This window comes from Edwardsiella sp. A.80236 (assembly GCF_044540725.1).
Classification (GTDB): domain Bacteria; phylum Pseudomonadota; class Gammaproteobacteria; order Enterobacterales; family Enterobacteriaceae; genus Edwardsiella; species Edwardsiella tarda.
In genome coordinates, this window is the sequence record NZ_JBIUCY010000005.1 from 115,343 (window position 1) to 173,013 (window position 57,671).

Consider the following 57,671-nt stretch of genomic DNA (forward strand, 5'->3'; position numbering starts at 1 on the left):
GGCAGGCCCAAGATCTGGTGCGCCTGCTGTGGCATGACTTCAGCCAGTGGACCTGGCAGGATATCTCGCTGACCAGCCTAGAGAACTACAGCCATAACCTGACGCTATATACCCTGGTGTTACTGGCTCTGCTGATCCGCTATTGGGAGCGCTTCGACCGGGCCAGTCTGGCGGCCGGTTCTCTGTTCGCCTTAGTCAGCTTTGTCTCGTTGCTGATCTACGCCCTCTTCGGCTCGCTCTATCTGGGCGATGAGTTCAAGCCGCCGATCCTCGACGTGGTCACCGCCTTCTACTTCTCGGTGGTTAGCATGTCGACCGTCGGTTACGGCGATATCGTGCCCTATACCGCGACGGCACGGCTGTTCACCCTCTCGGTGATCGTGATGGGGATTACGGTATTCGCCACCTCAGTCAGCGCCATCATCGGCCCGGTGATCGGCGGCAATCTTAAACGCATGGTTAAAGGCAGGATCTCTCACGTGATGCGGAAAAACCACTTTATCATCGCCGGCGCCTCGCCGCTGGCCCTCAGTATCTACAACGGATTGAAAGCGCGCGGCGACGCCATCACCGCCATCGTGCCGATGGGGATCCCGCACGAGTATCCCCAGGACGCCGACGTGGTGGTTGGCGACCCCTCCAGCGCCGAGGTGCTGACGGAGGCAGGCGCACCACGGGCGCTCTACATCCTGGCGCTGCGCGAAGATGACGCGGAGAACGCCTTTATCGTCCTGGCGGCCAAAGAGGTGGCGGGGAGCGGCACCAAGACCATCTCGCTGGTCAACGCCAGTAAGCATCTCCAGAAGATTAAGCGGGTACAGCCGGATATGGTGTTCTCGCTACAGCAGTTGGGCAGCGAGCTGTTGGTACGAACCCTGAGCGGAGAGCCGATCGACAATAAGCTGATCACCGAGCTGTTCTTCGGCAAAGAGGAACCGGTAGAGGGCGAGAGTTAATCCCGGTGAGCACCGGTAAGAGACGGTCAGCCCGAATGGGCTGACCGACGTCATCAGCGACGCAGCGCGATGGCTTCGATTTCGATCTTCACATCTTTCGGCAGACGAGCCACTTCGACGCAAGAACGGGCCGGGAACGGGGCGTTATGCTCCTTGAAGAACGCTTCATAGGTGGCATTCACCGTCGCAAAGTCATTCAGATCCTTGACGAATACCGTCGTCTTCACGATGTTGGCCACGCTCAGGCCAGCGGCTTCGACGATCGCCTTGACGTTCTCCAGCGACTGGCGCGCTTGGGCAGCGACATCGTCCGCGACCAGGCCAGTTTTCGGATCGACCGGGATCTGACCGGAGGTGATGACCATGTTGCCCAGATCAACGCCCTGAACATAGGGTCCAATGGCGGCCGGCGCGTGCTCAGTGCTGATAATACCAGACATATCTGCTCCTTAGGGATGATGGATGGGCCGTTACCGAGGGACTCCGGTAACCGCCCCCATTATAGGGAGTCCGCCCCCATCCTCTCAATGACGCAGGTCGTCATTTTTCCCCTGCATCTCCCACGATGGGCATCGCGCCCACCCGCGACGCACATCGTATGGCGGAAGAGGCGCTTTACTGCTCCATCACCGCGTGGTGCTCGAACTCTTTCTCGCAATACTTGCACTTGAGCAACACCTCGCCGTCGCGGGCGCGCACGCTGAAGCTGGAGTGTACCGGCTCGCTGCGGCTGATGCAGTTGCTGTTCGGGCAGCTCAACACCTCATCGATACGCTCCGGCAGGCTCGGTACCATCTTGCGCACCACCTCATAGTTTTCGATGCAGTTGACGGTGGCACGTGGCGCGTAGATCGCCAGCTGGTTGACCTGGGCCTCGGTGAGGAACACGTTCTCGATCTTGATCAGATCCTTGCTCCCCTGGGCATTGGAGGGCAGGTTCAGGCCGATGGTGACACGCTGGTCGGTCTCGGTCAGTTTAAACAGGGTCAACAGCTTAAAGCCGATGCGGGCCGGGATATGGTCAATGACGGTGCCGCAGTTAATCGCTTCAACTTGTAGTTTATTGTCGTGAGTCATCTCATCTCTCCCTTAGAAATTCAGTTCGGCATTCAGGATCAGGGCCAGCAACGCCTGGCGGGCAAAGATACCGTTGCCTGCCTGCTGGAAGTAGTAAGCGTAGGGGGTGGTGTCGACATCGGTAGTGATCTCGTCGATACGCGGCAGCGGATGCAACACCTTCAGGTTGTCGCGTGCCGACTCCAGCATAGCGGCGCGCAGGATGAACTGCGACTTGACGTTAGCGTACTCCGAAGGGTCCAGACGCTCTTTCTGCACGCGGGTCATGTACAGGATATCCAGCTGCGGCATCACCTCTTCGATGGTTTCATGCAGACTGTAAGTGATGCCCTTCTCCTCCAGCATCGCCAGAATATAGTCCGGCATCGCCAGCGCCTGCGGGGCGATGAAGAAGAAGCGATTACCCTCGAACTTAGCCAGCGCCTGGGTCAGTGAATGCACGGTACGGCCATACTTCAGGTCGCCGACCATGGCGATGCTGATGTTGTTCAACCGTCCCTGCGTCTCCTGAATGGTAAACAGATCCAGCAGCGTCTGGGTCGGATGCTGGTTGGCACCATCACCGGCGTTAACCACCGGAATGCGGCCACAGAACTCCGTCGCCAGGCGCGCGGCCCCCTCCTGCGGGTGACGCATCACGATGGCATCCACATAGTTCCCGATCACCGAGATGGTATCCGCCAGCGTCTCCCCCTTCTTGCCCAGCGAGGTGTTGCTGCTATCGGCGAAGCCCACCACCGAGGCGCCGAGGCGATGCATCGCGGTCTCGAAAGAGAGACGAGTACGCGTCGAGGCTTCGAAGAACAGGCTGGCGATCACCTTGTGGCGCAGTAGTTCCGGCTGCGGCTCGGCCTTCAGGCGGGCGGCGGTCGCCAGCACCAGCTCCAGTTCACTGCGGCTCAGATCGTTGATGGAGATAATATCTTTTAGATACAAGGGATTGGCCATTCTTTACTCTCCTATTCAGGCGCCGGCGTCACGCGGCGCTGGCAGACTGTTCACTCGGGTTAATTTTTCGCCTTGCCGTCTTACGGGCAAAAAAAAACCCCTCAAATGAGGGGTTTTCCACGATCGAGAATGCGACGGGAGAAAAACGGCTGGTGGCTGCCCGGGTTGGGCAGGTGCTGCGGCCGCATCACGACCGACAAACCACGGTGACCGATACTGTTTTTCATGCTCTCTCCCGGCAAATTGTCCGGCATTATACTCAGCGACCGCCGCACCGCAAGCACAAAATGTAGGGAGATTTGATGCGGCGCAAACGGTTTTCTGCTTAAACAAGCGCCATCTTGCCTAATTCAGCAACACCGCGCGATAGCGATGCAACACGCGCTGTAGCTGCCGCAGTGGCTGGATCTGGGCGGCCTCACGCCCGGCGGCATCCCACGCCTCGGCATAGGCCGCTAAGTGCCGAACCACCTGGCGCAGGGCCAGCGCGCGGCGTATCGCTGACGAGGCGCTCAGCCCAACGGCGGCCTGGCGTAGTGCCTGCAAGCGCGCGCTATCACAGGGTAGCGCCGCCTGGTGCAGGCTTTGGCGCAACACGATCAGCGTCAAGGCGAGGCGATAACGGGCGATATCCTCGGGAAACAGCGTTAAGACCATCGCCAACTGACGATATAACGCAGGCAACAGATTGCCGCGAGTGCCCTTCGCACCCAGCGTCGCCAGCGCGGCACATAGCAGGCGACGTTGCACCATCCGCCCGGTATGTACACGCGAGTGATCGCGTACCAGCAGCAAGACCAGCCACGCCAGCGCACAGCCGATCACCTGACCGAGGGCGTTGTCGAGAAAGCTCTGTAGCGGAAAATGCATCGGGTTGCTTAACACCAGGATGTTGAGCGTCGACGCCAGGGTTCCCAGCGAACCGAGACGGCGCTTCTGCACCTCCATCCCACAGAGAAAGGTCAGCGTCCCGAGGCTCAGGCATAGCAGCATCAGGCTCTGCTCGGTGGCGGGCAAGATCAGCAGGTAATACAGGGCGCCGATAGGCAACGCCAGCAACGCCCCCAGCAAGAAGTCGATCGCCGCCATACGCGGGTTCGGCGTACGCACGGCCAACGACGTGACGACCGCGATCATGATCATACAGCCACTGCCGGCCTGCCAGCCGCTCCATAGCCAGAACAGCGTCCCCAGCGTGGTAGCCAGCCAGGTACGCACCCCGTTGATCAACGCATGGCGCCCCACGCTGGTGCGCAGCGGGCGCCCTGGCGCGCCCTGACGCAGCAGCGCCGCCTCCTGTTGGCCGATGGGCACCGCGCTCACGACGCCCTTACTCAGCCACTGTAACTGGCTGGCGGCGGCGATCCAGGCGATCAACGCCGGGGAGACGCGGCTACCGCCATACGCCGCCAAGAGACGACGCAGCCGCTTCAAACGCTGATACGCCTCGGCCGGGGTGGTCAGTGGAACACTGATCAACGCCTGAAAGCAGCTGGGCAGCGGCTGCCGCTCGCGCTGTAGGCAGATCTCACACGCCCGCGTGATCAGACTCAGGGTCAGGGTATGCAGATGCGTCAGGCGGCGGCAGGTTGCCTGCCAACGTAGCGACTCCAAGGCCAGGCTCGCTCGCATCCCCTCCAACGCCTGGCCCTCACGCATCAGGGTATGCCAGTGGCGATCGAGCGCCGCGCGATCGTCGTTCACCACACAACGCTGCAGGAGTTGCCAGTGGTTCAGCAATAGCCCGCCGACCACCCGATCCACCTCGCCCTTGACCGAGCGTGGTGCCAGCAGGGTATCCGCCAATATGGCACAGACGATACCCAACACGATCTCGCCGCAACGCTCCAACGCCAATTGCAGAATAAACTGCGGCTCGGTGAGGCAGGAGATCACGATGATCAGCGTCGTGTAGCCGGAGAGTCCCCAGGCGTAGGCGTTCTCGATGCGCACCAGCGACGACAGCCAGGTACACACCCCGGCCCATAGGCAGCACAGCAGCAGCATCAGCAACGGCGCGCGGATGAAGATCATCATCAACAGCAGCGCACACAGGCAGCCAATCAGGGTGCCGATGATGCGCAGCCAACCACGATAGCGGATGGCGCCGGCGAAGGGCTCCCCGCCAGCGGCGAAGGCGGGACCGGCGGCGACCAAGGCGGCGGTCAAGGCCGACCAGCGGGGCGTAGAGAGCCCGAAGGCGAAGCCGAGCAATAAGGCCATCAGGATCGCCAGCGTCAGTTTGCAGGCGAAACGCAGGCGGATCGAAAGTGGATGCATCCGGTCGTTCCCCTCGCTTAACCCAGCTCTCGCAGGCGCTGTAGCAGATGGCGCAACGGCGCTGGCGTCACCTCACTGCGACCGATCACCACCGTCGCGGTGGTGCCGGCCGGATAAGGATGAGCCTGGGCCGCCGCATCCAGCCGAATGCGTACCGGTACCCGCTGCGCCAGGCGCACCCACTCAAGGTTGGAGTCTACCGCCGCCAATCCCTTGCGCCCCGGCGTCGCGCTGCTGTCATTGACCCCGGCCGAGATGCTGTCCACCGTTCCATGCAGGACGCGATCGCTGCCCAACGGCGTGATCGCCGCCGCCTCACCACGCTGTACTCCGGCCAGCTTAGTCTCCTCCATATAGGCCAAGACATAGAAACTGTGCTGCTTGATCAGCGCCACGGCGTTCGCGCCGCGCTGGATAAACTCGCCACCGTGGACTTGGAGGTTCGTCACCCAACCGTCGGCGGGGGCCCGTACCACGCTACGCTCGACATCGAGTTGAGCCAATGTGCGTGTCGCCTGCGCTCGCGCCAGTTGTTGACGCGCCGCCGCCAGGGCGCTGTCGGCCTGATCGATCGCCTCTTGGGCCACCAGACGATTACCCAGCGCGCGCCGCCGTTGCGCCTCGCGTTGCAGCTCCGAGAGTCGATCCTGGTAATAGCGTTCGTCGGCCTCGGCCTGTGCCAACGCCGCGCGATAGCGCCGATCATCGATGCGAAACAGCACCGTCCCCTGCGCCACGTGCTGGTTATCCTGCACCGAGACCGCCTCCACCAATCCACTGACATCGGGGGCGATGGCGACCACATCGGCGCTGAAACGTGCGTCGCGCGTCCAGGGCGAGGTGGTATAAAATCCCCAGGCACGCATCACCGCCCAGGCCGCCAGTAACACCAGCAGCAGGGTGATGGCGACCGACATCAGACGGTTCATCCACGGTTTCACACAGCCCCCTTCAAATAAATAACCCACTCACGCAATAAAATAGGCCGGCATACAGCGCGCAATTAAACAACGCCGGATGCCAGATCCACTGATACACCCCACAGGCTAATAACAGCCGGCGTAACAGCCAAAACAGCGGCAACGCCGCCAACAGCACGCAAAAGGCGGGGGGAAACGAGAGCCCCCAGAGCACCATCACGGGAAGCGTTCCCATGCATCATCCTTACTCAACGATAACGGCCCACGCGACACGGGTGAGCGGAGAGAAACGGCAGAGGTCGCGCGCTGAACGCGCGCATCGAATCGGCGGCGCCGCCATTGACGGCACCGAGAGATGTTAGCCTAATGTGTCAGTGGGATATATAATCTGTGACGCAAATCACTTTTCACTTGAGATAAACAATCTCGTGATCTACTTCGCACTATGACCCTATAAGCGGTTATAAAACCAACTGTTCTGGCGGACGACGGCGAACACCATTAAGACAGGATGAAGAATGGAACGATTGAAAGGCATGGCGATCTTCGCCAAGGTCGTCGAGTGCGGCTCCTTCACCGGCGCGGCGACCCAACTGGCGATGAGCGTCTCTTCCATCAGTCAAAGCGTCAGTAAGCTGGAGCAGGCGCTGCAAATCCGCCTGCTGAATCGCAGCACCCGACGTATCAGCCTGACCGAGGCCGGACGCATCTACTACCAAGGCTGTCGTAAGATGCTGCAAGAGGCGCAGGAGGTGCATGAGCAGTTGTACGCCTACAACAACACCCCCAGCGGCACCTTGCGCATCGGCAGTTCGGCCACCATGGCACAGAAGGTGTTGGCACCGATCAGCGCCCGCATGCTGGCTGCCTATCCGGGGTTAGCCGTCAACCTGGTCACCGGTGTTCCGGCTCCCGATCTGGTCGCCGACGGTTTGGATCTGGTGATCCGCGCCGGTGAGTTGCAAGACTCCAGCCTCTTCTGCCGCTCCCTCGGTGCCATGCCGATGGTGATCTGTGCGGCCAAGAGCTATCTGCAGCAGCATGGAACGCCGCACCATCCGGCCGAGCTGGTCAACTACAGCTGGCTCGATTTTAGCGGCCAACCCGCTAACGATCTGACCCTGATCACGCCGGAAGGGCACACCCTGCGCCCGATGCCCGTTGGTCGCTTTCACACCAACGATGCCCAGACGCTGCTGAGCTGGCTACACGCCGGCGCCGGAATCGCCTACCTGCCGCTGATGTGGGTCATCGATGCGGTACGGCGCAAACAGGTGGAGATCTTGTTTCCCCACTACCAATCCACGCCGCGTCCGGTCTATGCCCTGTATGCCCATAAGTCGCCGTTACCGCTCAAGGTGCGCCTCTGCCTGGAGTACTTAAGCGATTACTTCACCCAGATGGCAGAGACCTTCCGCGACTCGCGTCAGGCCAAATAAGCGGGGCCGGCAATGCCGGCCCCGCTTGAGATCAATGCACAACGTCAAGCCCTTAAGCGGTGCCACCGACGGTCATCGCATCCAGCTTCAGGGTCGGTTGGCCGACGCCGACTGGCACGCTCTGCCCCTCTTTGCCGCACACGCCGACCCCCTTATCCAGCGCCAGATCGTTGCCGACCATCGAGATCTGCTGCATCGCCTCGATACCGGAGCCGATCAGGGTCGCCCCCTTCACCGGATGGGTGATGCGCCCCTTCTCGATCAGATAGGCCTCTGAGGTGGAGAAGACAAACTTGCCAGAGGTGATATCGACCTGACCACCGGCAAAGTTGGGGGCGTACAAGCCATACTCGACGCTCTCGATGATCGCCTGCGGCGTGCTCTCGCCCGCCAGCATATAGGTGTTGGTCATACGCGGCATCGGCAGATGGGCATAGGACTCGCGACGGCCGTTGCCGGTCGGCGCCATGCCCATCAGACGGGCGTTGAGCTTATCCTGCATGTAGCCGCGTAAGATACCCTTTTCGATCAGTACGTTATACTGACCCGGTACCCCCTCGTCGTCCACCGCCAGGGAGCCGCGGCGCCCCTCCAGGGTGCCGTCATCCACCACGGTGCACAGCGGCGAAGCCACCTGTTGCCCCAGCTGGCCGCTGAAGACGGAGGTGCCACGCCGATTGAAGTCCCCCTCCAACCCGTGACCGACCGCCTCATGCAGCAAGACACCCGGCCAGCCGGCGCCCAGCACCACCGGCATGGTGCCCGCCGGCGCCGCCACGGCGTGCAGGTTAACCAGCGCCATGCGCACCGCCTCGCGGGCATAGGCCTCGGCGCGGACCTCACCGTCGCTCGAGGCGAGGAAGTAGTCATAACCGCAACGGGCGCCACCGCCGCAACTGCCCCGCTCACGGCGCCCCTCCTGCTCCACCAGCACACTGACGGAGAGGCGCACCAGCGGACGGACATCGGCCGCCAGAGTGCCGTCGTTGGCGGCGACCAGCACCAGCTCATACACTCCGGTCAGGCTGGCGTTGACCTCCTGCACGCGGGCATCTTCCGCCCGCGCCACGCGGTCCACCAATGCCAGCAGGGCGATCTTCTCCTCACGCGGCAGGCTATCCAGCGGGTCGTGCATGGCATAACGCGCCACCGCCTCCAGCCCCCCCAGGGTGTGCGCCCGACCATCCCCCTGCTCACGCACGATGCTGCGCGCGGCATGGGCACTCTGGGTCAACGCCTGCAGCGTGATCTGATCGGCATAGGCAAACCCGGTCTTCTCACCGTGGATCGCCCGTACCCCGACCCCCTGATCGATGTGATAGGAGCCATCCTTGATGATGCGATCTTCCAGCACCCAGGATTCGTGCACGCTGGATTGAAAGTAGAGATCGGCATAGTCCAGGCGACGTTCGCCCAGTTGCCCTAATACGTTATAGAGATCCTGATGATTCAGGTTGTTGGCAGCCAGTAACTGCTCACTGACAAACGTCAGACTCATGGTGTTTTACCCTTGATGAAGGTGGATCAGCTCAGGCTGGAATCGGTTATGTTGCGCCAGCGGCATCTGCTGCCGCAGCGCCGCGAGCGAGTCGGTATTCACTTTAATCTTCAGCGGACGCACCGCATCGGCGTTTTGCTGGAGCACGCTGCCCCAGCCATCCACCGCCATGCTGTGGCCCCAGGTGCGTCGCGTGGCGCCGTGGCTGCCGACCTGGGCCGGCGCCAGAATATAGCACTGGTTCTCGATCGCCCTCGCGCGCAACAACACCTCCCAGTGCGCCTCACCGGTCACGCGGGTGAAGGCGGCGGGCAGCGAGATCAGCTCGGCCCCCTGCGCGCGTAGCGCCTGGAACAGGCCAGGAAAGCGCAGATCGTAGCAGATGGCCATCCCCAAGCGGCCGACCGGTGTATCGACCACCGTCAACTGCTCGCCATGGCGATAGATATCGGATTCGCGATAATGGTGATGGCTATCGCGCACATCGACATCGAACATATGCAGCTTATCATAGCGGGCGCGGAGCGCCCCCGTGTCGTCAAACAGCAGACTGCTGGAGGTGATACCGCCATGACGATCGGCGGCAAGCAACGGCATCGACCCGACCAACAGCCAGACCCCATAGCGGCGCGCTAAATCGCGCACCGCCTGTTGAAGCGGCCCGTCCCCCTCGCGTTCGGCATGCTGGCGGTAACCGGCGGCATCGCTAAACAACAGCGCATTCTCCGGGGTCAACACCAGCTTAATCGCGCCATTCAGCTGCTTGAGCTGCTGCTCGATCTGTGCCAGGTTGTCGCGACTGTTTTCACCGCTACACAGTTGCAATAAGGCGACGTTGGCATTCCTCATGGAGCCTTCTCCTTCTTCGGCTGACGTAACACTTCATGGATCGTCGGGCTGTCTAGCCCGCCGCTTATGTTGTAGCGTATCAGCGATATCTTATTCCACAATGGCGCCAGCACTTTTGAGGCGGCAAAGACCGCGGCCCCCACCACCGGGTTGACGGCGAAGGCGGTGGCCACGCCAACCGTCGCCGAGAGCTCTGGCGCGATCACCGCCTGCATATCGATACGACGCCGGACCAGATCGACCGAGCCACTCATCGCCACATCGGCGGACAGGCCATCGACCACCAGGTCGTCGGTAGACATCACGCCGTCGCGCAGGGTGGCGCTGCCCTTGATACCATCGAAGTAGAAGCCGGCGCCGAAGGTATCGCGGAAATCCAGCCGCAGCTTGCGCAGCAAGGCGTCGAAACTCACCAGACGCAGCAACTGCCCGGCGTGTCCGGTGTCCACGCTCTCGATCACCCCCTTACCCAGGCTGGTGCGGAGCGTACCGTTCAAGGTCGCGATACGCGGCTGCCACGGTGTCCCCTGCCAATTAAGATCGAATTGCCCCTTAAACGGCGCCTGTTGCAACGGCAGCGTCAGGCCGAAGAAGTCGGCGCTATCCGTCAGATTGGCCCCCTTGAAGGCGCCCGTCAGCCCGCTCTGGCTTTGTCCCGCCTGCTGCTGCCAACGCCCGTTCAGCGTGAGGCGTAGATTGCCGTTGTCGAGTAAACCATCGCTAAGGAGCAGGGTGTCGCCGGCGACACGCAGATCGGCCTCGACCCGTCCCAGGCTCTGGCCCATAAACCAACAGGCGTGGCAGCGTAGCTGCATCGCCGGCCAGTCGGCGAAGAGCGGGGCCGCCCGATTGTCGCTGGCGAAGGAGGCCTCGCTACGGGCGGTCGTCAGGCCCAAGGCATCCGGCTGCGGGTTGTAGTAGAGAAAGTCGAACGCCGCCGTCAGCCGTTTATTCGCCAGCGTCGCGCTGGCGCGGATCTCCTGACCGTCGACGCGAAACTGCGTCGTCTCGCCTTGACGATCGAGACGCAACTGCAACTGGTTCCACGCCTGCCCGGCCAGTTGCAACTGTGGGGTGGTCAGGGTTAATCGGGCCGGTAAACGTAGCACGCTGTGGCTATCCAGCTGACCGGCGAGCGGCGCGGCCAAGAGGGCCAACCATTCGGCGCCATTCAGTGCCGGCAAGTGCAGTCGAGCCTCACCGGGCACCAGCGTCGGCGCTACACCACGTTGCCGCTCCCAACTCAGGCTCTCCAGCGCCGCCCCCACCGCCGCGAGCTGCACCCGCGCGGCGAAGCGATCGTCGCGCCCCAGACTGCCGTCGAGGAGGAAGTCATCCATGCCACCGTCGACGTTTACCTTCAGGATCTGCGGCGCACCAGCCGCTTTATTCAGCGGCGCCGGCAGTGTGCTGCCTACCGCCCCCAGATTGGCGTCGATCGCCACCTGATAACGGCTGGCGCCGCGATCCGGCAGGGTGATCGCCACGTTGCCTTGCCAGGGCGCGCTCCCCTGCAGGCGACTCGCCAGCCCCGTCGGTAACCAAGGCAGCCGAGCCGGCAACCAATCCCCTTGCAGATCCACCGCCACCTGATACTGCTTGGGCTGCGGCGTGGTCGCGAATTGCACACTGAGCGGTTGGCCCAGCCACTGCGCGCTCAAGGTGTCGCTCTGCAAGCGATCGTCATCGAAACGGAAGCGCCCACTAACCGCCTGCATCGTGCTGCCCAGCGGCTTGATAAACAAGCTGTTGTTACGCAGCCGCACCTCACCACTGGCGTGGGTGACGCCACCATCGAGCGGGATCGCCAACCGCAGATTACCGCTGACATCGCCGCCAACCTGCAACTCGCCCAGCGTCGCGCCAACCGAGCCCTTCAGCGGCGATTGCATAAAGTAGTCATGCACGGCCTTGCCGCTACCGGCGACATCGGCGTTGATCAGCAGCCGCTCCTCGCCATAGCGTGGAATGTCGGCGTGAATGTTGCTGCCACGCGCCGCGCCAAGATGGGCCGAGGGCGCGAACATCCATAGCCCGTCGTTGAGGAAGTCGAGATCGATGGTCAGATCGGTCAACGGGGCCCAGTCCGGCTGGAAACGGAAGGTCGCCTGGCGCAGCGGTACATATACCTGGAACTGCCCCTCGTGGTGCGCATAGGGGAACTGCTGTGGATCGCCGTCATACAGCAAGGTGGCGTTGTCGACCTGCCCCCCCTCCAGTGCCGCGCTCAGGTAATCGGTCAACTCCGTCCCCATCAACGGCTCGGGGAAGTAGCGCCACGCCTGGCGCGCGTCCGTCAGGCGAATGCCCGCCAGGATGCTGAGCAGTGGCCGCCCCGTCGTCGGTTGCTGGTAGCGGAAGCCACCGTGCGTCCAGAGCGCCCGCGCCTGCACGTCGAGATCTTGGCCGCTCAGCGTCCAACCCGCGTCGTCACGCTGGAAACGCACCTCCCCCGTCGCCTGCGCCACCGCCAGCGGCGCACGAAACAGGGCGGCATAGGGCAGCGTGCTATCGTTCAGCGTGAAGCGCAGACGGGCATCTTGCCCGCTGCCACGCAGCGAACCGCTGAAATGGTCGATGCCAGGCAGCAGCTGCCAAGGTTGCCAACTGAGATCGTGCCAATCGGCCAGCACCCGGCTACGCGCTGGCTGACGCAGCGGAATGTCCAGCCCCAGGCGAGTGATCGTCCCCCGTGGCTGTAGCGCCTGCAGCGGTTGCATCAACGCCGGCGAGAGGAGATTGAGGGTCGATAGCAACGGCGTGATACGGGCCAGCTGTAGATCGGTGGCGCGCAGCCGCAGCTCATCCCCCTCATCCTGGGCACGCGGCGGCAGGTAGAGCAGGCTCAGACTCCCCGCCGGCCAAGATTGGCCATCCGTCGCCAGATTCAGGCGCGGGACATCCAGGCGCCAGCCGTCCTGATAACGCGCGGCACGCAGCGTCAGATCATCGACGGTCAAACGGTGGCGCTGGCCGGACGCTTGCCAGTCAGCCTGACCGTCACGCAGGCGGATCTGCGCCGCCTGCATCTCGCCCTTGTGGATGGTCAGCCAGGCATCTAAGCTGAAGTCGGCGCCGCTCACCCCGGTATTACGGTTGACCCAACGGCTCAGCCAGGGGGTAAGGTCGATCTGCTGCGCCTGTAGGTAGAGTTCGCCATCGCTGAGCAAGCCGTTCTTATCACGCAGATCCATGCGGACCTGGAGGGTGCCATGCTGTCCCTGTGGGGTGGTAAAACTCACCTCCCCCTCGGCACGATGACGATCCGGGCTGTTCAGCCAGGTCAGTTGCGGAATGGTCAGTTGCAGTTGGGTGCCCGAGGGCGAGGGGAAACTCAGGCGACTGTCGCGCAGGGTAAAGTGATCGAACTGGCGCAGGAAGATGTCGCTCAGCTCATCGCCTTGCAATCCCCCACCGCCTTGTTCGCGCGCCAACGGACGATCGGTGGCCGCCTGGAGCTGGTAAAAGGTGAGATCGCGGAACTGAAGCCGGGCATGTAGCAGCGATTGCCAGACGTCCAGCGCCAGGGTCACACGCCGCACCTTGAGTTGCCCCGCGCCGCCACTCATCGCCAGATCGCGCACCTCCAGGGTCGGCCCGAAGGATTGCCAACTGGCCTGTAATGCGCCGATGGTCGCGGATGTGCCGGTCAACTCACTGAGTTGCTCGGCGATCTGTGGACGCACCCGATCGAGATGGGGCAGCAGTAAGCGCAGCCCACTCACCAGCAGAGCGACCAATACAATCAGGGTCGCCAGCGTTACCAACAGGTAACCGGGCAGTCGCCTCACAGCGTTCTCCTATCCTTCCAACCCATCCTATGGGGTCATTCCCCTGAGCCGGTACCGCGTTACATCATCACCACATCAAACTGCTCTTGGCTATAGAGCGGCTCGATCTGTACCTTAACCTGCTTCCCGACGAAGAGCTCCACCTCGGCCAAGGCGTGAGACTCTTCGCTCTTCAGCGCCTCGCCCACCGCCGGCGAGGCGTAGACCAAGAAGCGATCGCTGTCGTAGGCGTGATGCACGCGCACGATCTCGCGCAACACCTCATAGCATACCGTCTCCACCGTCTTCACCGTACCGCGACCGTGGCAGGTCGGACACTCACCACACAGCACATGCTCGATGCTCTCACGGGTGCGTTTACGCGTCATCTCTACCAAGCCTAGCTGCGAAAAACCGTTGATGCTGGTTTTCGCCCGATCTTTGCTTAGGGCTTGCTCCAGAGAGTGCAGCACCCGCCGACGATGATCCTCGCTGTTCATATCGATAAAGTCGATGATGATGATCCCGCCCAGGTTGCGCAAGCGCAACTGGCGGGCGATGGCTTGCGTCGCCTCGACGTTGGTGTTGAAAATCGTTTCATCCAGGTTGCGGTGGCCGACGAAGGCGCCGGTGTTGATGTCGATGGTGGTCATCGCCTCGGTCTGATCGATGATCAGATAACCGCCGGACTTCAGCTCCACCCGCCGCTCCAACGCCCGTTGGATCTCGTTCTCCACGTCATACATGTCGAAGATGGGCTGCTTGCCACTGTACAGATCGAGGCAGGGCGTGATCTCCGGCATGTACTCCTGGGTGAAGTCTTGCAGCAGATCGTAGGTCAGGCGCGAGTCGACCCGAATACGATCCAGCGAGGCCCCGGCGAAGTCGCGCAGCACCCGTTGCGCCAGCGCCAACTCGCCGTACAACATGCACTTGCTCTGGTTACGCCGCTTGCGCTCCATCACCTTGATCCAGAGGCGCTTGAGGAAGGCGGCATCCTGCGCCAACTCCTCGTCATCCGCCCCTTCGGCGGCGGTACGGATGATAAAGCCGCCCAGCTCGTCACAGTGGGGGGCGACGATGGCCTTCAGCCGCTCGCGCTCCGCTTCGCTCTCGATTCGCTGCGAGACGCCGACATGGCTGGCGCCCGGCATAAACACCAGGTAGCGCGATGGCAGGGTGATGTCGGTGGTCAGGCGCGCGCCCTTGGTACCGAGCGGATCCTTCACCACCTGCACCATCAGATCCTGCCCCTGACGCACCAGCTCGGCGATATCGCGCACGTGAAAGTTCTTCTGCTCATCACCGGCGACACACTCGGTGTGCGGCATAATGTCGGAGGCATGCAGAAAGGCCGCCTTCTCCAGACCAATATCTACAAAGGCCGCCTGCATACCGGGCAGCACCCGGCTCACACGCCCTTTGTATATATTGCCGACAATACCGCGCTTCGCCTCGCGTTCGATGTGGATCTCTTGCAAGATGCCGCCATCGATATAGGCCACCCGGGTCTCCGATGGTGTAACGTTAACCAATAATTCAGTCGTCATGCTCTTTCTTCTCCTCCCTTAACGCCATAAAGCGTGCCAGCAGTTCACGGGTCTCCACCAACGGTAGCCCCATCACGGCGTGATAGCTGCCGTTGATCGCCCGCACGAAGCAGCCGCCTTTACCCTGGATGCCATAGGCACCCGCCTTATCCAGCGGCTCACCACTGGCCACGTAGGCGGCGATCTCTGCCTCGCTCAACGGGCAGAAGGTCACCTCGGTGACCACGTAGTCGTCCAGACAATGATGCCGGTCGGCCAAAGCCAGCGCGGTGATCACCTGATGGCTGCGCCCTGCGAGGCGGCGCAACATCTCGGTGGCCTGAGCCGGGCTCGCCGGCTTCTCCAATACCGCCCCATCGAGCAGCACGATGGTATCGGCGCCCAATACCGGGCGATCCTGTGGGGCGACGTCCACCCCGGCCTGCGCCTTGTCGCGTGCCAGACGGCGGACATAGGCCAGCGGCGTCTCATCCGGCTGACGCCGCTCCTCTACCGCACAACTCAGACGCGCGAACGGAATCGCCATCAGCGTCAACAACTCACGCCGCCGGGGCGAGCCCGAGGCCAGATAGATCTCACACATACGCTTTCGAGAGTCCTGTGTCTAGCCGCATCGCCTCACTGCACGGCGAATTGACGGCGCACCTTACGCATCAGTAAAAATAGCCATGGCCACAGTAACCCATTGACTACACTACTCCACCACACCTCGGGCCGGAAGGCGGTATTGGCGACGACAAACTCGCCCCAGAAAATTACCGCCTCCATCGCCGCCGTCAGCACCATCACCATCAAGGCCTGCTGCCACAGCGCCATGTTGCGCAGCAACTGGAACTTGAAGGCCACCAGATAGGCCAGCAGACTGAAGGCCAAGGCCCGGATCCCCAGGGTCGAGCCGAGGATCAGATCCCACACCAGCCCCAACAGGAAGCCGGTACCGACGTTGACGCGATGTGGCAACGCCATCGTCCAGTAGATCAGGAACAGCGCCAGCCAGTTCGGGCGGAACATGGCGATATTGTCCGGCCAGGGCATAATCTGCAACACATAGGCCAGCAGGAAAAACAGCCAGATGATCCAACGACCATGGCTACGGTACCCCCCCATCAGCGCACCTCCTGACTACGACGCGGTGGCGTCTTCGGGGTGACGGCGGGGGCCGGAACAGCCGGTTTCGCCGCGGCATCGGCCGCACTCGGCGCACTCGGTGTCGCCGGTGTGCCGCTGTCAGGAGCCGGAGGCCCCATGACGGCGGGGGCAGGCAAGACCTGCGGCATCATCTGCATCAGCCGTTCATTGGCGACGCGCTGCACCGCATCCGGCGGCAGAGGGACGCTGCCCTCGCGATCACCGCTCCACAGTAGCAGCAGATAGCGCAGGCGCTGTAGCCCCGCGGTCGGACGTGCCTTGATCACCGTATAGGCGCGTTGATTATCCACCTTCACCGACGAGACGACGGCCACCGGATAGCCCTCCGGGAAACGCCCCCCCAGGCCGGAGGTGACCAACACATCCCCGACGCGAATGTCGGTGTTGGCCGGCAGATGCTCGAGCTGGAGATCATCGCTACAGCCGTTACCCGCCGCCAGCACGCGGATATCGTTGCGCAGCACCTGGATCGGTAATGCGTGGGCGGCGTTACAAATCAGCAAGACGCGGCTGGTCGCCTTACCGACGGCCACCACCTGACCCACTACCCCCTTGTCGCTGATCACCGGCTGACCGAAGTAGACGCCACTGTTGCTGCCCTTATCGATCACCACCTGATCGCTATAGGGATCGGGCAGCGTAGAGATCACCTGCGTGACCATCTTGTGTTCATCCTGGCGCAATGGCGAGCCAAGCAGCTCGCGCAGGCGCGCATTCTCTTGTTTTAACTGTCCCTGTAACAACAGATCGCTATTTTTTAATAAGAGTTCTTGGCGTAGCGCCCGGTTCTCCAGCTCCAACTGATCGCGGGTGGCGAAGGTGTTAGAGAGCGTATCCAGGAGCTGACGGGGAGCGTTGGACAGATAATAGAACGGACTCACGGAGGTATCGAGATAGGTACGGATCTGCTGAAACATGCCCAGACGGCTGTCAGCCACCACTAATCCTACCGCCGCCACCACCGCCAGAAAAAGTCGTAGTTGCAGAGAAGGCCCTCTGCTGAATATCGGCTTCATAAATTTGCGTTATCCTCGACGTCGGCGCCGCGTCGTGCGCAGCACCGCGCATGTAGCGATCGCGCGATACGCGAACACCGGACGGAGTGCCTCTCCGCCCGGTGCCCGGCATTCGTCTCATCCACGGCGGCGCAATGCCCGCGCCGTAGAGGAATTACTCTTCGCTGAACAGATCACCGCCATGCATGTCGATCATTTCCAACGCCTTGCCACCACCGCGCGCCACACAGGTCAGCGGATCTTCGGCCACCACCACCGGGATACCGGTCTCTTCCATCAGCAGACGATCCAGGTTACGCAGCAGCGCGCCGCCACCGGTCAGGACCATACCACGCTCGGAGATGTCGGAGGCCAGTTCCGGCGGGCACTGCTCCAGAGCCACCATCACCGCGCTGACGATGCCGGTCAACGGCTCTTGCAACGCTTCCAGGATCTCGTTGGAGTTCAAGGTGAAGCCTCGCGGAACCCCTTCAGCCAGGTTACGACCGCGCACTTCGATCTCACGCACCTCATCGCCAGGATAGGCGGAGCCGATCTCATGTTTGATGCGCTCGGCCGTCGCCTCACCGATCAGGGAGCCGTAGTTACGGCGCACGTAGTTAATGATCGCCTCGTCGAAACGGTCACCACCGATACGAACGGAGGAGGAGTACACCACACCGTTCAGGGAGATCACCGCCACTTCAGTGGTACCGCCACCGATATCCACCACCATCGAGCCGGTCGCCTCGGAAACCGGCAAGCCTGCACCGATCGCCGCCGCCATCGGCTCTTCGATCAGGAAGACTTCACGCGCGCCGGCGCCCTGCGCCGATTCACGAATGGCGCGACGCTCGACCTGGGTGGCACCGACCGGTACACACACCAGCACACGCGGGCTTGGCCGCATAAAGCTGTTGCTATGCACCTGTTTGATGAAGTACTGCAGCATCTTCTCGGTCACGAAGAAGTCGGCGATCACCCCATCCTTCATCGGACGGATGGCGGCGATATTGCCCGGCGTACGGCCGAGCATCTGCTTGGCCTCATGCCCCACGGCGGCAACGCTTTTCGGAGAACCCGCGCGGTCCTGACGAATGGCGACCACCGAAGGTTCATTCAAAACAATGCCTTGTCCTTTTACATAAATCAGGGTATTGGCAGTACCCAGGTCGATGGACAAGTCATTGGAAAACATGCCACGAAATTTTTTAAACATAACTGAAGGATAATCCTGAAAGCTGGAGGCGAAAAATAAAATCCGCTTACTTTACCAACCACGCGGAACAGCGACAAGGCGCAAAAACGTCCTGCTCCGGTGAAAAATTACACCATGTTTACCATTCAACAGATTAGGGTGCTCATGAGCATGGCACCACAGCGGAAGAGGGAGGCAACACTGACGATCTCCCGCCAGCCGTCGCACGGCAAAACACTCCGCATCGCCACGTTATCGCACCACGCATCCGTTCCCGGCTACAACACAGCGCATAACAATTCATCACAGATAATGTCTATCACGACGGTAGCAAAGGGTAGACGCGCGCTGAATTCATTCCACCGCCGAGGGCATTCGTCTCGACGGCACGTAAGCGCCTACCAACCGTATAAGCATAGATTGCACGCTATTCTACGTGAATTTTTCCTGACAAAAAGGCCAATTCATTATCCGTCACAATATTTTTTCCAACTAGAGAACCGGTCGCGATTTTGCAAAAAAATCTCCCTGCCCGCCGGCGATCCCTTTCTCCTGTAATACCCGCCACTCCTCGCGACTACGCACCCCGGTGGCGAAGACCTGTGCCAGCGTTCCCTCACAGGCGCCGGTGATACTTTGCACAAACAGCTGGTTTTCGATGCGTTGGTCAATGTTGCGCACCAACGCCGGATGCAGCTTGATCAACGCCACCTGCAACTGCTTGATATAGGTAGTACTGACGATACGTAACCCCGCCTGAGATACCACCAGCTGACACTCCAGGCCGCGCAGCAGACGTAACATCGGCGCCAGGCGTGCCTGATGTGCACAGACATCGGCCTCATTCAACTCGATGAGGATACGCTGACGCACCGAACGCTCACTCTGCAACAAGGTATCGCGCAGCCAACGCTGGAAACTGCGTTGTAATAATGAGTCAACCGTCAATGGAAAGGCCAGCCTTTGCCCCGGCAAGCGGCGCAATAACGGAATAATCTGACTCACCATTTGACGATCGAAACGCTCCGCCAGGCCGAGCTGTTGCACCAGCGGCATAAATTCGGCGCTGGGGATGGGCTGATTGCCGTCGTAGATAAACGGCAAGATATAGTGGTGATGCACCGCACCCGCCACCGTCACCGCCGGTTTATGGAATAGGCGAGCCCCGCCACGCGTTAGCGTCTGCTCTAACAGGGTGCGCCAGCGCACGCTACCACGCACCATCTCCGGTTGCGGAATGGGGTCGACATACCAGCCGTTGCCGCCTTGCAGGCTGGCGTTACGCGCCGCCTGCTCGGCGCGATCCATCACCGCCTCGACCTGCTCACCGGCGCGATAGAGGGTAATACCGATATGCAACACCTCATCGGCGACCACGCCAGGGGCCGACGGGATGGCGGCCAGAGAGGCTAACAGCTGAGCGGCGAATCCCTCCGCCTCTTTCTGCGAGCGGTGAGGCAGCAGCACGGCAAAATTATTCTGGAAGTAATGTGCCAAGAGGCCGGAAGGATAACGCATCACATAGGTCGACAACATATTGGTCAGCGCGTAGCGGAACTCCTCGCGTTCACGTCGGCCCGGCTGATCGGCTAAGGCCTCCAAGTCGGGCAGACGCAAGATCATCACCACGCCATGCGCCGCCTCATCCTCCAATAACGTCGTGAGCTGGTTGTCGAAAAATAGGCGATTATTCAGTCCGGTACGGGAGTCCTGGGCCGCAAAGGCGCGGATCAGCGAGTCGATACGGCTGCGCTCCTCTCGCGCCTCGGCCAGCTCCCGCAACAGGCGGTCCAAGGCGCTGCTGGCACTGGCTGGCAACTCATTGAGACTGCCGATGGCACTCAGATCGCGTTCGCCCGCGAGGATGCGGCGAGCCCGCCGTTCGAGGCGCTCCACACCCAACGTCTGGGTGCGGAGCCAACGGTAGGCAAACACCAGCATGATCACCATGATGACGATGGAGAGTGAGAGTGGGAACATGCGCTCTAACGAGTGGCTATAGCTGGCCGTCGGTTCGATATAGACCATCTTCAGACGATAGCCTGGGTGTTGCAGCAACGGCGCCTCAAAGGTGCGCAGGTTGTCGCGCGTATGCCAGGCCCGATAGAGCGCCGGGAGATGGTGGGAATAGACCTGACGATCGTCGTGGTAGACCGCCAGGTCGACCGCGCCTGCCGAACGCATCATCACCGGCAGCCAACGCTTCACACTGTCGGAGGACTCGACCAGCAGCTGTTGGTCGATCATCGTCGTCAGGATGTTAAGTTGTGTCTCGGCGCGCTGATGCGTCTGGTTATAAAAGCTATAGGTGCTGCCCAACAGCATGAGGAACATGCCCAGCGCCACCAGCAAGGTAATGAAGGCAAAGAATTTGGTCGTAATACGCATCCCTGTCCCTACCCGATCCGTTACACATCGCGGCGCCGCAACTCATTCCGCTCGACGATGCTCCACCACCCGGCACAGGCCGGACAGGCTCTCAGTAAAAACTCCCTTTCTTGGAGGCATAGTATCACTCCTGTGAATTATTTTAGCCGACTTCATCTTTACTTTTACTACAAATAACGCCCCTCGCCTATCGCCGACGCGCTAACCCCACGGGGGGACTCCCGGCTAGGCAAACGGGCGCGTCACCCCGTGCCTCGCGGACACCCACTCGCCGCCTGTACCCGCGAAGTAAGGGCGGTAAGTACCCACCCCGGCAGGCCATTTCCTCACATCGCTCATGGCTGCGATCACGGCCATAGCGGGCGGGGGGCGATTCCTGGTATAGAATAGGCTACGCGCCATCCTCTGCGCGGGGACGGTAATTAAGCCACTTTATCAACAGGATGCCATCATGAAAGCACTGCTACTCGAACAGCGCGACGGTCAGACCCACGCTCACATTCACACCCTAAGCGGTGATGACCTGCCGGCGGGCGAGGTGCTGGTCGACGTCGACTGGTCGAGCCTGAACTATAAGGATGCGTTAGCCATTACTGGCCAGGGTAAGATCGTCCGCCAGTTTCCGATGGTACCCGGCATCGACTTCGCCGGCGTCGTCAATCAGAGCAGCGACGCGCGTTTCACCCCTGGCCAGGCGGTGTTGCTAACCGGTTGGGGGGTGGGTGAACACCATTGGGGCGGGCTGGCGCAGCAGGCCCGAGTCCCCGCCGATTGGCTGTTGCCGTTGCCTCAGGGGTTAGACGGACGCCAGGCGATGATCATCGGCACCGCGGGTCTCACCGCCATGTTGTGTGTGCTGGCCCTGGAGGAGGGCGGCGTCACTCCCGAACGCGGCGAGGTCGTGGTCACCGGGGCCAGCGGGGGGGTCGGCAGCACCGCCGTCGCCCTGCTCAGCCAACTGGGCTACCGGGTGGTCGCCGTCAGTGGACGCGAGGAGAACCGTGACTATCTGCTGGCGCTCGGCGCCGAACAGGTCTTGCCTCGCGCCGAGTTTCAAACGCCGGCCCGCCCACTGGAGAAGCAGCGCTGGGCGGGCGCCATCGATACGGTCGGCGGCGAGGTTCTGGCCAAGGTCCTGGCCCAGATGGACAGCAACGCGACCGTTGCCGCCTGCGGACTCGCGGGGGGATTTACGCTACCTACGACGGTGATGCCGTTCATTCTGCGTAACGTCCGCCTACAGGGGGTAGACTCGGTGATGGCCTCGCCCGAACGCCGCACCCTCGCCTGGCAGCGTCTGGCTGCGCTCTTGCCGGAGCGCTTCTACCAGCAGTGCGCCCAAGAGATCACGCTGGAGCAGGCGATCCCGGCGGCGGCCGATCTGCTGGCTAACCGCATCACCGGGCGTACCCTGGTACGCTTACGCTAACGTCGCCGATGCGCGGTGGCTTGCCTGCCGCGCATAACTATAACAATTTTGTGATACTCCCCGCGCCAGCCCCATTTCCTGCCATGATGTCATCATCACCCTCATCATCAAGGAGTGCGAGTATGGCCCGATACCCGAAACTGCGCGACAGCGATGTCACCCCGGAAGCGCTATTCTTTCAGCGTCGCCGCGTGCTCAAGGCGCTCGGTATTAGTACGGCGGCGCTAGCCCTCACCCCCTCAGCTCAGGCCAACTTATTGTCCTGGTTTAAAGGCAACGATCGTCCCCCGGCACCGCCGGGTGATCCACTGACGTTTACCCGCCCCGCCACCTGGCAGGCCGACCTTCCTCTGACACCCGAGGATAAGGTCAGCGGTTATAACAACTTCTACGAGTTCGGTCTGGACAAGGCCGATCCGGCGGCGAATGCCGGATCGTTGCGTACCGCCGGCTGGAAAGTCACCATCGATGGCGAGGTGGCCAAACCGATGACCCTGGATATGGACGCTATTCTGCGCCGCTTCCCGCTGGAGGAGCGTATCTATCGCATGCGCTGTGTGGAGGCTTGGTCGATGGTGATCCCCTGGGTCGGCTTCGAGCTGGGACACCTACTGCGCCAGGCCGAGCCCACCAGTCGGGCGCGCTATGTCGCCTTCACCACGTTGTACGATCCCGAGCAGATGCCGGGGCAGAAGGATCGCTTTATCGGTGGCGGCTTGAAGTATCCCTATATCGAAGGGTTACGGATGGATGAAGCCATGCATCCGTTGACGCTGCTCAGCGTCGGTGTCTACGGCAAGGGATTAGCACCGCAGAATGGGGCGCCGATCCGCCTGACGGTACCGTGGAAGTATGGCTTCAAGAGCATTAAGTCCATCGTCCATATTCGCCTGGTAGAGAATGCGCCGCCGACCACCTGGAACCAGCTCGCCCCAAGCGAGTATGGCTTCTACGCCAACGTCAACCCACAGGTGGACCATCCACGCTGGTCTCAGGCCAGCGAACGTTTCATCGGCAGCGGTGGCCTACTGGATGTCAAACGCCAACCGACGCTACCGTTTAATGGCTATGGCGCACAGGTGGCGGCGTTATATCAGGGGATGGATCTGAGGAAGTTCTATTGATGAAACGACTGAGTCCTGCCCAGATTACCCTGCTGAAGATCGCCATCTGGCTGGCCGCCGCCTTGCCACTGATCTGGTTGCCATTAGCGGCGTCGCTGGGAGCGTTGAGTGCCGATCCGGCCAAGGATATCCAGCATATTACCGGGCTGATGGCGCTGAAGCTGCTGCTGGCGACCCTGCTGGTCTCTCCCCTGGCACGCTTCACCCGTCAGGCGGCGTTGATGCGCACCCGGCGCCTATTGGGACTCTGGTGTTTCGCCTGGGCCAGCCTGCATCTGCTGAGCTACCTGATGCTGGAGCTGGGTGGCAACCTGAGATTATTGGGTAGCGAATTGCTACGGCGCCCCTACCTCACCCTCGGGCTGGCCGCGTGGCTCATCCTGCTGGCCTTGGCCCTCACCTCGACGCGACGCGCCATGTCCGCACTGGGTACGCATTGGCAACGCCTGCACAATCTGATCTATCTGGCGGCGATCGCCGTGCCGATCCACTATCTGTGGTCGGTGAAGACCCTCTCACCGCAGCCGTTTTTTTACGCACTCGGCGCGCTGATCTTGTTAGCATTGCGTTATCAAAAAATCCGCCAATGGTGGCGATAACCAGTGGAACTTGCAGCCATTTTTAGTATCTAATCGCTAACATGTCGACTCGTCCGTCACACGGACGGGTTGCATATCTTCGCTGATTCGACCAGTATTCAGCTGCGAATTGAACCGAAATCATTATAATGCCCGACCTTGTATGCCGATCGATGCCACAAATTGGCAGAGAAAGAGTGACAAGGCGGCGACATCGGGTTATTTTGGCAAAATTCGTCTGATTGCCGGAGATGGCGGCACAATGGCCAACAAGTTCAACATTTTGCTTCTCAATGGTCCCAATCTGAATATGCTGGGCGTTCGTGAGCCGGAAAAATATGGTTCCCAGACGCTGGCGCAGATTACGGCACGGTTGGATCAGCGGGCACAGACGCTCGGCGTGCAGTTGCGCCATGTGCAGTCCAATGCAGAACATGAGCTGATCGCACAGATCCACGCCGCCTTCGGCAACACCGATTTTATATTGATTAACCCGGCAGCGTTTACCCATACCAGCGTAGCGCTGCGCGATGCCCTGCTGGCGGTGCAGATCCCGTTTATTGAGATCCACCTGTCCAACGTGCATGCCCGCGAGCCCTTCCGCCACCACTCCTATCTGTCGGATGTCGCCGTGGGGGTCATTTGCGGCCTGGGCGCCGAAGGGTATGAATATGCCCTACAGGCGGCGGTTAACCGCCTGAACGTATCACGCTAAACCGGAGTGTGCGCCTGTCTGCCGCCGTGCGCGGCGTGCATCCACAATCTTCGTAACAACAACGAGTACGGAATCACACATGGATATTCGTAAAATCAAGAAACTGATCGAACTGGTTGAAGAGTCCGGCATCGCTGAGCTGGAAATCTCTGAAGGTGAAGAATCAGTACGCATTAGTCGTGCCCCGGCGATGGCCAGCATGCCGGCCATGCAACCGTTCTACGCCGCCGCTCCCGCCGTAGCACCGGCCCCGGCGGCAGTGGCCCCGGCAGCCGCACCGGCTCCGGCCGATAACGGCAATGCGGCCCTGAGCGGCCATGTCGTCCGTTCTCCGATGGTCGGTACCTTCTACCGTACGCCGAGCCCGGAAGCCAAGGCATTCGTCGAAGTCGGCCAGCAGGTCAATGCCGGCGATCCGCTGTGTATCGTTGAAGCGATGAAAATGATGAACCAGATCGAAGCCGATAAATCCGGCGTGGTGAAGGCGATCCTGGTCGAAAACGGTCAACCAGTTGAATTCGACGAGCCGCTGGTCATCATCGAATAACGGGGCGAACATGCTAGATAAAATTGTTATCGCTAACCGTGGTGAAATCGCCCTGCGGATCCTGCGCGCCTGTAAGGAGCTGGGGATCAAGACCGTAGCGGTGCACTCCACGGCGGATCGCGATCTGAAACACGTGCTGCTGGCGGACGAGACCATTTGTATCGGTCCGGCGCAGTCCGTTAAAAGTTACCTCAATATTCCAGCCATCATCTCCGCTGCGGAGATCACCGGTGCGGTGGCGATCCACCCGGGATATGGGTTCCTGTCTGAAAACGCCGACTTCGCCGAGCAGGTGGAGCGTTCCGGTTTTATCTTCATCGGCCCCAAGGCGGAAACCATTCGCCTGATGGGGGATAAAGTCTCTGCCATCAGCGCAATGAAGAAAGCCGGCGTGCCGTGTGTACCGGGCTCCGATGGCCCGCTGGATGATGACATGGAGAAGAACCGTGCCATCGCCAAGCGCATCGGCTATCCGGTGATCATCAAGGCCTCTGGCGGCGGCGGCGGTCGCGGCATGCGTGTCGTGCGTGGTGACAAGGAGCTGGCTCAGTCCATCCTGATGACCAAGGCGGAGGCGAAAGCGGCCTTCAATAACGACATGGTCTACATGGAGAAGTACCTGGAGAATCCGCGTCACATCGAGATCCAGGTGCTGGCCGACGGCCAGGGCAACGCCATCTATCTGGCCGAACGCGACTGCTCGATGCAACGCCGTCACCAGAAAGTGGTGGAAGAGGCACCGGCTCCGGGCATCACGCCGGAACTGCGTCGCTATATCGGCGAACGCTGCGCCAAGGCGTGTGTCGACATCGGCTACCGCGGGGCGGGGACCTTCGAGTTTCTGTTCGAAAACGGTGAGTTCTACTTTATCGAGATGAACACCCGTATTCAGGTTGAACACCCGGTTACCGAGATGATCACCGGCGTCGATCTGATCAAAGAGCAGCTGCGTATCGCGGCCGGTCAACCGCTGTCGATCAAACAGCACGAGGTACAGGTGCGCGGCCACGCGGTCGAATGCCGTATCAACGCCGAAGATCCTAAGACCTTCCTGCCCAGCCCGGGTAAGATCACCCGCTTCCATGCGCCGGGTGGCTTCGGTGTGCGTTGGGAGTCCCATATCTACGCCGGTTATACCGTACCGCCGTACTATGACTCCATGATCGGGAAACTGATCTGCTACGGCGAAAACCGCGACGTGGCCATCGCCCGCATGAGAAACGCGTTGGCGGAGCTGATCATCGATGGCATCAAGACCAACATCGAGCTGCAGCAGTCGATCATGACCGATCCGAACTTCCAGGCCGGTGGCACCAACATCCACTACCTGGAGAAGAAGCTGGGCCTGCAGGACAAATAATCGCCGTCCCTATGGCACACCCTCTCAAAGGCCGGGCAACCGGCCTTTTGCTTTCCTGATTATCAGCCGACGCTGCATCGACGGGCGCATTGCCGTACAATTCCCTGCTTTTGCTTATTGGCTTACCGACACTGGGAGATCCCATGGATGCACGTTTCGCGCAGGCGCACCGTGAGGCCCGCTGGGCCTTATGGCTGACGCTGGCCTATCTGCTGGCCTGGGTTGCCGCAGGCTATCTACCCGATAGCCTGTTGGGTATCACCGGCCTGCCGCACTGGTTCGAAATGGCCTGCCTACTGCTGCCGCTGTTATTTATTCTGCTGTGCTGGGCGATGGTTCGCCTGATTTTCAAGTCTATACCGCTGGGGAGCGATAATGCAGACTGACGTAATCCTGCCTCTGATTGGTTACCTGGTTCTGGTCTTCGGCCTGTCGATTTACGCCTACCGCCGCCGCCAGAAAGGCAACTTTCTCAACGACTACTTCCTCGGTGACCGCTCGATGGGCGGCTTCGTCCTGGCGATGACCCTGACCGCGACCTATATCAGCGCCAGCTCATTCATCGGTGGCCCAGGCGCGGCCTATAAGTACGGCCTCGGCTGGGTGTTACTGGCGATGATCCAACTACCCGCCGTGTGGCTCTCTCTGGGCGTTCTGGGGAAGAAGTTCGCCATCCTGGCCCGTAAGTATCAGGCCGTCACGCTGAACGACATGCTGTACGCACGCTATGGTAGTCGCCTGCTGGTGTGGGTCGCCAGCCTCAGCCTGTTGATCGCCTTTATCGGCGCGATGACGGTACAGTTTATCGGCGGGGCCCGTCTGCTGGAGAGCGCCGCCGGCATCCCCTACGATGCCGGGTTGCTGATCTTCGGGGTCACCATCGCCCTATACACCGCCTTCGGGGGCTTCCGCGCCAGCGTGCTCAACGACGCCATGCAGGGCGTGGTGATGCTGCTCGGTACCCTGCTGCTGTTGGTGGGGATCATCCACGCCGCCGGTGGCATGCACGCCGCCGTCGAGACGCTACAACGCATCGATCCCAAGCTGGTCTCGCCCCAGGGAGCCGACGACATCCTGAGCCTGCCGTTTATGGCCTCCTTCTGGATCCTGGTCTGCTTCGGCGTCATCGGCTTGCCGCATACCGCCGTGCGCTGCATCTCCTACAAGGACAGCAAGGCGGTGCATCGCGCCATCATCATCGGGACCATCGTCGTCGCCCTGCTGATGCTCGGGATGCACCTGGCAGGCGCGCTCGGACGGGCGGTGCTGCCCGATCTGACGGTGCCGGACATGGTGATACCGACGCTGATGGTGCGGGTGCTGCCGCCCTTCGCCGCCGGCATCTTCCTGGCCGCGCCGATGGCGGCGATCATGTCGACGATCAACGCTCAATTGCTGCAATCCTCGGCGACTATCGTCAAAGATCTGTATCTTGGCCTACGACCCCAGGCGGTGAATAACGAACGCCGCCTGGCTCGCCTGTCGGCCGCCTCGACCCTGATCCTCGGCGCGCTACTGCTGCTGGCGGCCTGGCGGCCACCGGAGATGATCATCTGGCTGAACCTGTTGGCCTTCGGTGGTCTGGAGGCGGTGTTCCTCTGGCCGTTAGTACTGGGGCTATACTGGGAGCGGGCCAACGCGCACGGCGCCCTGAGCTCGATGATCGTCGGCGCCGCCAGCTATGCCTTACTGGCCAGCCTGAAGATCCAACTGTTCCACCTGCACCCGATCGTGCCCTCCCTCGTGCTGGGATTACTGGCCTTCTGGGTAGGAAACTATTTCGGCAGCCGAGCGCAGCCTGTGCTCGCTGCCAGCGAATCAACCGACTAGTAAAAGAGACATGCCATGCCTTGGATCCAAATCAAAATCAACTCCACCGGTAGTCAGGCGGAGACCCTGAGCGACGCGCTGATGGCGTGCGGCGCCGTGTCCGTCACCTTCCAGGATAGCCACGATAATCCGGTGTTCGAGCCGCTACCGGGCGAGACCCTGCTGTGGGGGGATACCGACGTCATCGGCCTGTTCGATGCCGAGACCGAGATGGCCCAGGTGGTCGCTGAGCTGGCGCGCCATCCGGCGCTGGGCGCGGACTTCCGCCATAAGATCGAACAGATCGAAGATAAGGACTGGGAACGTGAGTGGATGGATAACTTCCACCCGATGCAGTTTGGCCGTCGCCTGTGGATCTGCCCGAGCTGGCGTGAGATCCCCGATCCCGAGGCCGTCAACGTGATGCTCGATCCGGGACTGGCCTTCGGTACCGGTACCCATCCGACCACCGCCCTGTGCCTGCAATGGCTCGATGGGCTGGATCTGGCTGGTAAGACGGTCATCGACTTCGGCTGCGGCTCCGGCATCCTGGCGATCGCCGCGCTGAAGCTGGGCGCCGCACGGGCCATCGGCATCGACATCGATCCGCAGGCGATCCAGGCCAGCCGTGATAACGCCGAACGCAACGGCGTCTCCGAGCGACTGGAGCTCTATCTGCCGCAGGATCAACCGGCCAACCTCAGCGCCGATGTGGTGGTCGCCAACATCCTGGCGGGCCCTCTGCGCGAGCTGGCGCCGTTGATCAGCTGTCTACCGCGTCAGGGGGGGCATCTGGGACTCTCTGGCATCCTGGCGAGCCAGGCGGAGAGCGTCTGCGAAGCCTACCGTGACCAGTTCGCGCTGGATGCGGTGGCCGAACGCGAAGAGTGGTGTCGCATCACCGGCGTGCGCCGTTAAGCACCATGGCTGGCGGCCTCATCGGTCGCCAGCCGATCCTCGCCCTTCCTGGACGCCGCTTATCAGAAGAGGGTGCGCCATCCTCATCCCCCCTCACCCCGTCCTCCCTTCGTCGCTTTCCCTCTCCGCGCGTCCCCTTTCGCTGCCGCACGGCTGGCGTGTCGCAGGCCAATTTTGCAGCGCATTCGAGAAGAAAATGAGACTCCGCTCGCATAAAATAGTGTGATTGTGCTGATAAAAACAGCAATCGCATGGAGTTGCACTGTTTCCTTAGCGTGACAGTCACAATAACTTTAGAGAAAATCGCCCAGCGCAGTTTTTGCGCAAAAATAGATAACTAATTGTTTATATTGTATTATTTTTACTAGGTGTCGAGAGCATCCCTCTTTCCTTGATCTACGACAGTCGATTGTTCAAAGTTTGGCCTTTCATATCTGCGCAAAAATGCGTAATATACGCGCCCTTGCGGACACAGTATGGTCACTCTTTGTCTATGCGCATCGGAAATATCCAACTTAAAAATCGTCTTATCGCTGCGCCCATGGCGGGCATCACCGATCGCCCCTTTCGCACCCTGTGCTATGAGATGGGCGCCGGTATGGCGGTTTCCGAGATGCTCTCTTCCAATCCGGAAGTGTGGCGTACGGATAAGTCACGTCTGCGCATGGTACATATGGATGAGCCAGGCATCCGAGCTGTGCAGATCGCCGGTAATGACCCCGACGAGATGGCCGCGGCAGCCAAGATCAATGCAGATTTCGGCGCGCAGATCATCGACATCAACATGGGTTGTCCGGCCAAGAAGGTAAACCGCAAACTGGCGGGTTCTGCCTTGTTGCAGTACCCCGACCAGGTGGAACAGATCCTCCGCGCCGTAGTCGGCGCGGTGGCGGTTCCGGTGACCCTGAAGATACGCACCGGCTGGGATCCGGCACACCGTAACTGTGTCGAGATTGCCCAATTGGCTGAACGCTGTGGCATTCAGGCCTTGACCATTCATGGCCGAACCCGTGCCTGCCTGTTTAACGGCGAGGCCGAGTACGACAGCATTCGGACAGTTAAGCAGCATGTTTCCATTCCGATTATCGCGAATGGAGACATAACTGACCCGCATAAAGCCAAGGCGGTGCTCGACTACACCGGAGCGGATGCTCTGATGATTGGTCGCGCCGCCCAGGGAAGACCCTGGATCTTCCGGGAAATCCAGCATTATCTGGACACAGGGGAGCTGCTGCCGCCCATGCCCTTGGGCGAGATAAAGCGGCTATTGGCCGGGCATGTCAAAGAGCTGCATGATTTTTACGGCTCGGGAAAAGGACTGCGCATCGCCCGTAAACACGTGTCCTGGTATCTCCAGGCACACGCCCCGAATGACCAGTTTCGGCGCACATTCAACGCCATTGAGGACGCCAGCGAGCAGCTGGAGGCGTTGGAGGCATACTTCGAAAAACTTAGCGTAAAAAAAGAGCTGACAGAACTATGTTCGAACAACGCGTAAATTCTGACGTACTGACCGTTTCTACCGTTAACTCTCAGGATCAGGTGACTCAAAAGCCCCTGCGTGACTCGGTTAAACAAGCACTGAAGAACTATTTTGCTCAACTGAACGGTCAGGACGTAAACGACCTGTATGAGCTGGTACTGGCTGAAGTGGAACAGCCTCTGTTAGACATGGTGATGCAGTACACCCGTGGTAACCAGACCCGTGCGGCCCTGATGATGGGCATCAACCGCGGTACGCTGCGCAAGAAACTGAAAAAATATGGCATGAACTGATTAACGTCAGTTAACCTATTGAAAAAAGGCGCTGTTCCTCTCCGGATACAGCGCCTTTTTTATCTTCTTCTCCCTCACAGATGCCAGGCCGCTCGCTCCGGAGCCGCCCTCAACGGTAGCGCAGCAACGCCCCGATCACGGCACAGAGCACAAAACCGAGCGACACCACACCCAGGGTGGCCCAGCGCCGCGCCTGCATCACCCGCGCTAAGAGCAACGCCATCACGATGATCAATAACAGCGTGATGACGGCCGGGAGCCAAGGTAGGCCAGGGAACGGCCATGCCAACAGAAAGGGCAAGCCGAAGCAGAGCAAGTAGGCGAGCGCGGCATACAGGGTCGCATGCAGCGCCTGGCGCAAGATCTTACGTCCCAGGATGCCACTGGCCAGCCGCCCAGACGCCGTCAGATTCAGCTGGCGCTCAGCATGCAACAAGTCGTCACGCAGCCCGGCATAGTGGGAGAGCAGGAAGGCGAAAGCGCTGGAGAGGGCGCTCACGGTACCGATAGTCAGCAGCATCGGTCTGGCAAGGGGTGTGCCATCGGCCCATAGCGCACCAATGGCGAGCAGCGCGGCGCTCATCGTTCCCGAGACCGCGCCACCCAATAAGGCCACGAGATTATAGCTATGGTGCTCTCGTCGTAGCAGGCGCATGTTTAGCGCGCTCGCGGACTACGTTCGACGATCTCACTGCCACAGACGATTTGATCGACGCTGTGCACCGCCGCCCCGGTATTCTCCATCGCCTCGACCAGCTGATCATGGTCGAGATACTCACCGACAATGGTCACATCCATCCCGACAGTTTCGATGTCGATATCACTCACCGTGATATTAAAGGCACTCACCCCGCTGCAAGCGTGGATCGCCTGCGCGATCTCAATGATCGTCGGTTGAGAGATCGCCTTATCGACATCGAAAGTCAGACGCCGAATATTCATTCTGTCACTCATCGCCTAGGACTCCGTTTCGCCTACTCATACCCATGTTCTATTGGCAATGCTACGCCGCCACTCGCGCTACCCTGCCTTTTTTTAGCAAATAAATATTTCCCCGCCTGACCCTGATTGACATTGCGCCATAGCGGCGCGCGGCCAGGGAACCCTGGCGAACGCATGCTGTCATAAATTTTTGCATTGCCCCGCTAGACGCCACAGCGCGTTTCCCTACACTAGGCGGTGCTTCTTACTGCGCCACGGATGACGTTGGCGGCATTTTTTTGGCTGCAAAGAGGCTTGGCCTCGGCTGCATTTTGACGACACTGACGTCCTTGATTACATCAGGCAGACACGATGATGAAAAAAACGTTTATAGCTTTACTGACGGTGGCCTCCCTCTCTGGCATCGCCCAGGCGGCCGACATGATCGGCCCCTATCCGGTTGTCGGGCAAACCAACTGTGGCGGGTTAAAGGTACTCTCCACGGCGATCAATAGTGACAATATGATGGCACTGAAGATCACCGATCCATCGAATAACCTGACGCAAACCTACGTTGCCAAGCGTACCGCCGATATGTCCGATGACGTGGTCTATACCCTGTCGCGTTATGATCAGGCCAGCGGCACCTTTACCCCGGATCCGGCCCATATCACCATCCGCTTCGGCATCAAGATGCAGAGTGGCCTGCCGGGTACCGACCGCTACAACATGACGATAGGTAATCAGCAGTTTGTCTGCTCACCGTTCACCATCTTCTCTTAAGATATTAGCAGGGCGCGTGCTCGAACGGGCGCCCTGCTCCCCACCTTGCCGCCACTTACGGTTGACCGACACGCGGACAGCCATGGCCTGCTCACGCGATAACATCGCTACGATCAGCGTAAAAGCCAGTCATTGAGTGGCGTTCGCCGACGATCTCAGCCATTCCGGAAAAGTCCGCTTGTGGCACGCACGCGATCCGTTAAGGTCATAGGGCAAAAATAAATAGGGAGAATGGTGATGTATTTACGTCCCGACGAGGTCGCGCAAGTCCTGCTGCGCGCCGGATTTATTCGCGATGCCGTCTGCGATCAAGCCTATGGTTTTCACAAGGGGGAGCACTATGTCTATGTCAATCGGGAGGTCCGACTCGGGCGTACCGCGCTGCTGATCCACCCCGATCTGGCTCAGCGTAGCCTGCGCTTCGCCCAGCCCTCCGACGCGCAACGCAGCAGTCCGGCCTATGTGCGCTTTCCGCTACTGCCCGATGCCGCATCACCGACCTATGTCGGCATCCCGCACGGCTTCACCTCACGCGATCGCTTAACACACTATCTGGCGCAGATGTTTCCCTGACGAGGACGCCCCGTCCTAACGACGGGGCCTGACTGGTGTTACCACAACAGACGACCGATCAACGGAGAAAGCAACACGGTCACCACCCCCGCCAGCATCATGACCAGGCTGGCGACCACGCCCTCGGTCTGTCCTAACTCATAGGCCTTGGCCGTGCCTGCGCCGTGGGATGAGGCGCCCAGTCCCGCCCCCTTAGCCATGCCACTCCGCACCGCCAGACGCAATAACAACATGTCGCCTACCGCCATGCCAAACACCCCGGTGATCACCACGAACAGGGCCACCAGATCTGGCTGACCACCCAGGCGCTTGGCCGCCTCGATGGCAAAGGGGGTGGTGATCGACCGTACCGCCAGGCTACGTTGGATGCTCTCCGGCAGGGTCAGCAGGCGAGCCAACCAGACCGAACTGAGCACCGCCACCAGCGTCGACGTCAGCACCCCGATCGTCAACGATAACCAGTGGCGACGTATGATCGCCAGGTTCTCATACACCGGTACGGCAAAGGCGATGGTGGCCGGCCCCAATAGCCAGAGTAACCAGTGACTCTCGCCCATATAGTCACGGTAAGAGATATGCCCCAGTAACAGCAACAGTACCAGCAGCAGCGGCGTCAAGACCAACGGCATCAGCCAGATGCGATGGATGCGTCGGTAGAGGCGCTTATTGGCGAAGTAGAGCACCAGCGTCACCGCCAGACACAGCAGACTGAGCGCGAGGCTATTCATGACGGCTCCACCACGGCGCGGCGTCGCCGCTGGAGGCGCAACTCTAAACGGTACACCCGATCCACCACCAGCGCCGTCAGGCCAAGTGTCAACACGGTACTCAGGGCGATCACCGCCACGATGCGCCAGCCCTCGACCATCAGCAACGCGGCATAGTTCACCACCGCCACCACCGCCGGGACGAAGAACAACAGCATCTCCGCCAGCAACCAGCGGGAGCCCGCCTTCACCCACGCCAGCGGCACAATACGCAACGCGATCAGTATCAGCATCAACACCATACCGACGATGTTAGCCGGTAACGGCAGGGAGAAGCGGCTGACCAGCCATTGGGAGAAGACAAACAACAGCGCATACAGCGCCACCTGTGCGGGGACCCGCATACGGGCGCACAGCGGCACCACTCTATGGCGTAACGCCAGCGACATACTAACCTCAGAAGGGGAATTTATGTGATAAGGCGCACAGTATAGGCAGAGAGGATCATAGGCATAAAATGAATTAAAATTATTGGCGCCATTGATAAATGGCATACCTATCCCTGTATAGCGGAGTCCTGCATGGACGTAAGAACGTTACGTTATTTTGTTGAGGTGGTGCGTCAACAGAGCTTCACCCGCGCGGCGGAGAAGCTGTTCGTCACCCAGCCGACCATCAGTAAGATGTTACGCAACCTGGAGGAGGAGTTGGGCTGCACCCTGCTGATCCGCGAGGGGCGTGGACTGCGGCTGAGCGATAGTGGCAACGTCGTCTACCAGCGAGCGTTAGCCATCCTCGACCAATTCGCCCAACTGAAAACCGAGCTGGACGATCTCGGCACCCTGACGAAGGGCAGCCTAAAACTGGGTATCCCGCCGATGGTAGGTACCCAGATGGCTGGACTGATCGGCGAATTTCGCCAGCGCTACCCCGGTATCGAGCTGCATATCGCCGAGTTTGGCGGCCTGGCGGTTGAGCAAGCGGTACTCTCCGGTGAGTTGGATCTGGCGCTGACCGCCTTGTCGACCCAGCCCGATCCGGCGATCGCCTCACTCCCCCTGTTCAGTCATCCGCTGTATGTCTTACTGCCACGCCAGGCCCCCTGGCTCAACCGCACGGCTCTGAGCATGAGCGACCTCACCCAGCAAAATATTCTGCTGTACAACGAGGACTTCGCGCTCTATCAACAGTTGATGCAGGCCTTCACCGCCGCCGGGGTACAACCGCAGATCGCGGTACGTAGCGGGCAGTGGGACTTCTTGGCCGCCATGGTGCAGGCCGGCGTCGGGATCGCCATCCTACCGCAGCCGATCTGTCAGCGCCTCGATCCGCACAGCCTGCTATGGCTGCCGCTGGAGCCCGCGTTGATGTGGCGCCTGGGGCTCATTTGGTGTCACGGACGCTATCTGTCACACAGCGCCCAAGCCTGGATCGCCCGCTGCCGTGAATTCTGGCCGGCAGGGACGATGCACCCCGAACGGCTGACGCACTGCGCCAGCGATGAGACACCGGAGACCCCGCACCCCTGATACCACACAGAGTCGCAAGAAAAAAGCCCCGGCCGTCTAAGACGAGCGGGGCCCGAGCCAGCGACGCGGCCTCCACTTATCCCTTATCGATCAGTAACGCCTCCAGCAGATCCAGATCGTGCAACATCTTCTGCAGCGTCTCGTTGCTGATCTTCTGTGTGGCGCGCAGGTGATACAGCTCGCCCCGCTCGGCACGCAACGCCGTTAAGCGGAAACGGCGCTCCAGGTTCTCTACCTCGCGGATCTCGTCGACATTCTCCTTGGTCATCACCCGCCGCCGCAGGCTACCGATCACCCGGGAGCTGACCTCGGTAAGCAGCTGCGGATCGATGTTCTCTTCGGTGTCTGCCTCCAAGCGCTCCTGCATCTTCTTCAGGCTCTCGATGGCCACCTCGGCGCTGATCGACTTCGCCATCAGCTCCTCGTCGCGATAGGTGGCGCCATCACTGACCTCGACGCCGCGCAACAGCAGCGGCAACGCCACCACGCCGATCAGCAAGGAGAACAGGATCACCCCGGCGGCGAGGAACACCAACTGATAACGCCCAGGGAACGGCGAGCCATCGCTCAGGAATAGCGGAATAGAGAGGACACCCGCCAGCGTAATCGCCCCGCGTACCCCGGCGAAGGAGGCGATCCACAGATCGCGCATGCTATAAGAGGCAAACTGCAACGGATTACGTTGAAAAAAGTGGAGGCTGATACGCTTCATGCCCCATAGCCAGAGGAAGCGCAGCACCAATAGCAACGCATACACCAACACCACATCGGCGAACAGATACCAGGTTTCGATATTGGGGTCGCGATCGGCCTGGATGATGGAGTTCTCTAGGATCCCCGGTAATTGCAGCCCCAACATGATGAATACCATGCCGTTAAACACGAATTCCAACATCGCCCATACGCTATTGGCGCGTAGGCGCATGGTCAGCGGCGCGTTGCGGATCACTCCCGACTGACTGATGGTCATCCCGGCCGCGACGGCGGCCAGGATGCCGGAGACGCCAATATGTTCGGCGATCAGGTAACTGGCGAAGGGCAGCAGCATCAGAAAGACGATCTGGGTGGCCGGGTCATCCCCCGCCCAACGGCTCATCACCCGTAACGACTTGCTGTACAGCCAGGTGACCGCCGCGCCGGTCAGCAGACCGCCCAACGCCACCTTGATAAACTCCAGCGTGGCACCCGAGATGGTGAACACCATGGTGCCCATCGCCACGGCGATGGCAAACTTCAAGGCGACCAGGCCGGAGGCGTCGTTCATCAGCGCCTCCCCTTCTAACACCCCCATGATGCTCTTCGGAATTCGCCCCTGACCGACGATCCCACCGAGCGCCACGGCGTCGGTCGGCGACAGGACGGCGGCTAATGCGAAGGCCGCCACCAACGGTACCTCCGGTAGCAGCAGATGCAGGAAATAGCCGACGCCGATCACGGTGATCAACACCAATACTAATGCCAAGCCGAAGATCTCACGCCCATGGTGGAGAAACTCACGCGTCGGCGTCTTCCAGCCGTCGGCGAACAGCAAGGGGGGAATGAACAGCACCAGGAACAGCTCTGGGTCGAAATCGACATGCAACCCAAAATGCGGCCAGGCCAACAGTGCCCCGATGACAATCTGCATCAACGGCAACGGGACTTGAAACGGCAGCATACGCGTCAGCACACCGGAGAGTGACACCACCAAAATCAGGATCAGGATTGTGAAGAATATTTCCATGCTAGTTCCGACTCACAGCCTAGGTAATTAATGCAACACGTTACAAAATATCATCTTATGAATTTTTCACCGAAGGGAAATCTAGCGTAAACGGTTAGGCGGGGTCGGAAAATCGTGACTGGTAGCACTGGTGTTGAAGTTTCGCCCTCTCAGACAGCAGAAAAGCGCCCGTAGGCGCTTTTCCAACATGGAGAGACCAGGCGGTTAGATAGCCCATCCCCCGGCGTAGAAGCCGACCAACACCACCGCGATCACCACGGTACCGATGTTCAGGCGGTTCCACTCTTTCGAGCATACGCGGCCGATCACCAGGGTGCTGAAGCCCAGCATAATCCCGGTAACGATGTTACAGGTCAACACGATAAACACCGCGCAGACCAGGCCGGACATAGCATCGACGAAGTCGTTGAAGTCCAGCTTGGCGACGTTGCTCAGCATCAGCAGGCCGACATACATCAGCGCCGGTGCCGTCGCGTAGCCCGGTACCAGATAGGAGAGCGGAGAGAGGAACAGGATCAGCAGGAACAGCACCCCGACCACCACGGCGGTCAAACCGGTCTTCCCACCGGCAGCGGTACCGGCAGCCGATTCGATGTACACCGCCGCCGGAGCGGCACCGACCAGGCCGGAGAAGATCGAGCTGACGGAGTCGGCGGTCAGCGCCTTGCCACCGTTAATGATCTGCCCCTCTTTATCCAGCAGGTTGGCTTGACCGGCCACCGCGCGAATGGTGCCGGTCGCATCGAACACCGCGGTCATCACCAGCGCCAGTACGCTCGGCAAGACCACCGGCTGCAAGGCGCCCATGATATCCAGGCTAAAGATCAGTGACTGGCCATCGGCCCCCGCCAGACTCGGCATCGCCACCAGGCCGTGATACTGTACGGTCGGGTCGAAGATCAGGCCGATAATAGAGATACCGATGATCACCAGCAGGATCCCGCCCGGCACCTTCAGTTTTTCCAATCCGAAGATCACCGCCAGCCCCAGCAGCGACATCATCACCGGGAATGAGGTGAAGGCCCCCAGCGCCACCGGCAGCCCCTCTAATGGGTTCTTCACCACCAGGCCGACACCGTTGGCGGCAATCAGCAACAGGAACAGGCCGATACCGATGCCGGTGCCATGGGCGATCCCCATCGGCAAGTTACGCAGGATCCAGGTTCGAATCCCGGTCACCGAGATGGCGGTAAACAGAATACCCATCAGGAATACGGCGCCTAACGCCACCGGCACGCTGATCTGCTGCCCCAGCACCAGGCTGAAGGCGGTAAAGGCGGTGAGGGAGATGGCGCAGCCGATGGCCATCGGCAGGTTAGCCCACAACCCCATCACCAGCGAACCAAAGCCGGCCACCAAACAGGTCGCCACAAAGACAGCACTCGGCGGGAATCCGGCCTTGCCCAGCATGCCCGGTACCACGATCACCGAATAGACCATCGCCAAAAACGTCGTTAAACCGGCGAGCACCTCCTGACGTACGCTGCTACCACGCGCAGAGATCTTAAAAAAGCCATCGAGTGATCCCTGTGACTTCCCTGCCGTCGATACCTGAGAAGAATCGCTAGACATGATGATGTCCTCTGAGTGATTTAGAAAACTAATCTGTAACGTAATCGATTACGTCTGTTGATGCAGAGCGGCCTATGATTCTTATCTGCCCTCCGCCCCATGTCGGCTGCCCTACCGGCAGCCGTTACTCCCTGCCACTACATCCTGCGACCAAATTCGGGTAAAAATGGGACGGAAGTAAAAGGCAAACGATTATCTGGCCTAATAGCTCGTCATTTCAACCCAAAAATGGGCCATTTTAGGTGCGTTCGTACACTAAACGACCATCCACATAAGTACGATATATGGTGCGATCGTCGCCCAGTGTCATGGTGACGAACAGCTTATCCACCAAGGAGACAGAGTTGTCGTAGCGCAGTTGCTGCAACGGCGTTGCCGTCGGCTCCAGCACCACAAAGTCCGCCTCTTTCCCTTCCTGGAAGTTACCGATGCGATCATCCAGTCCCAACGAGGCCGCACCACCCAGCGTCGCCAGGTAGAACGCCTCATAGGCGGAGAGGCGGCAACCCTGGAGCTGCATCACCTTGTAGGCCTCATTCAGGGTTTGCAACATGTTGAAGGTGGTGCCGGCGCCGATGTCGGTCCCCATCCCGACTTTCACCCGCTTACGCCAGGCTTTTTGTAAGTTGAACAGCCCGCTGCCGAGGTACAGGTTGGAGGTTGGACAGAAGGCGATCGACGAACCGGTATCGCTCAGGCAATCCCACTCCTTCTCTTCCAGGTGGATACAGTGAGCGAACACGCAGTTCTTCCCGGTCAAACCATACTGGTGATACACATCCAGGTAGCCATCATGCTGCGGGTAGAGCGACTTCACCCAGGCGATCTCCTCACGGTTCTCGCAGAGATGGGTGTGCAAATAGGTATCGGGGTACTCTTCACGCAAGCGCTGGGCCATCGCCAACTGCTCGGGGCTGGAGGTCGGGGCGAAACGCGGCGTGATCGCGTACAGCAGGCGGCCATTCTTGTGCCAACGCTCGATCAGCGCCTTGCTCTGGTCATAGCTGCTCTGGGCATCGTCCAACAGATAATCGGGCGCGTTGCGGTCCATCATCACCTTGCCGGCGATCATGCGCATATTGATATGGCTGGCCGCCTCGAACAGTGCGTCCACCGACTCGGGGTGCACGGTGCCGAACACCAGAGCGGTGGTGGTACCGTTACGCAACAACTGCTTGAGGAAGAAGTTAGACATCTCGCGCGCATAATCGAGATCGTTGTAACGCCGCTCGGTCGGGAAGGTATGTTTATTCAACCACTCCAACAGCTGCTCGCCATAGGCGCCGATCATCTCGCTCTGTGGGTAGTGAATATGGGTGTCGACGAAACCGGGCACGATCAGCTTACCGCGATAATCGCGCACACGGATCGACGCGGGAATACGCGCCTTCCCCTCTTCCCAAGTACCGCACCAATCAACCTTACCGTTACAGATCAGCAGCAGGCCATCTTCGATAAAACGCAGTGCGGATTCGACCTCTTGCGGATCGCTTACCGTGCGGGTGACATCCAGGATGCTGCCGCGTACTGCCTTGAGCGTGTGTTCACAAACCATGTTTAACTCCTCGTCAGCCAACTCGTTGACTCAATCCATCTCTTCTTCGCCGCGTAACGACTCGACCGCCGTATCCTTCTCTTCGCGAACCTCGGCCTTGTTACGCATCGGGATCAGCAGGTTCAGGATGATGGCAGTCAGGCCACCGGCACAAATGGGGTTTTCCACCAACACATACAGGGAGTCCGGCAACACCCGGAATACCGCCGGATCATAGGAGACGCCTAACCCGAGCCCGAGGGAGGTGGCGACGATGATCGTCTCGCGCCGGCGTAGACCGTTGGAGATGATGATGCGGATCCCGGCGATGGCGATCATCGAGAACATCAGCGTCATCGCGCCCCCCAATACCGGAGCGGGAATGGTGGTAAAGAAACGGCCGATCACCGGGAACAGCCCCAGAATCACCAGCATCACGGCGATAGCCCGACCGACATAACGCGAGGCCACGCCCGTCATCTGGATCACCCCGTTATTCTGCGCAAAGGTGGTCAGCGGCAGCGAACCGAGGGCGGAGGCGATGACCGATACCAGCCCATCGGCCAGCACACCACCGCTCAGGCGCGACTGGTACTCCGGCCCCTCGATGGGACGATTGGAGACCATGGCGGTCGCGGTGATATCCCCTACGGCCTCCAGCACACTCAGCAGATAGATGGTGCCGGCCACCAGGAAGGCGTGCATGTCGAAGGTAAAGCCATACTTGAAAGGAACCGGCACGGTCACCAGCGGCAGGTCGCGCAGGGCGCTGAAATCGACCATGCCCAGGCACAGCGCCACGATATAGCCGACGATCAGCCCGATGGCGATGCCGCCCATCCGCAGCAAGGGGTGGCGCGCACAGTTAAAGCCGATCACCACCAGCAGTACCAGCAGACCGACGCCGATGTTTTCATAGTTGCCAAACGTGCCGCTGCTCTTGGCTGCGAAGCCGCCGCCGAAGTCGATGATGCCAACCTTGATCAGGCTCAGGCCGATCATCAGCACCACCACCCCGCTTACCGTCGGGGTGATCACCCGGCGTAGGTAGGGCAGGATAAACGAGGCACCCACCACCAGGAAGGCACCGACGAAGGAGACGCCGAGCAGCGTCGAGACGATCAGTTCTTCATGGAGTCCATCGTGTTTCATCGCACCGCCGAGGGCGATCATCACGGTGACGAAGGAGAAGTTGACCGACTGGATCGACAACAAACCTGAACCGACGCAGCCATAGCGGTTGACCTGTAGCCAGGTGCCGACGCCGGAGGCGATCATCGCCATCGAAACCAGGTAGGCGGTGATTTCAGTCGATAGGCCCAAGGCGGTGCCGACGATCAATGCCGGTGCCACCATGGGGACGAAAATAGCTAATAGATGAGTCACCGCGCCCACCATTAATTGGTGAAAGGGCGGTTTGTCCTCGAGTTGATAAATAAGATCGGATCCAGCACGCGGTATATCAGACATCCCTTTACTCCTCAGGTAAATTTGATCATCTGATTCAATTAATAAATATCCACCTACGCGTTTTCCTCGCTAACGGCAAAGGGCGTCCCTGAACCTCACGTCCTCATTCATCCGTCTGTCGCTGTGTAGGGCGGATATTTATTATCCAACGGCTAATTGAATCGTTGGCATAGGGCCGCCCCCCGCGGGGTGGCCCTATGCGGTCTTACAGTTTTCCTAACGCGTTCAGTATCTTCTCCGGAGTGAAATGCCATTCACGCAGCCAAACACCGCAGGCATCGTGAATCGCCGTGGCGATGGCCGGTGCCGCCCCGTTAACCCCGATCTCCGAGATCGACTTGGCGCCGTACGGGCCGACATGATCGTCGCTCGGTACCAGGAAGGCGCGGAAGTCACGCGGAATATCGCCGATCATCGGGGCGCCGTAGGTGCGCAGATCGCGGGTGATCGGCCGCCCTTCACTGTCGTAACGGATCGCCTCGCTCATGCTGTGGCCGATGGCGCGCATGGTGGCGCCGTAGATCTGCCCCAACGCCAGCTCGGGGTTCACCGGGGTACCGCAGTCGAGCAGGGCATAGAACTTGTCCAGCCGGATCTCACCGGTACGCACGTTGACCGCCACTTCAGCGAAGTTAGCGCCATAAGGGAAGGCGAAGTCCGCCGTAATGTAGCTGGCTGTCGCCACCAAGGTCCCGAAACCGGTACCGGTCTCGGCCTTATGCGCGATGTCGGCATAGCTGACTTCACCACGCTTACCGCGCACGATCCCCGGTGCGACCAACACGACATCCTCTTGCGGCTCACCCAGCATCTGCGCGCCGTGGAACAGGATCTTCTCGCGCAGATTCTCTGCCGCTTTCTTGGCGGCGTTACCGGAGAAGCAGGTCCCGGATGAGGCGTAAGCCCCCTTGTCGAACAGCGCGTGGTCGGTATCGCCGGAGATGACATGCACCTCGGACATCGGGCACATCAGCACCTCGGCCGCCAACTTGTTGACCACCGTATCCAACCCGGTCCCGATGTCGGCACCGCCGGAATGGACGATAAAGGTCCCGTCCGACTCCAACTTGATCATGCAGTTGGCCTGGTCGATATCGGGAATACCGGACTTCTGCATGATGATCGCCACGCCACGTCCGACACGCCAATCACCGTCGGCCGGTTTCGGGGAATCCCAATCGATCAGCTCACGCCCTTTACGCAGGATCGGCTCCAACGCACAACTGGCGGCGGAGGGAACCGAGGTCGGCATCTTGCCTTCGCCGATCGCGCCGAGGATCTTCAACTCCTGTCCCTCATGCACCCGGTTCAGCTCGATGATATCCAGCAGGTCGATGCCCAGTTGGTCGGCCAGTTCGGCCAGCGCCATGGTCAGGGCGAAGTTCCCCTTCGGCGCCCCGTAGCCCTGATAGGCCCCGGTCGGACAGATATTGCTGTAATAGGTGGTGACCTGGAAATTGACGTTATCGCAGGGATAGAGCGGCAACGACAGCGCCGGGCCGTTACTCGGCACCGTCAAGGAGTGGTTACCATACGGACCGGTATTGGCGCGGAAGTCCATGTCGATGGCGGTCAGACGCCCCTCTTTGGTGGCACCGATCTTCACCTTCACCTTGGCGACATGACGCGAGGTGTTGGCGATAAACTCCTCTTCACGGGTATAGCGGAAGTAGACCGGACGCCCGGTGACGCAGGTCGCCCAGGCACACACCTCTTCCAACAGGATATCCTGCTTGGAGCCAAAGCCGCCGCCGACACGCTCCTTGATAATGTGAACCTTATTCTGTTTCATCCCCACGATACGCGCCACCTGGCGGCGTACGTGCCACGGCACCTGGGTAGAGGCATGCACCACCAGACGATCGCCATCCATATAGGTGTAACAGACGTGCGGCTCGGTCGGGCACTGCTGAGCCTGGGTTGACTCGTAGGTGCGTTCAATGACGACATCCGCCTGAGCGAAGCCTTGTTCAACATCCCCAATACGGCCGTGAACGCTGGCGGCAATATTGTCGTGCGGGCGTGCCCCGATCGGGAAGTTGATGATCATGTGTTCGCCGCGCTGTGCCGAGCCCCGATTCTGCACCTCCAGATCGCTAGGCGCCCCGTTCACATACACGATGGGTTCGTCGTGGATCAACGGCGCATCGTCGGCCATCGCCTCGTCGATGGACATCACCGGACGCAGGATCTGGTATTCCACCTCGATCAGCTTCAACGCCTCCAGGGCGATCGCCTCGCTTTCCGCCACCACGGCGGCGACACGATCACCGACATGGCGCATCTTCTTGCCGAACATGCGGCGATCGAGCGGCGACGGCTCCGGCGCACTCTGGCCGCCAGGCGTGTAATAGACATCCGGGCAGTTCAGATGGGTGATAACATGCACCACCCCTGGCAACGCCTCGGCACGGCTGACATCCAGATGCGTGATCAACGCATGAGGATGCGGGCAGCGCAGCATCTTGATGATGCAGGCGTCCGCCGCGATACGATCCTCAACGTAGCAGGGCTTGGCCTGCACCATCTTAGCCGCATCCACCTTCGGGCAGTTCTTACCGACGACTGTCAGATCGTCACGAAACTCTGGAGCGACCTCCATCTGGTACTGCGGATCGCGCATCCGCGCCGCGGCCAGTTCCACTACCTGGTAGAACTGCTGGTAGCCCGCATCACGGCTGAACAGCCCGGAGAGCGCATCGTCGATATCCTGGCGACTCGGCGCCGGAATACGCTCTAACAGATCGGTCAGGATCAGCGCCGCCGCCGGATCGTTATAGCCGGACTGCACCACGCCGACATCGACCATCGCCTGCTGGACCGGACTCAATTGATTCCACGCACCGAGTGATTCGGCGGTACGCACCACCGCGCCCTCTAACTGGGCGGCGATCAGCAGGGAGGCGTTGATCACCACCCCGTCGAAGATAATGGCATCGGAGCCGGCAAAGCCGAAACCGTCGTCGCTATTACGGACGGAGTGCATGCCGAGTCCAAACAACAGATGCTGCACATTCTCGCCCGGCTGGCATGCCAGCGTGCGTGGCGTACCGTTCAGCGTAAAGCGAATTGTCATTTTGCTTCCTCCCTCATCTGCTGGCAGTCGGCCAACAGTTCAGCCACTACGACGCCCGCGATATAGCGTTTGTATGCCTCGCTGCCGCTCAAATCGGCGCGCGGTGCGATCGCAGCGCTGACCGCCTGCTCCAATTGCTCGCCCTCCAGGCCCTGCCCCTCCACATCGCGCAGACGCGACGGGCGCTCGCCGACGCCATCCAGGGCGATGCGCATGCCCCCCTCATCCGGCAGGGCGACGGCCGCCGTCACCACCGACCAGCCCGCCGCCGAACGGCTGACTTTACGTGTGGCGCAGCAACGGAAGGGATCGGCGATGATCACCGCCGTCAGCAGACGATCGTCCGGGGCGGCCAGGTAATCCTCCAACGCGATCTCCGCGCCGTCGGCGCTCTGCACACGGGCATCCAGCGCCAACAGCACCGGTGCCAGCACCGATTCCGCCTGTTGAGCCGCCAGCTCGCCGCCCAGCGTCGACTGGTTACGTAGATGACGCGAGTAGACGAAACCGAGCGCCTCCTGCAACGCCTGCGGCAGCAGCGCCGTATCGCGCAACTGTTGCAGCGTACTCATCGCGCCAAGGTGCAACGCCCCGCCATGCCAGGTCACCTGATCCAGACCCAGTCCTTTCAGGGCGATGGCGACACGCTTCTCGGTACGCGTCGGCGTGGCGTTTAATTTACTTCCTCCGGCGAAGTAGACGGCCTCGTCCTGAAAGCGGCGCTTAAGCTCCAACGCCTGCTCTATGGAGTCCGGCCGGAAAAATTGCTCAATCATGTTCCACCCTCTTTGTGCAAAAGCGCCTCGACCACAGGTCGAGGCGCTTTATGGTCTCAGTTCAGTGCATCCATACGCTGCCACATGCGGGCGGCGACCTTGCGGGCCTCGGCGTAAATCGGCTCGATATCGAACGGGAAGGCGCGATCCTCGTACACCATTACCCCTTCGACCATCACGCTATGTACGCTGGAGGAGCCCAGACCGAAGGCCAGATGCCCACCGATATTCTGTGCCGCCAACGGGGTCGGAGACGGGTAATCACAGATGGTGAGATCCGCCTTATATCCCGCCTCAAGACGCCCGAAACGCGCGCCAAAGTTACGGTTAAGCAGCTGGTTGCCGTTGTAAAGGAAACGGGTAAAGCTATCTGGCCACAGCGGACCACCGGCATCGCGATGCTTGAAGAAGGCGAACTTCAGCTCTTCGAACATATCTGCGCCGATACCGTCGGTACCCAACGCCAGGTTACGGAACTGTGCCAGGCGCTGGTTGTAACCGACATGGTTGTTCATGTTGGAACGGGCGTTATGCACCAGGAAGGCATCCTGCTCGTTGAGGATGCGAATATCCTCATCGGAGAGATACAGCCCATGGGCTAACAGGGTCTTATCGTTGATCAAGCCATACTCGGCCAGGCGCACGACCAGATCCTGACCATACTTGTCATGGCTGTGGGAGACATCGTAGCGATCCTCCGCCGCGTGGATATGCAGCCCGCGGCCCGTGGCGCGCAGAGCCTCAGCCAACATCTCTAACCCGGCGTTGGAGACGGTAAACGGTGCGTGAGCCCCGATATGTGCCTCGACCAGATAGGGCTCACTCCCCTTCGCCTTGGCCTCGTCGATCAACTGGGCGAAACGGATATTCTCCTCGACGCCTTGCTGCAACTCACGGGTGCCACCGTTACGATCGGTGGTTTCAAAGCAGGTCATGCCACGCAGACCGGCCTTCAGGAAACCTTTACGCAGCGTCGCCAGGGAGCCCGCGATATAGTTGGGCGAGGCGTGATGGTCAATCACCGCGGTACAACCGCTCTTGATGGCCTCCAGCGAGCAGATCAGGCCGCTGTAGTAGAGCGACTCCTCATCCAATGCCCGATCCAGGCGCCACCACAGATTTTTCAGGGTGGAGATGAAGTCCGGGCAGGGGGCGATGTTCGCCATGATGCCGCGCGACAGACCGGAGTAAAAATGGTTGTGCGCGCAGACGATGCCTGGCATGACCAGGCGCCCGTGCATCTCTTTCACCTGCGCATCCGGGAATTGGGCATGCAGGTTGTCGCCGATGGCGCGGATCTCCGCGCCGTCGATGGCGATATCGACGCCTTCCCGCACCTGCGCCGGCTCGAACTGCACGGCGGTGACATTCTTCAGAATCAGCATGATTATTCCTCCACGCGGCCAAGCAGATAATGGTGGTGGTTGTGAACATGGCTGATGATGCGGCACATGTCGCTCAATACCGGCGGCACCTCGGCGAACTCACCGGACTCATCGATGCGTAGCTGCCACTCTTGGCCATCCTGACGCACGCTCACCTGGGAACCCTCCACCAGGAAGCCGGGGTTGGTGCTGTTGGTAAAGTCCTGCGCCAGGCTGAAGATAGTGACCTTATCTTTGTACGGCTTACCCTGCCACGGACAGAACTGGGCACAGTTACCGCACTCGTTGCAATAGGCGTCCAGATGCAGCGTCTGGAAACGGTTCTGGAATCCCGGTACCGCGATGGAGACGTTGGCGCGGTTCGGACAGACATCCACACACTTGCTGCAGACATAGTTACACTCCAGGCAACGCTGCGCCTCCTGTGCCACGAAGGCATCACGCTCCTCTTTGTCTACCAGGGTGACGGCGATCGCCCCCTTGCGCTGGTAGATGCGCGCCGGATCGACGTTGTTCCAGTACTTATCGCCGTAGCTGTTGGCAATGTTCTCACGGGCCAGGATGGCGTCCGTCGCCCGACGGGCGGTACCGATGGCGGCCACGATGGAAGAGGGGCCGCTCTGCACGTCACCGATCAGGAATACGTTGTCGCGCGTGGTCTCGCCGCTGGCATCGCGTACCGCCGGCCAGCCACTGTCGTCCAACGGCACGCCGATGGCGGCCAAGTGCTCACAGTCGGCCTGTTCGCCGATGGCGGTGATCAGGGCATCCATCTGCAGGGTGACGGTCTGCTCGGTCGCCACCGGGCGGCGACGTCCCTGCTCATCCGGCTCACCAAGCGCCATGACGCGCGCCACCAGGGTGCCGTCCTGATCGAAACGCTCCGGGTTGGTCAGGAACATGAATTTCACCCCGTCCTCTACCGCCTCTTGGTACTCCTCACGATAGGCCGGCATCTCATTCAGGGTACGGCGATACAACACCGTGACATCCTCGACCCCGGGAACCCGGAGGGCGGCACGGGCACAGTCCATCGCCGTGTTACCGGCGCCGACCACGGCGACGTGCTTGCCTAACTTCAGGGACTCGCCACGGTTGTAATCGCGCAGGAACGGCAGAGAGCGGTAGACGTTACGGTTATCCCCCGCCAGGCGCACGCCGCTGTTCTTATCGGTCCCGACCCCCACCAGCACGTAGGCGAAGCCCTGCTGTTGTAGCTGCTCGACCGTCAGATGCGGATCGCAGCCGAACGCAAACTTCACCCCATGAGCGGCGACGAAGTCGATATCATGCGCGATCAACTCGCCTGGGATGCGGAACTGCGGAATGATGTTTTTCACCACCCCACCGGCGTTGGCCTCACGCTCAAACAGGGTCACCGGATGACCGGCCCGAGCCAGGAAGTAACCGGCAGAGAGACCCGCAGGACCGGCACCGATCACCGCCACCGGGTGCTTGTCACCGGATCCGGCCGGCTTGTGCCAACGCTGTTGATACTCCGGCCAGCCGCGCTCCAGCGCCACCTTCTTCAATTCACGGATATTCAAGGCACTGTCATAATCCAGGCGGGTACAGTTGTACTGGCACTGATGGTCGCAGATATGACCGGTGATGGCCGGCAGGGCGTTACGTTGGTAGATCACCTCCAGGGCATCGGCATAACGCCCCTCGCCCATCAGGCGGATATATTCGGGGATGTCTTGCTTGATGGCACAGGCTGTCACACAGGGCGCCACATAGCAGTCGGTCAGCGGCAGAGGGCCACCGGCATCGATGCGGTCCTCGGACTTCCAGTGTTTCTGGGTGTACTCCATGCTGACGGCGCGGGCGGCCAACGCCTCCAGTCGGGCGACATCGACCCTCGGCATCTCCCAATATTCGGAGCGATCCAGCTCGCGCATGCATTCGGTCAGGCGCAGATAGCCACCCGGCTTCAGCAGATCGGTCGCCATGGTGATCGGACGGATACCGGTCTCGAAGATATCGCGGATATTGAACTTGCTGGCGCCACCGGAATAGGAGATCGGCAGCTCGCCGTTGAAGGCGCGTGACAACACCGCCGCCACGTTGATGGAGAGCGGGAACAGGGCGCGACCGGACATGTACATCTCTTCGCCGGGCAACGCCCCCTTATTGTTGATGGTGCCCAGGGTATTGGTCAGCTTGACGCCGAAACTCAGCTGTTTCTCACGCCCCAACGCCATCAGGCGCTGCAGCATCTCTAACGCCTGCGCCAGCTTCAGATCGTGCTCGAAGGACTCCTCCTTCAGGCCGATATAGTCGAAACCACAGGTATCGAGGATCTCGCGCACTCGCGCGTAACCCAGCAGGGTCGGGTTCAGCTTAACGAAAGTGTTCAGCTGTTTCTCTTCCAGCATGTAACGGCAGATGGCTTCGATCTCATCTGGCGGGCAACCATGCATGGTAGAGAGGGTAACACCGTGCGCCATATCGCCAGGGATCGCCTCCGCCAATGCGGCCAGGCGGTCGCGCCGCTCTGTAAGCCCCAGGCGGGCCAAGAATGCCTCATCCTTGACCAAGCGCGCCAGGATGCGGCGATATTCGGCAAACTTAGGATGCTTGGCGGAGTCCATCATGTCGTGGATGAATTGCTGCATCGGCGGTTGTTTGATGCCGTCGAGGTTATAGCCCACGCTCATATTAAAGATGAAGGACTTGGCCTCACCCTGGATACGCGGATCGAAGATCTCCTCCAGCAGATGCAGCGCGAACCAGGCTTTTAGATATTCGTCGTGCGCCTTCAGCAGAGTAAACTCGGTAGACCATTCGGTGTTGAAGCACTCATCTTCGGCATCGATACAGGGCTTATCCAGCTCCAGACGGTCGAGGATCTGCACGGTCTTCAGTTCGATAAAGCGGCCGCCAGTCAGCCAAGACACGATGATATTTTGCGCCAGCTGAGTATGCGGGCCGGCGGCGGGGCCGATGGGGGTCTCACAGGTTTCACCGAACACCTTGATCAGGTTCTGATTCTCTTTGCGGTAAAACTGCTGCTCGGGGATCCCAAAGATAGAGCGGTTTTGATGGTATTCATCAAAAATGCGCGTCAGAAGCTCCTCGAACGGAACGGGACGCATAATATCACCCATGACTCTCTCCTTGCTGCGACATAACGCTGATATTGATTTACCGGGGTACGTCCCGCGCACACCGGCGGCTACCCAGATATCAGCAACAATCACGCCAAATCTTTATTACTTTCCCTTGGATGATAAAAATCGTGAGTAATATCTAATTGTTTTATCTATTTGTGAAACAGCTCACATCGGCTAAATGAGAATACCAATCACTAAAACAGGCTCACTTCTCTGCCGTTTATTCGGCGCGAATGAGATTATCAAAAAAAGAGAATCCGTATCACTTTGATATGCGAATTTTGCGATAATTATTTTAACTGTGAACGCAATCGCTTAAATATAAAAACTAAACAGCTTATTTTTGCAAAAGCAATTGATACGCCTGCGGTGTATCGACATCAAAAATAATTTCTTCTGAATTTATATCGAGATAACGATAATCTTTTGCCAGCAAATATTCACGCATACTACGCTGAGGATACGCCTGCCCAACCTGCGGCAACCACGTGCGTGGCAGCAGCACCGGATGACCGGGAACGCCACGATAACGCGGCAGTAAGGCATAGGGCCCACGCTGCCGCCACAACTGGGCGAATAGCGCCGATGTCAGGCAAGGCATGTCACCATGGCAGATAAAGCAATAGTCGCTCTGTACCGACGCCGCTCCGCAACGAATAGAGGAAAATAAACCGCTGGCATAATCCTTATTTACCACCAGTTTAATGCGAGGATGATCGCCATAACGTTGTAATAACACCTCGGCGCGAAAGCCCACCACTAATATTATTTGCTGACAAAATCCCAATGCGTTATTAATACTGGCATCCAGGATGGTACCATCGCGATAGGGCAGCATCATTTTCCACTGTCCCATCCGTGACGAGAGCCCGGCGGCAGGAATGATCGCACTCACCGCCTCGGGATTAATATATTCTTCTGCTGGCATCATTCTATTTTTCCACTGGATTAATCACATTATTCATAGCCTATGACGGTGAACCGCATAATACCCGAATTCAATACGCTGTTTTGTGATCGTGAAACGCGCGCGCGGCCACTGCTGATCAGCCTGATCGGCGCCGGGGGCAAAACTAGCGCCTTACACTGGCTGGCGCAGGCCTGGGCCGCCCAGCAGCGACGGGTAGTGGTTACCACCACGACCCGCATGTATCTCCCCGACACGCTCCCTACCCTCTTCTGCCATCAGCCGGCGGCCTTACCGGCTGATGCGCTCCACGCCCCGATCACCGCCTGCTTCTCCGCCTGGGATGCTGCCAACGGCAAGGTGCGCGGCTTCACGCCGGAACAGGTTGATGCGCTGGCCCAACGCCCGCTGGCCGATGTGATCTTGGTCGAGGCCGATGGGGCTCATCGCCTAGCGATGAAGGCGCCTGCGGGGCACGAACCTTGCATCCCTGAACGTAGCCATTGCGTGATCGCGGTGAGCGGGGGAGCGGCGTTAGGGCATCCCGTCGGCGCACAGAACGTACACCGTTGGCCGCTATTCGCCGCCTGCAGCGGCCTGGCGCAGGGAGAACGCCTGGATATGGCGGCGATGAGCCGCTTCATTCGCCATCCAAACGGTATGTTTAAGGGCGTCCCCGATGGGGCGCGACGGGTCTGGCTGATCAACCGCTTTTATCAATCTGATAATGTGACGGACGCCGATCTGTATGCCCTGTTGCATGACGGTTCGCTGGATGCCATCTGGCTCGGTGCCGTCCGTGAACATCCCCCGATTACGCGTATCTTGCAGCGCCATGACAACAACTCTCCCCGCGGATGCCCGCGGCAGCGCTGGGAATAACAACAAGGCAGTAAACATTGAGGTCTTTATGAATATCTTTGCACAAGCCGCGCAACTTGAGGAACAGAACCGCCCCTTCGCCATGGCCCAGATCATCGAGAGTCGGGGCTCTACACCGCGCCATTCGGCCCAAATGTTGGTTTTAAAAGACGGCAGCATCATCGGCACCATCGGTGGCGGGATGGTCGAACGCCTGGTCATCGAACAGGCCATGCAAGCACTGGCCGAGCGTAAACCACGCGTCTTTCATGGCCGTATGGCACGCAGCGGGCAAGATGCGGTCGGCTCCGACTGTGGCGGCGCCATGTCGGTATACATCGATGTTCACGGCCTGCGCCCCCGCCTGGTACTGATCGGCGCCGGGCACGTCAATCGTGCCATCGCTCATGCCGCCGCGCCGCTAGGCTTCGATATTCATGTCGGCGATACTTATCAGGAGAGCCTGGATCCGGCGCTCTTTCCTGCGGGTACTCGCCTACACCATGCCGACAGCTATACCCATCTCATCGCGGCGATGCAGATCGAAGCGGAGAGCTTTGTCATTATCGCCACCAATAGCCAGGACAAGGAGGCCCTCGACTGCCTGATCGATAAGCCGCTCGATTACCTAGGGCTGTTAGGTAGCCGTCGCAAGGTACAGACCTTCTGCCAACAACTGCGCCAGAGCGGCATCGACGAGGAGCACTTAGCACGCCTGCACGCCCCCATCGGCTATAACATCGGCGCCGAAACACCGGAAGAGATCGCCGTCAGCATTCTGGCCGAAGTGTTGCAGATCAAGAATCGCGCCGCCGGCGGCCAGATGAAGCAGAACATTCGTCTACAGCGCAATCGACTGGTGGCCATCCGGGGTGCTGGCGACATCGCCACCGGCGTGGCGCTGCGCCTGTATCATGCTGGCTTCCGCGTCTTGATGTTAGAGGTGGCCAAACCGACGGTGATCCGCCGTAGCGTCGCGTTCGCTCAGGCGGTATTCGATGGCGAGACGACGGTCGAAGGGGTGACGGCGCGGCGCGCCGAGGGTGCGGAGCAGGCCTTCAGCCTGATCGAACAGGGCATCATCCCGGTGCTGGTCGATCCGCAGTGCCTCACCCTGGCAGCGCTACAACCCCACTACCTGGTCGATGCGATCCTGGCCAAGCAGAATCTGGGGACGCGACGCGACATGGCCCCCGTCACCATCGCCCTCGGCCCGGGCTTCGATGCCGGCCAAGACTGCGATGCGGTGATCGAAACCAACCGGGGCCACCACCTGGGACGGGTGATCTACCGCGGCTTTGCCCAGGCTAACACCGGCATCCCCGGGAATATCAACGGCCACACCACCCGTCGAGTGATCCGGGCACCGCACGCCGGCATCATGCACTGCTGCGTCAAGTTGGGCGATCTGGTTAACGAAGGCGATACCCTTGCCCATATCGATAACACGCCGGTGATTTCGCCGCTGCAGGGCATGGTGCGCGGTCTGCTGAGTGAGGGACTGGAGGTCAGCGCCGGCTTTAAGATCGGCGACGTCGATCCGCGTGGAGCCCAGGCCGACCACACCACCGTCTCCGATAAGGCGCGCGCCATCGGTGGCGCGGTGTTGGAGGCGATGATGAAACTGAGCCCACAATCCTGATCCATCAGCGCGCGGGAATCCCGCGCATAGCGTGCCGACACGGCACGGCCTAACCGATAACACCGAGGGGGCGCTAAGCGCCCCCTCGGTCATTGCTGTTCAAGTGATGGCCTCGGGCGCGACACCCAAGGCCCGGTGAGGATCACTGGCACACCACGGTACCGGTCTTACCCTCGATCCCCTCTTTCGCCTTATCCAGCACGGTGATCAATGCCTCTCGGCCCGCTCGAGTCCGCGCGAAGGAAAGCGCTGCCTCGACCTTGGGCAACATCGAACCCTTGGCAAAATGCCCCTCATCGATAAAGCGCTGGGCATCCTCCAGGCTGAGGCGATCGAGCCACTGCTGATTCGGCTTACCAAAGTTGATCGCCACCTTCTCGACCGCCGTCAAGATGATCAGCATATCGGCATCGATCATCTCCGCCAGCTTGGCGCTGGCCCAATCCTTATCGATCACCGCGCTGGCGCCACGCAGATGATTCCCCTCGCGGATCACCGGGATCCCACCGCCACCGACGGTGATCACCACCTGGCCGGCGTTGATCATCGCTTTCACCGTCTCTTTCTCGATGATATCGACCGGTTTCGGCGAAGCGACCACACGGCGATAACCCCGTCCGGCATCCTCCTTCATGTTGTAGCCGTTGCGCGTCAGGATCTCCGCCTCCTCCTGGCTGAAGAACGATCCGATCGGTTTGCACGGATTGAGGAAGGCGGGATCCTTACCATCCACCTCAACCTGAGTGATCAGCGTCGCGACCGGCGTATCCATCCCCCGATCCCGCAGCTCCTCACGCAGCGCGTTTTGCAGATCGTAGCCGATATATCCTTGACTCAACGCGACACAGACCGACATCGGCAGCATCGGGGTGTGCGCTTCGGTCTTCGCCGCCGCCTCGAACGCCTGGTTGATCATGCCAACCTGTGGGCCGTTGCCGTGGGTGACCACCACCTGATGGCCCTGGGCGATCAGATCGACGATCGCCCGTGCCGTGGTTTTCACCGCCTTCATCTGTTCGGCCAGCCCTTCGCCCAGTGCGTTTCCCCCCAGCGCGAGCACGATTTTTTTCTTCATCATATCCTCACTCGTATGTTGTTGGACCGGACTGCATCCCGTCGCGCAAGCTTCCCGGCGGTATGCGGGCGCAGCCGTACTGCCTATAGCGGTGCCTGAAACGCCTTACGCTTCAGAAAACGCCCGCGCCCCGGTTCGGCGCTAAACTGCCCTTCACTGAAAATCCGTTCGCCGCGTGCCAGGGTATGACGGATCTCCCCCCGGCAGACCATGTCCTCGTAGGGACTGTAGTCGGCGTTATCATGCAATGCACTGTGATGAATAGTGGTGGTGCGGCGCGGATCGATGATCACCACGTCGGCATCGGCGCCTGGGGCGATCAGCCCCTTTTGCGGCCAGAGGCCGAACAGGCGCGCCGGGGTGGCGCTGGTCAACGCCACGAAATGCGGCAACGAGATACGTCCGGTCATCACCCCGGCGGAGAACAACAGCAACATACGGTTCTCGACGCCCGGTAACCCATTGGGACAACGACTGAAGTTACCGCCGGAGAGTGCCTGTCGCTGGCTGTAAGGGAAGGTACAGTGATCGGTGGCCACCACATCGATGGCGCCGTCGCTGATACCACACCACAAGGCATCCTGCTCGCGCAGATTACGTAGCGGCGGGCTAAGGATAAACTTCAGCCCATCCTCACGCAGGTAACAACGCTCATCCAACAGCAGATACTGCGGGCAGGTCTCCACCCACACCGGCTGATGGCGCGCACGCGCCAGGCGCAGGTACTCCAGCCCTAAGCCATTAGAGAGGTGGACGATATACAGCGGTGCATTGCCGGCCAACTGCGCCAGGTTAATCATCCGGGCGATGGCCTCCGCCTCGCACTCCAAGGGACGGCTGCGAGCGTGAAAGATCGGTGCGACCTCGCCTTGCGCCAGATAATGGGCGCGACGTTGGGCGATGGCGGCATCGTTCTCCGGATGCACCGTGGTCAAGGCCCCGACCTGATGCAAACGACGCAAGGCACGCAATACCGCGTCATCGTCCAGCTTGAAACCATAGGTCAGATAGAGCTTAAAGCTGCTGATGCCCTCGTCATGCACCATCGAGGCCATCTCGTCGAGGATCGCCTCGTCGATATGCTGAATCACCCCGTGGAAACTGTAGTCGATCACCGCCTTGCCGGCGGCATAGTCATGATAGGCCGCCAACTGATGATGCAGGCAGCAGCCTTTCGGGCCGAAGCCCATATGGTCGATAATGGTTGTTGTACCGCCACACGCCGCTGCGCGGGTGCCGGTAAAAAAATCATCACAGCTCCGCGCCAAGCCAACATCGATGTTGAAGTGGGTATGGACATCGACGCCGCCGGGCAACACATAGCAGCCTTGCGCATCGATCACCTCATCCGCCTCGTCCTCGCTCAGGCCGGGGTCGACGCGACTGATGATGCCATGCTCAATCAGCACATCCGCCAACCGTTCGCCGTCGTGGTTCACCACCGTGCCATTCTTAATTAGCGTTCTCATCGTCGTGACTCCGCAGAGGAGCCCCGGCACCACGGGCACCGGGGCGGGGGCATTAACTTACTTCTTCAGCTGTTCCATGTAGGTCAGCGGGATGGCGGCATACATCGCCGCACAGGTCACCAGATGATCCTTCCAGGTCTTCTCGTTCGGCGCATGCGCCTCCGGCTCTTTACCCGGACCGAAACCGATCACCGGGATGCCATGACGACCCATGATGGAGACGCCGTTGGTGGAGAAGGTCCACTTGTCGACCACCGGCTGCTTACGGAACAAGCCTTGATAAGCTTGGCTCAATGTCTTCACCGTGATGTGATCTTCTTCGACCTTCCAGGTAGGGAAGTAGCATTCGGTCGGATAGACCAGCCCGGTGTAGGAGGGGCGATCGTAGTTGTACATGGAAACGGTCGCGTTAGCGGCTTTCACCGCCGGCAGGGCACGGATCTCCTCCAGTGCACCTTCCCAGGTTTCGCCCCAGGTCAGGCGACGGTCGATGGAGACGGCGCAGCTGTCGGCGACGGCGCAACGGCTCGGTGAGGTGAAGAAGATCTCGGAGACGGTCAGCGTCCCCTTGCCGAGGAACTCGTCATACCCCAGATTCTGTGACAGCTCTTGTAACTCGTTCAGGATCGGCCCCATCTTGAAGATGGCGTTATCGCCGCGCTCCGGTGCAGAACCGTGGCAGCTGATACCCTGTACATCGATACGGATCTCCATACGCCCACGCTGGCCGCGGTAGATCTGACAATCGGTTGGTTCGGTACTGACCACGAACTCCGGACGGATCTTAGATTGCTCGATGATGTACTGCCAGCACAGGCCGTCACAATCCTCCTCCTGTACCGTCCCGGTCACCAGCAGGGTGTACTGATCTTCCAGCCCCAGATCCTTGATGATCTTACCGGCATATACCATGGAGGCCATGCCGCCTTCCTGATCCGACGCGCCGCGTCCGCCGATCAGTTCATCGGTCTCCATCCCCTCATAGGGATCGAAGGTCCAGTTCTTGATGTTACCCACCCCGACGGTGTCGATGTGGGCATCCATGGCAATCAGATGCGGGCCGTGACCGACATAGCCCAACACGTTACCCATCGGGTCGATCTCGACACGATCGAAGCCCACTTTCTCCATCTCTTCTTTGATACGCAGTACTACACGCTTTTCGTCGCAGCTTTCACTGGGGATGGCAATCATGTCGCGCAGGAAACGGGACATGTCGTCTTTATACTGATGCGCCTTCTCCAGAATCATATCGAACGGAACTTGCTTAGCCATTATA

General features: G+C 60.2%; 50 protein-coding genes (1 of these 50 cut by a window edge). 18 read left to right on the top strand and 32 right to left on the bottom strand.

The window, feature by feature from the left end:
• On the top strand, positions 1 to 956 hold the 3' portion of the coding sequence (gene kch / locus ACEQFP_RS06530) for a voltage-gated potassium channel protein (RefSeq protein ID WP_005289854.1). 331 nt of this gene lie to the left of the window's left edge; the window shows 956 of its 1,287 coding nt (coding positions 332-1,287); its start codon lies off the left edge, out of view; the stop codon is at positions 954 to 956.
• Between the two features lie 53 nt (positions 957 to 1,009).
• Here kch and ridA read toward each other — a convergent pair whose 3' ends face one another.
• From ridA to aaeX, 7 genes are all read right to left on the bottom strand, one after another.
• Positions 1,010 to 1,396: a 2-iminobutanoate/2-iminopropanoate deaminase gene (ridA, locus tag ACEQFP_RS06535; RefSeq protein WP_005289852.1), complete on the bottom strand. Its 387-nt coding sequence runs from the start codon at positions 1,394 to 1,396 to the stop codon at positions 1,010 to 1,012.
• A gap of 175 nt (positions 1,397 to 1,571) precedes the next feature.
• On the bottom strand, positions 1,572 to 2,033 hold the full coding sequence (pyrI, locus tag ACEQFP_RS06540; protein ID WP_005289849.1) for an aspartate carbamoyltransferase regulatory subunit: 462 nt from the start codon (positions 2,031 to 2,033) through the stop codon (positions 1,572 to 1,574).
• 12 nt (positions 2,034 to 2,045) lie between these two features.
• On the bottom strand, positions 2,046 to 2,981 hold the full coding sequence (gene pyrB, locus ACEQFP_RS06545; protein ID WP_396464051.1) for an aspartate carbamoyltransferase: 936 nt from the start codon (positions 2,979 to 2,981) through the stop codon (positions 2,046 to 2,048).
• A gap of 101 nt (positions 2,982 to 3,082) precedes the next feature.
• Positions 3,083 to 3,208 carry a hypothetical protein gene (locus tag ACEQFP_RS06550; protein WP_396464052.1) on the bottom strand — a complete coding sequence of 42 codons (126 nt, stop codon included), beginning with the start codon at positions 3,206 to 3,208 and terminating at the stop codon, positions 3,083 to 3,085.
• 118 nt (positions 3,209 to 3,326) lie between these two features.
• Positions 3,327 to 5,261: a p-hydroxybenzoic acid efflux pump subunit AaeB gene (aaeB, locus tag ACEQFP_RS06555; protein ID WP_097364320.1), complete on the bottom strand. Its 1,935-nt coding sequence runs from the start codon at positions 5,259 to 5,261 to the stop codon at positions 3,327 to 3,329.
• Positions 5,262 to 5,278: 17 nt separating this feature from the next.
• Positions 5,279 to 6,190 (bottom strand): p-hydroxybenzoic acid efflux pump subunit AaeA, encoded by a 912-nt coding sequence (aaeA, locus tag ACEQFP_RS06560; RefSeq protein WP_172953321.1) that lies wholly within the window; start codon positions 6,188 to 6,190, stop codon positions 5,279 to 5,281.
• A 22-nt stretch (positions 6,191 to 6,212) separates the two neighbouring features.
• A complete protein-coding gene (gene aaeX / locus ACEQFP_RS06565) occupies positions 6,213 to 6,416 on the bottom strand; it encodes a p-hydroxybenzoic acid efflux pump operon protein AaeX (protein ID WP_005289842.1) in 204 nt (67 codons plus the stop codon).
• Between the two features lie 283 nt (positions 6,417 to 6,699).
• Between aaeX and aaeR the strand changes: the two genes are divergently transcribed.
• Positions 6,700 to 7,620: an HTH-type transcriptional activator AaeR gene (gene aaeR / locus ACEQFP_RS06570; protein ID WP_005289839.1), complete on the top strand. Its 921-nt coding sequence runs from the start codon at positions 6,700 to 6,702 to the stop codon at positions 7,618 to 7,620.
• Between the two features lie 52 nt (positions 7,621 to 7,672).
• Here the strand turns inward: aaeR and tldD are convergent, their stop codons facing one another.
• From tldD to csrD, 9 genes are all read right to left on the bottom strand, one after another.
• Positions 7,673 to 9,118 (bottom strand): metalloprotease TldD, encoded by a 1,446-nt coding sequence (gene tldD, locus ACEQFP_RS06575; RefSeq protein WP_005289837.1) that lies wholly within the window; start codon positions 9,116 to 9,118, stop codon positions 7,673 to 7,675.
• A 6-nt stretch (positions 9,119 to 9,124) separates the two neighbouring features.
• Entirely contained in the window at positions 9,125 to 9,967 is an 843-nt protein-coding gene (gene nit1 / locus ACEQFP_RS06580; RefSeq protein WP_068870416.1) for a deaminated glutathione amidase, read from the bottom strand.
• Positions 9,964 to 13,758: an AsmA2 domain-containing protein YhdP gene (gene yhdP, locus ACEQFP_RS06585; protein ID WP_369115452.1), complete on the bottom strand. Its 3,795-nt coding sequence runs from the start codon at positions 13,756 to 13,758 to the stop codon at positions 9,964 to 9,966. The genes nit1 and yhdP overlap by 4 nt, the downstream gene beginning before the upstream one ends.
• A gap of 59 nt (positions 13,759 to 13,817) precedes the next feature.
• Positions 13,818 to 15,287, bottom strand: a complete 1,470-nt coding sequence (gene rng, locus ACEQFP_RS06590) for a ribonuclease G (RefSeq protein ID WP_005289829.1) — start codon at positions 15,285 to 15,287, stop codon at positions 13,818 to 13,820.
• A complete protein-coding gene (locus ACEQFP_RS06595; protein ID WP_005289828.1) occupies positions 15,277 to 15,870 on the bottom strand; it encodes a nucleoside triphosphate pyrophosphatase in 594 nt (197 codons plus the stop codon). Before ACEQFP_RS06595 ends, rng begins: the two co-directional genes overlap by 11 nt.
• A 35-nt stretch (positions 15,871 to 15,905) precedes the next feature.
• Positions 15,906 to 16,394, bottom strand: coding sequence for a rod shape-determining protein MreD (gene mreD, locus ACEQFP_RS06600; RefSeq protein WP_005289825.1), 489 nt, complete (start codon positions 16,392 to 16,394; stop codon positions 15,906 to 15,908).
• Positions 16,394 to 17,452: a rod shape-determining protein MreC gene (gene mreC, locus ACEQFP_RS06605; protein ID WP_035597041.1), complete on the bottom strand. Its 1,059-nt coding sequence runs from the start codon at positions 17,450 to 17,452 to the stop codon at positions 16,394 to 16,396. Before mreC ends, mreD begins: the two co-directional genes overlap by 1 nt.
• Positions 17,453 to 17,606: 154 nt before the next feature.
• Positions 17,607 to 18,650 carry a rod shape-determining protein MreB gene (gene mreB / locus ACEQFP_RS06610; protein ID WP_005289819.1) on the bottom strand — a complete coding sequence of 348 codons (1,044 nt, stop codon included), beginning with the start codon at positions 18,648 to 18,650 and terminating at the stop codon, positions 17,607 to 17,609.
• A gap of 471 nt (positions 18,651 to 19,121) precedes the next feature.
• Positions 19,122 to 21,017, bottom strand: coding sequence for an RNase E specificity factor CsrD (gene csrD / locus ACEQFP_RS06615; RefSeq protein ID WP_035597038.1), 1,896 nt, complete (start codon positions 21,015 to 21,017; stop codon positions 19,122 to 19,124).
• A 451-nt stretch (positions 21,018 to 21,468) separates the two neighbouring features.
• Between csrD and ACEQFP_RS06620 the strand changes: the two genes are divergently transcribed.
• The 11 genes from ACEQFP_RS06620 (at position 21,469) to fis (ending at position 31,273) form a co-directional block, all read left to right on the top strand.
• Positions 21,469 to 22,446: an oxidoreductase gene (locus tag ACEQFP_RS06620; protein WP_047059061.1), complete on the top strand. Its 978-nt coding sequence runs from the start codon at positions 21,469 to 21,471 to the stop codon at positions 22,444 to 22,446.
• 122 nt (positions 22,447 to 22,568) lie between these two features.
• A complete protein-coding gene (msrP, locus tag ACEQFP_RS06625; protein ID WP_396464056.1) occupies positions 22,569 to 23,570 on the top strand; it encodes a protein-methionine-sulfoxide reductase catalytic subunit MsrP in 1,002 nt (333 codons plus the stop codon).
• Positions 23,570 to 24,169: a protein-methionine-sulfoxide reductase heme-binding subunit MsrQ gene (gene msrQ / locus ACEQFP_RS06630; protein WP_005289804.1), complete on the top strand. Its 600-nt coding sequence runs from the start codon at positions 23,570 to 23,572 to the stop codon at positions 24,167 to 24,169. The genes msrP and msrQ overlap by 1 nt, the downstream gene beginning before the upstream one ends.
• Before the next feature lie 241 nt (positions 24,170 to 24,410).
• A complete protein-coding gene (gene aroQ, locus ACEQFP_RS06635) occupies positions 24,411 to 24,863 on the top strand; it encodes a type II 3-dehydroquinate dehydratase (protein WP_005296171.1) in 453 nt (150 codons plus the stop codon).
• Between the two features lie 79 nt (positions 24,864 to 24,942).
• Complete coding sequence (accB, locus tag ACEQFP_RS06640; RefSeq protein ID WP_005289800.1) at positions 24,943 to 25,410, top strand: acetyl-CoA carboxylase biotin carboxyl carrier protein; 468 nt, start codon at positions 24,943 to 24,945, stop codon at positions 25,408 to 25,410.
• Between the two features lie 10 nt (positions 25,411 to 25,420).
• The gene (accC, locus tag ACEQFP_RS06645) at positions 25,421 to 26,770 is read left to right on the top strand and encodes an acetyl-CoA carboxylase biotin carboxylase subunit (RefSeq protein WP_005289798.1); all 1,350 of its coding nucleotides are present in this window, start codon (positions 25,421 to 25,423) and stop codon (positions 26,768 to 26,770) included.
• 143 nt (positions 26,771 to 26,913) lie between these two features.
• A complete protein-coding gene (locus tag ACEQFP_RS06650) occupies positions 26,914 to 27,156 on the top strand; it encodes a YhdT family protein (protein WP_005289796.1) in 243 nt (80 codons plus the stop codon).
• The gene (gene panF / locus ACEQFP_RS06655) at positions 27,146 to 28,600 is read left to right on the top strand and encodes a sodium/pantothenate symporter (RefSeq protein ID WP_005289795.1); all 1,455 of its coding nucleotides are present in this window, start codon (positions 27,146 to 27,148) and stop codon (positions 28,598 to 28,600) included. Before ACEQFP_RS06650 ends, panF begins: the two co-directional genes overlap by 11 nt.
• Positions 28,601 to 28,615: 15 nt before the next feature.
• Positions 28,616 to 29,497 (top strand): 50S ribosomal protein L11 methyltransferase, encoded by an 882-nt coding sequence (gene prmA, locus ACEQFP_RS06660; RefSeq protein WP_035597026.1) that lies wholly within the window; start codon positions 28,616 to 28,618, stop codon positions 29,495 to 29,497.
• Positions 29,498 to 29,990: 493 nt separating this feature from the next.
• Positions 29,991 to 30,995, top strand: coding sequence for a tRNA dihydrouridine synthase DusB (gene dusB / locus ACEQFP_RS06665; protein ID WP_005289787.1), 1,005 nt, complete (start codon positions 29,991 to 29,993; stop codon positions 30,993 to 30,995).
• Positions 30,977 to 31,273, top strand: coding sequence for a DNA-binding transcriptional regulator Fis (gene fis, locus ACEQFP_RS06670; RefSeq protein WP_000462905.1), 297 nt, complete (start codon positions 30,977 to 30,979; stop codon positions 31,271 to 31,273). The genes dusB and fis overlap by 19 nt, the downstream gene beginning before the upstream one ends.
• Positions 31,274 to 31,382: 109 nt before the next feature.
• On the opposite strand, the gene ACEQFP_RS06675 is transcribed toward fis, so the two are convergent.
• Together ACEQFP_RS06675 and ACEQFP_RS06680 are read right to left on the bottom strand one after the other, a co-directional pair.
• A complete protein-coding gene (locus tag ACEQFP_RS06675) occupies positions 31,383 to 31,928 on the bottom strand; it encodes a hypothetical protein (RefSeq protein ID WP_005289784.1) in 546 nt (181 codons plus the stop codon).
• Between the two features lie 2 nt (positions 31,929 to 31,930).
• Positions 31,931 to 32,227, bottom strand: a complete 297-nt coding sequence (locus tag ACEQFP_RS06680; RefSeq protein WP_005289782.1) for a DUF211 domain-containing protein — start codon at positions 32,225 to 32,227, stop codon at positions 31,931 to 31,933.
• A gap of 339 nt (positions 32,228 to 32,566) precedes the next feature.
• Between ACEQFP_RS06680 and ACEQFP_RS06685 the strand changes: the two genes are divergently transcribed.
• Both ACEQFP_RS06685 and ACEQFP_RS06690 read left to right on the top strand, forming a co-directional pair.
• Positions 32,567 to 32,977 carry a hypothetical protein gene (locus ACEQFP_RS06685; protein WP_005289779.1) on the top strand — a complete coding sequence of 137 codons (411 nt, stop codon included), beginning with the start codon at positions 32,567 to 32,569 and terminating at the stop codon, positions 32,975 to 32,977.
• Between the two features lie 237 nt (positions 32,978 to 33,214).
• Positions 33,215 to 33,550, top strand: a complete 336-nt coding sequence (locus ACEQFP_RS06690; RefSeq protein WP_005289778.1) for a DUF2002 family protein — start codon at positions 33,215 to 33,217, stop codon at positions 33,548 to 33,550.
• A 38-nt stretch (positions 33,551 to 33,588) separates the two neighbouring features.
• On the opposite strand, the gene ACEQFP_RS06695 is transcribed toward ACEQFP_RS06690, so the two are convergent.
• A complete protein-coding gene (locus ACEQFP_RS06695) occupies positions 33,589 to 34,278 on the bottom strand; it encodes an LrgB family protein (RefSeq protein ID WP_035597012.1) in 690 nt (229 codons plus the stop codon).
• Complete coding sequence (locus ACEQFP_RS06700) at positions 34,275 to 34,706, bottom strand: CidA/LrgA family protein (RefSeq protein ID WP_005296158.1); 432 nt, start codon at positions 34,704 to 34,706, stop codon at positions 34,275 to 34,277. The genes ACEQFP_RS06695 and ACEQFP_RS06700 overlap by 4 nt, the downstream gene beginning before the upstream one ends.
• A 132-nt stretch (positions 34,707 to 34,838) precedes the next feature.
• Here ACEQFP_RS06700 and ACEQFP_RS06705 point away from each other — a divergent pair, with 132 nt between their 5' ends.
• Positions 34,839 to 35,786: a LysR family transcriptional regulator gene (locus ACEQFP_RS06705; protein ID WP_005289772.1), complete on the top strand. Its 948-nt coding sequence runs from the start codon at positions 34,839 to 34,841 to the stop codon at positions 35,784 to 35,786.
• A gap of 76 nt (positions 35,787 to 35,862) precedes the next feature.
• Here ACEQFP_RS06705 and ACEQFP_RS06710 read toward each other — a convergent pair whose 3' ends face one another.
• The 9 genes from ACEQFP_RS06710 to mocA all read right to left on the bottom strand — a co-directional run bounded on the left by ACEQFP_RS06710 (position 35,863) and on the right by mocA (position 51,369).
• Positions 35,863 to 37,509 carry a Na+/H+ antiporter gene (locus ACEQFP_RS06710; protein ID WP_035597009.1) on the bottom strand — a complete coding sequence of 549 codons (1,647 nt, stop codon included), beginning with the start codon at positions 37,507 to 37,509 and terminating at the stop codon, positions 35,863 to 35,865.
• Between the two features lie 204 nt (positions 37,510 to 37,713).
• On the bottom strand, positions 37,714 to 39,081 hold the full coding sequence (locus tag ACEQFP_RS06715) for an NCS2 family permease (protein WP_005289768.1): 1,368 nt from the start codon (positions 39,079 to 39,081) through the stop codon (positions 37,714 to 37,716).
• A gap of 238 nt (positions 39,082 to 39,319) precedes the next feature.
• Positions 39,320 to 40,636 (bottom strand): guanine deaminase, encoded by a 1,317-nt coding sequence (gene guaD / locus ACEQFP_RS06720; RefSeq protein WP_005296149.1) that lies wholly within the window; start codon positions 40,634 to 40,636, stop codon positions 39,320 to 39,322.
• A gap of 30 nt (positions 40,637 to 40,666) precedes the next feature.
• The gene (locus ACEQFP_RS06725) at positions 40,667 to 42,085 is read right to left on the bottom strand and encodes a nucleobase:cation symporter-2 family protein (protein ID WP_005289763.1); all 1,419 of its coding nucleotides are present in this window, start codon (positions 42,083 to 42,085) and stop codon (positions 40,667 to 40,669) included.
• A 205-nt stretch (positions 42,086 to 42,290) separates the two neighbouring features.
• Positions 42,291 to 45,161 (bottom strand): molybdopterin-dependent oxidoreductase Mo/Fe-S-binding subunit, encoded by a 2,871-nt coding sequence (locus tag ACEQFP_RS06730; RefSeq protein ID WP_005289762.1) that lies wholly within the window; start codon positions 45,159 to 45,161, stop codon positions 42,291 to 42,293.
• Complete coding sequence (gene ygfM, locus ACEQFP_RS06735) at positions 45,158 to 45,937, bottom strand: molybdopterin-dependent oxidoreductase FAD-binding subunit (protein ID WP_005289758.1); 780 nt, start codon at positions 45,935 to 45,937, stop codon at positions 45,158 to 45,160. The genes ACEQFP_RS06730 and ygfM overlap by 4 nt, the downstream gene beginning before the upstream one ends.
• 56 nt (positions 45,938 to 45,993) lie before the next feature.
• The gene (gene ssnA, locus ACEQFP_RS06740) at positions 45,994 to 47,322 is read right to left on the bottom strand and encodes a putative aminohydrolase SsnA (protein ID WP_005289756.1); all 1,329 of its coding nucleotides are present in this window, start codon (positions 47,320 to 47,322) and stop codon (positions 45,994 to 45,996) included.
• Between the two features lie 2 nt (positions 47,323 to 47,324).
• Positions 47,325 to 50,432: a putative selenate reductase subunit YgfK gene (gene ygfK / locus ACEQFP_RS06745; protein WP_047059052.1), complete on the bottom strand. Its 3,108-nt coding sequence runs from the start codon at positions 50,430 to 50,432 to the stop codon at positions 47,325 to 47,327.
• 343 nt (positions 50,433 to 50,775) lie between these two features.
• On the bottom strand, positions 50,776 to 51,369 hold the full coding sequence (mocA, locus tag ACEQFP_RS06750; RefSeq protein ID WP_068870403.1) for a molybdenum cofactor cytidylyltransferase: 594 nt from the start codon (positions 51,367 to 51,369) through the stop codon (positions 50,776 to 50,778).
• Positions 51,370 to 51,408: 39 nt separating this feature from the next.
• On the opposite strand from mocA, the gene yqeC reads away from it, so the two are divergent.
• Both yqeC and yqeB read left to right on the top strand, forming a co-directional pair.
• Positions 51,409 to 52,227 (top strand): selenium cofactor biosynthesis protein YqeC, encoded by an 819-nt coding sequence (gene yqeC, locus ACEQFP_RS06755; protein ID WP_047059049.1) that lies wholly within the window; start codon positions 51,409 to 51,411, stop codon positions 52,225 to 52,227.
• A gap of 28 nt (positions 52,228 to 52,255) precedes the next feature.
• Positions 52,256 to 53,848, top strand: a complete 1,593-nt coding sequence (yqeB, locus tag ACEQFP_RS06760) for a selenium-dependent molybdenum cofactor biosynthesis protein YqeB (RefSeq protein ID WP_005296144.1) — start codon at positions 52,256 to 52,258, stop codon at positions 53,846 to 53,848.
• Positions 53,849 to 53,990: 142 nt separating this feature from the next.
• Here yqeB and arcC read toward each other — a convergent pair whose 3' ends face one another.
• The 3 genes from arcC to ACEQFP_RS06775 all read right to left on the bottom strand — a co-directional run bounded on the left by arcC (position 53,991) and on the right by ACEQFP_RS06775 (position 57,667).
• Complete coding sequence (arcC, locus tag ACEQFP_RS06765; protein WP_035595328.1) at positions 53,991 to 54,923, bottom strand: carbamate kinase; 933 nt, start codon at positions 54,921 to 54,923, stop codon at positions 53,991 to 53,993.
• A gap of 83 nt (positions 54,924 to 55,006) precedes the next feature.
• A complete protein-coding gene (hydA, locus tag ACEQFP_RS06770; RefSeq protein ID WP_005289740.1) occupies positions 55,007 to 56,392 on the bottom strand; it encodes a dihydropyrimidinase in 1,386 nt (461 codons plus the stop codon).
• A 57-nt stretch (positions 56,393 to 56,449) separates the two neighbouring features.
• Positions 56,450 to 57,667: a YgeY family selenium metabolism-linked hydrolase gene (locus ACEQFP_RS06775; RefSeq protein WP_005289737.1), complete on the bottom strand. Its 1,218-nt coding sequence runs from the start codon at positions 57,665 to 57,667 to the stop codon at positions 56,450 to 56,452.
• Positions 57,668 to 57,671: the final 4 nt, after the last annotated feature.

Coding starts and splice junctions, on each gene's coding strand:
- ridA (WP_005289852.1), bottom strand. CDS start 1,396: ATGTCTGGTATTATCAGCACTGAGCACGCGCCGGCCGCCATTGGACCC.
- pyrI (WP_005289849.1), bottom strand. CDS start 2,033: ATGACTCACGACAATAAACTACAAGTTGAAGCGATTAACTGCGGCACC.
- pyrB (WP_396464051.1), bottom strand. CDS start 2,981: ATGGCCAATCCCTTGTATCTAAAAGATATTATCTCCATCAACGATCTG.
- ACEQFP_RS06550 (WP_396464052.1), bottom strand. CDS start 3,208: ATGAAAAACAGTATCGGTCACCGTGGTTTGTCGGTCGTGATGCGGCCG.
- aaeB (WP_097364320.1), bottom strand. CDS start 5,261: ATGCATCCACTTTCGATCCGCCTGCGTTTCGCCTGCAAACTGACGCTG.
- aaeA (WP_172953321.1), bottom strand. CDS start 6,190: ATGAACCGTCTGATGTCGGTCGCCATCACCCTGCTGCTGGTGTTACTG.
- aaeX (WP_005289842.1), bottom strand. CDS start 6,416: ATGGGAACGCTTCCCGTGATGGTGCTCTGGGGGCTCTCGTTTCCCCCC.
- aaeR (WP_005289839.1), top strand. CDS start 6,700: ATGGAACGATTGAAAGGCATGGCGATCTTCGCCAAGGTCGTCGAGTGC.
- tldD (WP_005289837.1), bottom strand. CDS start 9,118: ATGAGTCTGACGTTTGTCAGTGAGCAGTTACTGGCTGCCAACAACCTG.
- nit1 (WP_068870416.1), bottom strand. CDS start 9,967: ATGAGGAATGCCAACGTCGCCTTATTGCAACTGTGTAGCGGTGAAAAC.
- rng (WP_005289829.1), bottom strand. CDS start 15,287: ATGACGACTGAATTATTGGTTAACGTTACACCATCGGAGACCCGGGTG.
- ACEQFP_RS06595 (WP_005289828.1), bottom strand. CDS start 15,870: ATGTGTGAGATCTATCTGGCCTCGGGCTCGCCCCGGCGGCGTGAGTTG.
- mreD (WP_005289825.1), bottom strand. CDS start 16,394: ATGGGGGGGTACCGTAGCCATGGTCGTTGGATCATCTGGCTGTTTTTC.
- mreC (WP_035597041.1), bottom strand. CDS start 17,452: ATGAAGCCGATATTCAGCAGAGGGCCTTCTCTGCAACTACGACTTTTT.
- mreB (WP_005289819.1), bottom strand. CDS start 18,650: ATGTTTAAAAAATTTCGTGGCATGTTTTCCAATGACTTGTCCATCGAC.
- csrD (WP_035597038.1), bottom strand. CDS start 21,017: ATGCGTATTACGACCAAATTCTTTGCCTTCATTACCTTGCTGGTGGCG.
- ACEQFP_RS06620 (WP_047059061.1), top strand. CDS start 21,469: ATGAAAGCACTGCTACTCGAACAGCGCGACGGTCAGACCCACGCTCAC.
- msrP (WP_396464056.1), top strand. CDS start 22,569: ATGGCCCGATACCCGAAACTGCGCGACAGCGATGTCACCCCGGAAGCG.
- msrQ (WP_005289804.1), top strand. CDS start 23,570: ATGAAACGACTGAGTCCTGCCCAGATTACCCTGCTGAAGATCGCCATC.
- aroQ (WP_005296171.1), top strand. CDS start 24,411: ATGGCCAACAAGTTCAACATTTTGCTTCTCAATGGTCCCAATCTGAAT.
- accB (WP_005289800.1), top strand. CDS start 24,943: ATGGATATTCGTAAAATCAAGAAACTGATCGAACTGGTTGAAGAGTCC.
- accC (WP_005289798.1), top strand. CDS start 25,421: ATGCTAGATAAAATTGTTATCGCTAACCGTGGTGAAATCGCCCTGCGG.
- ACEQFP_RS06650 (WP_005289796.1), top strand. CDS start 26,914: ATGGATGCACGTTTCGCGCAGGCGCACCGTGAGGCCCGCTGGGCCTTA.
- panF (WP_005289795.1), top strand. CDS start 27,146: ATGCAGACTGACGTAATCCTGCCTCTGATTGGTTACCTGGTTCTGGTC.
- prmA (WP_035597026.1), top strand. CDS start 28,616: ATGCCTTGGATCCAAATCAAAATCAACTCCACCGGTAGTCAGGCGGAG.
- dusB (WP_005289787.1), top strand. CDS start 29,991: ATGCGCATCGGAAATATCCAACTTAAAAATCGTCTTATCGCTGCGCCC.
- fis (WP_000462905.1), top strand. CDS start 30,977: ATGTTCGAACAACGCGTAAATTCTGACGTACTGACCGTTTCTACCGTT.
- ACEQFP_RS06675 (WP_005289784.1), bottom strand. CDS start 31,928: ATGCGCCTGCTACGACGAGAGCACCATAGCTATAATCTCGTGGCCTTA.
- ACEQFP_RS06680 (WP_005289782.1), bottom strand. CDS start 32,227: ATGAGTGACAGAATGAATATTCGGCGTCTGACTTTCGATGTCGATAAG.
- ACEQFP_RS06685 (WP_005289779.1), top strand. CDS start 32,567: ATGATGAAAAAAACGTTTATAGCTTTACTGACGGTGGCCTCCCTCTCT.
- ACEQFP_RS06690 (WP_005289778.1), top strand. CDS start 33,215: ATGTATTTACGTCCCGACGAGGTCGCGCAAGTCCTGCTGCGCGCCGGA.
- ACEQFP_RS06695 (WP_035597012.1), bottom strand. CDS start 34,278: ATGAATAGCCTCGCGCTCAGTCTGCTGTGTCTGGCGGTGACGCTGGTG.
- ACEQFP_RS06700 (WP_005296158.1), bottom strand. CDS start 34,706: ATGTCGCTGGCGTTACGCCATAGAGTGGTGCCGCTGTGCGCCCGTATG.
- ACEQFP_RS06705 (WP_005289772.1), top strand. CDS start 34,839: ATGGACGTAAGAACGTTACGTTATTTTGTTGAGGTGGTGCGTCAACAG.
- ACEQFP_RS06710 (WP_035597009.1), bottom strand. CDS start 37,509: ATGGAAATATTCTTCACAATCCTGATCCTGATTTTGGTGGTGTCACTC.
- ACEQFP_RS06715 (WP_005289768.1), bottom strand. CDS start 39,081: ATGTCTAGCGATTCTTCTCAGGTATCGACGGCAGGGAAGTCACAGGGA.
- guaD (WP_005296149.1), bottom strand. CDS start 40,636: ATGGTTTGTGAACACACGCTCAAGGCAGTACGCGGCAGCATCCTGGAT.
- ACEQFP_RS06725 (WP_005289763.1), bottom strand. CDS start 42,085: ATGTCTGATATACCGCGTGCTGGATCCGATCTTATTTATCAACTCGAG.
- ACEQFP_RS06730 (WP_005289762.1), bottom strand. CDS start 45,161: ATGACAATTCGCTTTACGCTGAACGGTACGCCACGCACGCTGGCATGC.
- ygfM (WP_005289758.1), bottom strand. CDS start 45,937: ATGATTGAGCAATTTTTCCGGCCGGACTCCATAGAGCAGGCGTTGGAG.
- ssnA (WP_005289756.1), bottom strand. CDS start 47,322: ATGCTGATTCTGAAGAATGTCACCGCCGTGCAGTTCGAGCCGGCGCAG.
- ygfK (WP_047059052.1), bottom strand. CDS start 50,432: ATGGGTGATATTATGCGTCCCGTTCCGTTCGAGGAGCTTCTGACGCGC.
- mocA (WP_068870403.1), bottom strand. CDS start 51,369: ATGATGCCAGCAGAAGAATATATTAATCCCGAGGCGGTGAGTGCGATC.
- yqeC (WP_047059049.1), top strand. CDS start 51,409: ATGACGGTGAACCGCATAATACCCGAATTCAATACGCTGTTTTGTGAT.
- yqeB (WP_005296144.1), top strand. CDS start 52,256: ATGAATATCTTTGCACAAGCCGCGCAACTTGAGGAACAGAACCGCCCC.
- arcC (WP_035595328.1), bottom strand. CDS start 54,923: ATGAAGAAAAAAATCGTGCTCGCGCTGGGGGGAAACGCACTGGGCGAA.
- hydA (WP_005289740.1), bottom strand. CDS start 56,392: ATGAGAACGCTAATTAAGAATGGCACGGTGGTGAACCACGACGGCGAA.
- ACEQFP_RS06775 (WP_005289737.1), bottom strand. CDS start 57,667: ATGGCTAAGCAAGTTCCGTTCGATATGATTCTGGAGAAGGCGCATCAG.